The organism is Flintibacter sp. (genome assembly GCF_046973065.1).
The window spans coordinates 1-46,813 of the sequence record NZ_JBKVXZ010000026.1 but is presented as its reverse complement, the minus strand read 5'-3'; the positions used below and the strand labels follow the sequence as shown (position 1 = coordinate 46,813).

Here is a 46,813-nt window from a genome sequence, read left to right as displayed (position 1 = left end):
CCCCAGCATCCCTAGCCAAGCCCGTTGCTGGGCCGTCAGGAGCTTACACAGTACCGGGCGCAGGATCAGCATGACGCCAAGCGTCAGCCCGGCAGTCAGCCCCGCATTCCAGATATCAAACAGGAAATTCGCAAAGAACCACTTCATGGTCTCACTCCTCCCAGGTGTGCCGGTCGATGAGCTCCTTCAGCTCCTCCGCCTCCTTGGCAGTGAGCCGCCGCCCACTGAAAAAGGCGTTGAACAGGCTAAGCATCCCCCCCGCCTGGGTGAGCAGCTCGCTGCCCTGGTCCCGCAGCACCTCCTCCCGGGTGTACCGAGGGGTCACAGTGGCCTCGCGGTTCTCCGCCGCCCCCTTGTGCACCAGGCGGCGCAGAACGGTATAGGTGGTGCTCTTGCTCCAGCTCAGCCGCTCTTTGCAGGCGGCCACCAGCTGGGTGGAGTTAATAGGTGCCAGATCCCACAGCACTTCCATCAGCCGCAGCTCGCCATCGGTCAATTTTTCCATAATGTCACCTCCTTACAGATTATGGGTTTATCTAGATAAACCTCTTTCCCATTTGAAGTTTATCATGGTAAACCTTCGAAGTCAAGAAAAAGCGCGCTGCAAACTTGCAGCGCGCTTGCTTCAGACGGTGCGGGCGGCCTCGGTGCCCAATTTCCGGTAGACGGTAAAGTACATGGTGAGGATACAGGCCATACCTCCCAGCAGCTGGGAGACCGCCTCGGCGGTGAATACGCCGGTGGTCCCCATCCAGATGGGCAGGATAACGGTAAGAGGTGCGTTGATAATGGCCTTACGCAGCAGGGAGAAGAACACCGCCTGCTTGGAGCGGCCCAGGCTGACGAACACACCCTGGCCTGCCATCTGCAAAGACATGGGAATAAACAGGCAGAAGTAGATGCGCAGAGCCGGGATGCCGTGCTGGAGCACATCGGGTTCGTTGTTGAAAATCCGGATCAAAAATCCAGGGAACAGCATGGCAATGGCCCAGAAGGCTGCAGCATACAGCACGGTACCTGTCACGCTGAACCGGATGGACTGACGTACCCGCTCATATTTCTTCGCCCCGTAGTTGAAGCCGGTCACCGGCTGTGCTCCGTTGGACAAGCCCTGCACCGGCATGGTGCACACCTCCCGCAGGGAGTTGATGATGGTCATAATGCCCACGTACAGGTCGCCGCCGTAGGCCTGGAGGGTGGCGTTGCACACCACCTGCACCAGACTGTTGGTGAGATTCATGAAGAAACCAGACAGACCCAGGGTAATAATCCGCTTCACCCGGCTGGCCTTCAGTTTCATGCACCCCAGACGAAGTTTTAAAATGGCCTTTGGGCCGGTGAGAAACCGCAGCACCCATACTGCGGAGCATCCCTGGGCAATCACGGTTGCCAAGGCAGCTCCCTTTACACCCAGATTCAACCCAAAGATAAAGATCGGGTCCAGTACGATGTTGACTACTGCTCCCAGACCTACCGTCATCATCCCTACCCGGCCAAAGCCCTGGGAGTTGATAAAAGGATTCATCCCCAGACCGATCATGACAAAGAGGGTACCCAGCAGATAGATGGTCATGTAAGCGCTGGCGTAGGGGTAGGTGGCGTCACTGGCGCCGAAGAGGTAGAGAACGGGGCGGCGCAAAGCCAGGAAAAACACCGTCACCGCCGTACCGAAGATCAAAAGCAGTGTAAAGGCATTTCCCAGCACACACTCTGCCTCTTCATTGTCACCCCTGCCCCGGTGGATGGAGCACAAAGGCGCGCCGCCGGTCCCGCAGAGATTGGCAAATCCCATGATAATGGAGATAATCGGTATCGTCAGACCCAGTCCTGTGAGGGCCAGATGGCCGGGCAGTCGCCCCAGATACATCCGGTCCACCACGCTGTACAGCACATTGATGAGCTGTGCGGCCGTCATGGGCAGCGCCAGCGACATAATGTTTTTTGAAATCTTGCCTTGGGAAAAGTCGTGGGTCTGCGCCATCCTCCCGGGCCTCCTTCCAGTTATCCCTTTTTTAACACGATTTTAACATTTTACACCCATCCCCTTCTTCTCGCAAGAGTAAAATCAAGCCGCCTGACCCTGAAAAGGGTCAGGCGGCTTTTATTTCATGAACGATTTAGCTGTTGAGCAGCTCTAGAGTACAGGTCTTGGCGATGCTCTTGCGGATGGCGGCGCGCAGAGGCAGCACCGCCGTGGGGGTGACGCTCAGTTCGTCGATTCCCATGGCCAGGAAGGTGGGCAGCAGACTCAGATCGGCGCCCAGCTCTCCGCAGATTCCGATCCAGATACCGGCCTGATGGGCGGCATCCGCGGTCATCTTCAAGGCCCGGAGCAGGGCGGGATGGTGGGGGTCAAAGAACTTGCCCAGGTCGTTGCACTGCCGGTCACAGGCCAGGGTGTACTGGGTCAGATCGTTGGTACCCACGGAGAAAAAGTCCACCAGCTGGGCCAGCTCATCGGCAATGAATACCGCGGCGGGAGTCTCGATCATAATGCCAATCTCGGTGTCCGGGTTGAAGGGGATTCCCTCGGCGGTAAGCTCGTCCATCACCCGCTGGCAGGCCCGGCGGCACTCCTTTACCTCCCACACGCTGGCAATCATGGGGAACATGATGGCGATCTTCCCGTAAGCGCTGGCCCGGTAGAGGGCGCGCAGCTGGGTACGGAACACCTCAGGGCGGTTGAGGCAAATGCGGATGGCCCGCAGACCCATGGCAGGGTTCTCCTCCTTGTGGAGATGGAAGTAGTCCACCTGCTTGTCCGCACCGATGTCCAGGGTGCGGATGATCACCCGCTTGCCGTTCATGGCGGCGGCGACCTCTTTATAGGCCCGGAACTGCTCCTCCTCAGTGGGATAGTCCTCGCTGGCCAGATAGAGAAATTCCGAGCGGAACAGGCCGATGCCCTGGCCGTCGTTGGCCAGGACGGAGGCCACGTCCTCGAGAGAGCCGATGTTGCAGTACACGTTTACCTGCTTGCCGTCCAGAGTCACATCCTTCTGGCCCACCATACTGCGCATCAGCTCCCGGGTCTCCTCCTGCTTGGCGTGGCGGGCTTTCAGAGAGAGCAGCGTCTCCTCATCGGGCTCAAGGATGAGCTGGCCGGTCTCCCCTACAATATAGGCCTGCTTGCCATGAAAATCCTCGTTGAAGTCCTCCCCCAGGCCGCACACGGCGGGGATGCCCATGGTGCGGGCCAGGATGGCGGTGTGGCTGTTGCCCGAGCCCTTTTGGGTAGCAATGGCCAGGATCTTTTTCTTATCCAGCTGGATGGTCTCAGAGGGGGCCAGATCGTCGGCGGCCAGAATGACGGGCACATCGGAGTCGATGCCTCCCTCCACCACCCCCATGAGGTTATTTAAAATGCGGCCGGTCACGTCCTTGATGTCGGCGGCACGAGCCTGCATGTATGGGTCATCCATAGATGCCAGCATGGCAGCAAACTCCTGCCCCGCCTGGTCCACGGCGTACTCGGCATTGAATCCCTGGGCCAGCAGCTCATCCATGGCCCCGGTGTAGTCCTCGTCCTCCAAAAACATGGCGTGGGTCTCAAAGAGCACGGCCGCCTCGTCCCCGGCCTCTTCTCTGGCCTTCTCCGCCATATCGCTCAGCTGCTGGGCCGTGCGCTCTTTGGCCCGCTCCAGCCGGGCGCGCTCCTCCTGCTCGTCAGCGCCGGTACGCATCTCCACCTGGGCGGCGGCGCGGTGATAGAAATAGATGGTCCCCTGCTCAATTCCCTTGGAGACCCCTTGCCCCTGAATGATCTTCATGTCTCGATCCCTTTCCATATCTTCTCAGAGGCGCCCGCTGTCTTTCTCCGGCAGCGGGCGCCTCTTTTCGTATATTTCTTACAGGTTCTCCTTGAAGAACTGCTCCATGGCGGCGATGGCGGCCTCCTCAGAGGGGCCCTCGGCGGTGACGGTGATCTCGTCTCCGGTCTTGACGCCCAGGCCCATCAGCTTCATCAGCTGGGTGGCCTTTACGCTCTTGTCGCCCTTGACCACCTGGATAGCGGTGTCAGCAAAGGGCTTTGCGGCCTTGACCAGCGCTCCGGCGGGACGGGCGTGGATGCCCAGGGGATCCTGAATCACATAGGTAAACTGCTTCATGGGTAAAACTTCCTTTCTATCATATACAATGGATTTTGAAACCGCTCAGACCGGCGAGGGCCAGTCCCTGCGGCGATCAGCACACGCTGGGTTCGGTAGAAAATACCCGCTGCACATGCATGGCCAGGTATCCCACCTCTGCCTCGTCCACCTGCCGTCCCAGGCTGCGCTCCAGCTGGCGGCAGATCTCCTGGGCAATGTCGAAGGCTTTGGGGCAGGACTGGCGCATGATGGTATTGACATCCATGCTCAGTTTCTCCCCTTTGATGAGGCGGGCGGCCATATATTTGATGTGGCTCATCAGGCGGTTATAGGACAGGGAGGACACATCGATGACCACGCCTGTCTCCTGCTGCACCAGGTCTACGCACTCCCGGATGATAGCGGCGGTCTGCATGGCCTGGGAGACCTGCATGGACTCCAGCGAGGAGTGAACGTGCAGGGCGATATAGCCCAGCTCGTCGTCGCTGAAGACCACACCGGTCTGTTGGCGAATGAGTTCACCGCCCCGGGCAGCTACTTCGTACTCCTGGGGGAACAGAGCCTTGATGTCGGGGGTGAGAGGGTTGCTGAGGGGGGCATTTTTTGAGATGCGCTGGGCGGCAAAGGCAATGTGGTCGGCCATGGGCACCAGGATGCTGGTGTCCACCTGACCAAAAGCCTTCCGGGCGTCCAGAATAATGCTGTTGGCGATGCTCAGGTAGATGGGATCGATGCGCTTGACCAGCTCCCGGGGGTTGCCCCGGTCGCACTTCTGGGAGAGCTGGTACACCGTGACCTCTCCGGAGAAGTCCACCCGCTCTCCGGGTTTTCTTCCGAAGCCGGCTCCCTTCCCCACCACCAGGTTTTCCTGGCGGTCGTCCAGGTTCTGGGCCAGCACCGCGTTATGGTTGAGCACTTTTGTAATTCGATACATGCTTCTCTCATCCCCCCGTCCAGGTCAAGATTCGTAGATATCCAGGGCCAGCAGGTCCTCTCCCGGCTTGACGTGGCCGGCCTTAATGAGGCGCAGCTGCTGGTTATCCTCCATAGTGGTAAACAGCACCGGCGAGGAGGTGGAAGAGGCGTTCTCCCGGATATAGTCCAGATCGAACTCCAGAAGCTTATCGCCCTTCTTCACCTGGTCACCCTCCTGCACCAGGGCCTTGAAGCCCTGGCCCTTCAGGGCCACGGTATTGATGCCCACGTGGATGAGCATCTCTACCCCGTCCTCCAGCTCCAGGCCGATGGCGTGGTTGGTGTCAAAAACAAAGCTGATGGTAGCATCACAGGGAGCGGTGACCACACCCTCACAGGGCACCACGGTGGCACCGTCGCCCATCATCTTCTCCGCAAAGGCTTCGTCAGGGGATGCGGTGATGGGGGCGGACTCTCCGTGGAAGGGGCTGCCGATGACGATGGTGCGCAGCAGAGCGCCGTGCTCGGGCTTGGCCTCCTCCTGGCTCTCGGGCTCGGCCTGGATGGCGGCTTGCTCCGCTCCGGCAGCACCGGAACGCAGGTAGTCCTCCAGGTTGGCCTTGATGATATTGACCTGAGGCCCATAGACCACTTGGACGCCCTGACCCTTCTGAATGACGCCGGCAGCACCGGTGGATTTGAGCACCTGCTGGTCCACCTTGGATGCGTCATGGACAGTGCAGCGCAGGCGGGTGGCGCAGCAGTCCACATCGGAGATGTTGGCCGCGCCGCCCAAGCCCTGGGCGATGGCGGCGGACACCTGGTCCTCCCCACCCTGCTCCTTGCGGGCGTTGTAGTCGGCCTTGGTGTACAGCTTGGTCTCCTGGTCGCCCTCCTCCCGGCCGGGAGTCTTGAAGTTAAACTTCTTAATGAGGAAGGAGAACACAAAGTAGTAGACCAAGAAGAACACAATGCCCATGGGGATAATCAGCAGCCAGCTGGTTTTTTCATTGCCCTGGAGGATGCCGAACAGAGCCAGGTCAATGAATCCGCCGGAGAAGGTCAGGCCCACGGTGATGTTGAGGATGTGGCAGAGCATATAGGCAAGGCCTGCAAACACGGAGCTGATGATAAACAGCACCGGGGCCACAAACAGGAAGGAGAACTCAAGAGGCTCGGTGATGCCGGTCAGGATAGAGGTAAGAGCGGCAGACAGGAGCAGGCCGCCCACCTGCTTTTTCCGTTCCGGCTTGGCACAGCGGTACATGGCCAAAGCCGCTCCGGGGAAGCCGAAGATATACAGCACAAACTCACCGGTGAAGCACCAGGTGCCGGCCGTGGAGAAGTGGGTCACGGTGGGATCAGCCAGCTGGGCAAAGAAGATGTTCTGGGCTCCGGCCACCATGGTGCCCGCCACCTCCATGGTGCCGCCCACAGCGGTCTGCCAGAAGGGCAGATAGAACACGTGGTGCAGGCCGAAGGGAATGAGCAGGCGCTTGATCATGCCGAACAGGAACGTGCCGAAGTAGCCCGAACTGTACACCACCATACCCAGGGCGTTGATGCCCTCCTGAATGGGCTGCCAGACAAAGAACATCAGAATGCCTACCAGGGCAAAGACCAAGGTGCTGATGATGGGCACAAACCGGGTGCCGCCGAAGAAGGAGAGCACCTGGGGCAGCTGAATCTTATAAAAGCGGTTGTGCAGGGCAGCAACTCCCAGACCTACGATGATGCCGCCGAAGGCGCCCATCTGCAGCGAGGTAATACCCAGCACGGTGGCGGTGGAACCCTCCAGCAGGTTTTCCACCCCGCCGGTCAGGCTGATCATGGCGGAGATGCTGGAGTGCATCACCAAGAAGGAGACGGCAGCGGCCAGGGCGGCCACTTCCTTCTCCTGGCGGGCCATACCGATGGCCACGCCGATGGCGAAGATCAAGGGCAGGTTATCAAAGATCACGCCGCCGCACTTGCTCAAAACGGAGAAAATAAAGTACGGAACCGTGCCGGGACCCATCAGCCCCAGCAGGTTATAGGTGGCCAGGGTGGTCTCGTTGGTAAACGAGCTTCCCAAGCCCAGCAGCAGTCCTGCCACCGGCAGGATGGCGATGGGGAGCATAAAGGATCTGCCCACCCGCTGCAGCACGCCAAAAAACTTTTCCTTCATCGTGCAACCTCCTTATTCAAGCTCGCCGGCCAGTTGCTCAGATGAAAAAAGCACTAACCGACAACCATTACATTTTGTCTATGTAATAGCTAAGGTTAGTGCCTGACAGTACAGTAACACACCTATTTAACATGGATTCTGGCGGGAGTATAGCACACCCCTTCCTGCCTGTCAATCTACCCCTAAACATTTTCGCCCAAATAAACAATTATATACATTGTTTTTTGTGCGCAGTGCCGGTTTCTTTTGGCACTCACTGTTCCGGCGTCCCCATATCTTTCCCGGAAAAAGATTTGCTCCTCACCAAAAACAATGGTAAAATATAGGTCTCCAAGACAAGCAAAGGAGGTAGCGACCGGTGTCGAACGCTGCATTTACCAAACTGATGATCGCCCAGGGGCTCAAGCGGCTGCTGAAAACCACATCCTTTGTCAACGTCTCCGTGGGGGACATCGCCCGGGAGTGCAAAATCAGCCGCAACACCTTCTACTATCACTTCAAGGATAAGTATGATCTCATCTCCTGGATTTTTTATACCGAGATCACCTCCATCCTCAGCGATGACATCTCCCTGGGCCACTGGCGGGACAGCCTGCTTTCACTGTGTAAGTACATGCAGGAAAACCGGGACTTCTATCTCAACGTCCTTGAGTTTCAGGGGCAGAACAGCTTTTCCGAGTGTCTGATGGACTTCTACCAGGGCCTGGTGGCCCACCTGCTCTTCCATGCTGACAGCCAGCCCGCCCTGTCTCAGGAGCAGATCCGGATGGTCTCCCGCTTTTACGCCCACGGCATCACCGGCGTGCTGCTGGACTGGGCGCACAACGGCATGACCGCCGACCCGGAACCCGCCGTCACCATGCTGGAAAAGCTTCTCTCCAGCGACACGGTCCACCAGATCCTATCCACCCAGCCCAAGTCTCATTCCGCCCCCTCTTTTTAGGACAGATTATTAAATCTGTCCTATTTTTGCGCATTTGTCTGATTTTGTATCTACTCAAGTTCGAACAAGAACCATAAAATAATCTTAATATATCTTAAGGCATGTCCAGGTGCACCGTCCACCCGGCAGCATCGGCGTGCCCTTTATCTTCTGCAAAGTAGGAGAAATTTGGAATGAAGATCGCCATTATGACAGACAGCAACAGCGGCATCACCGCCCAGGAGGCTCAGCAGCTGGGCGTTGCCCTTCTGCCCATGCCCATTCAGATCGACGGTCAGATGTACCTGGAGGGAATCGACCTGTTCCCTTCCGAGTTCTACGCCCGCCTGGCCCAGGGGGCCGATGTGTCCACCTCCCAGCCCTCCCCCGCCGATACCCTGGAGCTGTGGGACAAGCTGTTGGAGGAGTATGACCAGTTGGTCTACATCCCCATGTCCAGCGGTCTGAGCGGCACTGCCGCCACCGCTGCCAGCCTGGCCTGCGACGATCCCTATGAGGGCCGGGTGTTTGTGGCCGACAATAAGCGCATCTCCGCCCCCCAGCGCCAGTCGGTGCTGGACGCGCTGGCTCTGCGGGAGCGGGGCAAGTCCGGCGCGGAGATCAAGCAGCGCCTGGAGGAGGCCTCTCTCCACTCCCAGATTTACATCATGGTGGACACCCTCCACTATCTGAAAAAAGGCGGCCGGATCACGCCCACCGCTGCTCTGCTGGGCAGCGCATTGAACCTGAAACCTATCCTTCAGCTCCAGGCCGGCAAGCTGGACGCCTACAAGAAGGTGCGGGGCACCAAGGCCGCCAAGACCGAGTTGGTCCACGCGCTGGAGGCCAAGCTCCCCTGTCTGGAGGGAGAGGGCAAGCTCATCGTCCAGACCGCCTACTCCGGCTCCGACGAGCTGGGTGCGGAGTGGAACGAATTTATCCAACAGGCTTTCCCCCAGTTCCAGGTCTACTCCACCGTGCTCCCCATGAGCATCGCCTGCCACACCGGTCCGGGCGCGCTGGGCGTGGCCTGCGTCCGGGAGCTGCCCGTCGACTAACCGAACATAGAAAAAAACCGCGGTTTCGTTGGAAACCGCGGTTTTTTCATGCTGTTTTCAGTGCCGCTTGGCTGCTTTCAGTCGAGCCAGAGCACGAGCAAGGGCGGCCTTGGAATTGTAATAGTCCCGCATGCTCAGCTTCTGGCGCAGACGCTCCTCCGCCCGCTCCTTGGCATCCTCGGCACGGGCCCAGTCGATCTCCTCGGGTCGCTCAGCGGAAAAGACCAGCACCATCACCCGGTCGGGCATGATCTCCGCCAGGCCCTGACTGACCACCGCCTCGTGCCACTCTCCGCCGGCGCGGTAGCGCAGCTCGCCCGGCTCCAGGGCGGTAACCGCCGGCTCATGGCCGGCCAACACCCCAAGGGAGCCGTCAATGGCGGGCACCGTCAGCTCCTGGGCCTCGCCGATAAAAAATTGCCGGTCCGGGGTCACGATCTCCAGGTGGAACTGCCGCTCCTCGGCCATGTTACAACACCCCCATGTCCTGAGCCTTCTTGCGCACCTCGTCCACACTGCCCACCATGCTGAAGGCGGCCTCGGGCAGGTTATCCAGCTCGCCGCCCAGGATGGCCTCAAAGCTGCGCAGGGTGTCCTCCAGCTTTACGAAGCGGCCTTCCATGCCGGTAAAGGGCTCAGCCACCGAGAAGGGCTGGGAGAAGAACTGCTGGATCCGGCGGGCACGCTCTACGGCCAGCTTGTCGTTCTCGCTCAGTTCTTCCATACCCAGGATGGCGATGATGTCCTGCAGCTCCCGGTAGCGCTGGAGCAGCTCCTGCACCGCACGGGCGGTCTTATAGTGCCGCTCGCCCACCACGTCGGGCTCCAGGATACGGGAGGTGGACTCCAGGGGGTCCACCGCCGGATAGATGCCCTGCTCCACGATCTTACGAGAAAGTACCGTGGTGGCGTCCAGGTGGGTGAAGGTGGTCGCCGGAGCGGGGTCGGTCAGGTCGTCGGCGGGGACGTAGACCGCCTGCACCGAGGTAACGGCTCCGTTTTTTGTAGAGGTGATGCGCTCCTGGAGCGCGCCCATCTCGTTAGCCAGGGTAGGCTGGTAGCCCACGGCGGAGGGCATACGGCCCATCAGGGCGGACACCTCGCTGCCTGCCTGGACATAACGGAAGATGTTGTCGATAAACAGCAGCACATCCTGGTGCTGCTGGTCCCGGAAATACTCGGCCATGGTCAGGCCAGTGAGGGCCACCCGCATACGGGCGCCGGGGGACTCATTCATCTGGCCAAAGACCAGAGCAGTCTTTTCAATGACCCCCGACTCGTTCATCTCACGCCACAGGTCGCTGCCCTCACGGGTACGCTCGCCTACACCGGTGAAGATGGAGTAGCCGCCGTGCTGGGTGGCGATGTTGTGGATCAGCTCCTGAATCAGCACCGTTTTGCCTACGCCAGCGCCGCCGAACAGGCCGATCTTACCGCCGCGGGCGTAGGGAGCCAGCAGGTCGATGACCTTGATGCCCGTCTCAAAGATGTCCACCACGGGGCTCTGGTCGGCAAAGGGCGGGGCCTGACGGTGGATGGACCACCGCTCGGAGGTCTTGACTGCTCCCTTACCGTCGATGGGCTCGCCCAGGACGTTGAACATCCGGCCCAGAACCGGCTTGCCCACAGGAACGGTAATGGGGCCGCCGGTGGAGATGACCTCCATGCCCCGACCAATCCCTTCGCTGGGAGCCAGCATGAAGCAGCGGGCGGTATCATGCCCGATATGCTGGGCCACTTCCATGACCCGCTTCTCCTCCCCCACCATCACATACAGGGCGTCCTGGATGGAGGGCAGAGCGTCGGCGGGAAATTCCACGTCAACTACAGGTCCTTGGACCTGAACAATTTTTCCTTTACGCTCCTGCAATTGCGCCACACACCTTTCTCTGTGTCCGTCTGCCCATCAGCGGGCGTTCCTGGCTCCGCCGGCCACCTCGGTGATCTCCTGGGTAATGGCTGCCTGGCGGGCCCGGTGATAGGTCAGGGACAGCTTTTTCAGCATGTCCTTGGCGTTGTCGCTGGCCGACTCCATGGCGGTCATCCGGGCGCTCTGCTCCGAGCAGTAGGACTCCACCAGAGCGCCGAAGATCATGCCCTGGATGTAATTGGGCACGATGTTGTCCAGAACCGCCTCCTCCGAGGGGATATAGCGGATCTCCTGCCGGTATTCCGGCTCGTCCTCCTTGTCCCATGGGAAGTCCTCCCGGACCAGAGGCAGCAGCTTCTGCTCCCGTACCTCCAGGCGCAGGGCGGAGACCATCTCGGTATAGATGATGTACACCTCGTCCAGCTCCCGGCTGAGGAACCGTGCCACCACCTCGTCGGTAATCTCGCCGGCCCGGCGCATGGTGGGATTCTGGGCCACATAGTTAAAGTCTTCTACAAAGGGAATGTCCCGGTTCTGGCAGTAGACCCGGCCCACGATGCCCACCAGGAACAGGGAGAGGTTCTTTTCCTCCTCCACCCTCTGCTGGGCTAATTTGAGCACATTATGGCTGTATGCGCCGGCCAGTCCTTTGTCACCGGTGACCACGATATAACCCACCTTCCGCGCCTGGGGCTCCACGTCGGGGCGCTGGTCGAAGAAATCGTGTTCCAGCTCCGGAGAGTGGTGGAGAATGTGGGCAATGGTTTTGAATATTTTTGTAAAGTAGGGGACGGTATTGTCCAGCCGCCCCTTGGCTTTGCGCAGATTGGCCGAGGAGATCAAATACATGGCGTTGGTGATCTTCAGGGTCTGCTCCACGCTTTTGATCCGGGTGCGGATCTCTTTGATTCCAGCCAACGGGCCTCGCCTTCCTTTCTCCCCTTAGCTCTGAGCCTGGGGCAGCTTTTCCTTCTTATAGTCCGCCAGAGCGGCACGGATGGTCTCCACCGCCACGCCGGACAGATTGCCGGTGCGCTGCACCTCAGCGGTGAGCTCCCAGTGCTCCAGCTCCATGCGCTTGGAGAAGTCCAGGGCAAACTCCCGCACCTGATCCAAAGGCACCTCGTCCAGCAAGCCGTTGGTGGCAATGTAAATGAGAATTGCCTGCTGGCTCACCTTCATAGGCTGGTAGAGGGGCTGCTTGAGCAGCTCCAGCAGCCGTTTGCCGTGGTCCAGGGTCTTCTGGGTAGCCTGATCCAAGTCGGAGGAGAACTGGGTAAACACTTCCAGCTCCCGGAACCGGGCCAGGTCGATACGCATGGTGCCCGCGGTACGCTTGATGGCCCGGGTCTGGGCCGCGCCGCCCACACGGGACACGGACAGTCCCACGTTGACCGCCGGCCGCTGTCCGGAGAAGAACAGGTCGGTCTCCAGGTAGATCTGGCCGTCGGTGATGGAGATCACGTTGGTGGGGATATAGGCGGACACATCGCCCGCCTGGGTCTCAATGATGGGGATAGCGGTCATGGAGCCGCCTCCATACTCCTCTGTCAGGCGGCAGGCCCGCTCCAGCAGGCGGGAGTGGAGGTAGAACACGTCGCCGGGGTAGGCCTCACGGCCGGGGGAGCGCTTGAGCAGCAGAGACAGGGCCCGGTAGGCCACGGCGTGCTTGCTCAGGTCATCGTAGACGATCAGCACGTCCCGTCCCTGTTCCATAAAATACTCTCCCATAGCCGCGCCGGCGTAGGGGGCGATATACTGCAAAGGAGCGGGATCGCTGGCGGTGGCCGAGACAATGATGGAGTATTCCATGGCCCCGTGCTTTTGCAGGGTGTCCCGCACATGGGCCACCGAGGAGGCCTTCTGGCCGATGGCCACGTAGATGCAGATCACATCCTGGTCCTTCTGGTTGAGGATGGTGTCCACCGCGATGGCGGTCTTGCCGGTCTGGCGGTCGCCGATGAGTAGCTCACGCTGGCCCCGTCCGATAGGGATCATAGAGTCAATGGCCAAAATACCGGTCTGCAGAGGGACGTTGACCGCCTGGCGGGAAATGACGCCGCTGGCCTCCCGCTCGATGGGGCGGGTATCGGCAGCATGGATGGGACCTAAGCCGTCGATGGGACGGCCCATGGCGTCCACCACCCGGCCCAGCAAAGCCCGGCCTACCGGCACGTCAGCGGGGTGTCCGGTACGGGTGACCCGGCTTCCCTCGCCCAGGCCCTCTTCCCGGCCCAGCAGTACACAGCCCACAGTCTCCCGGGACAGGTCCATGACCATACCCTTGACTCCGGTGTCAAATTCCACCAGCTCGCCGTATACTGCCCGGTCCAGCCCCCGTACCGTGGCGATACCATCGCCCACCTCCAGCACCCGTCCGGTCTCGCTGGTGTCCTGGCCAATCTGGAAGCCCTTCACGGTATCCCGCAGACTTCCCATCAGCTCTTCCATACTCTCGCTGACCGAGGCGCCCTTCTCCAGCCCCTTGGCCAGCCGCTCCAAACGGCCCTTGACACTGCGGTCGTAGGTCACGCCCTGGACCTCCAGCACAAAGCCGCCCAGCAGTTCCGGGTCGATCTTCACCTGGAGGACCACCCGGTCCAGATTGCGCAGGCGGCACACCGCCCGGCGCACACCGTCCAGCGCCGCCTGGTCCGGCTTGTGGGCGCAGGTCATCACACAAACGGCGCCGCCGTCGGCCGCCAGCTCCAGCTGATGGACCTCCTCTAGAATGTCGGGGAACAGGTCCAGATGGCCCTCCTCCGCCAGCAGGCAGAGAAATGCCTGGAGAGGCTCCAGTCCGGCCAGCGGGGCAGCGGAGCGAATGAGCTCCTTCTTCTCCTCCACCCGTACCGCGGAGCTGGTGAGCACCTTCCACAGTTGCTCCTGTTCCAGCAACTCCTGAGCTGCGCCGGTCAGTCCCATATTGTCGGTCTGGGCCAGATCATACAGGGCGGCGGCATAACGCTGAATCAGTTCTGTCATTTCTTTTCACCTGCCTCCGCCAGGAAATCATCCAGAATTGCCCGATCCGAATCGGAATCCAGGGCCTTCCGGGTCACCTTGGAGGCCGCCTCCATGGCCAGCTGGGCCACCTCACGCCGGGCAGTGCGCAGCATCTCGTCCCGCTCCGCCTGGGCACGGGCCTTGGACTGCTCCCGGGTCCGGGTCGCATCCTCCTGAGCCTGGGCCAGAATGGCCTGGTACTCCTTCTCACCACGGGTCTTGGCCTGGGCCAGAATACCGTTGGCCTCGCTGCGGGCCTGGGCCAGCCGGTCCTCATATTCTTGCTTGAGCTCATCGGCCTTCCGCTTCTCTCCCTTAGCCTCATCCAGAGTCTGCTGGATCAGGGCAGCCCGGTCATCCAGCACCTTATTGACCCGCCCAAACAGCAGCTTGCGCAGGATCACGTACAGGATCAGCAGATTGAGAACGGTGAGCGCAATGGTGGAAATTTGAAATTCCAACATGGCAGCTTTCCTCCTTTCGGTCTCAGCCCATGAACAAAATCAGCAGAGCAGTGATGAAACCAAAGATGGCGGTACCTTCCGCCAGAGCGCAGCCCAGCAGCAGAGCGCTGTTGATCTTACCAGAGGCCTCAGGCTGGCGGGCGATGGCCTCGCTGGCCTTGCCGGTGGCAATTCCGATACCGATACCGGCGCCGATGCCGGTCATAACAGACATTCCGATCGCAAGCATTCCGATTTCCATGGTACAATTTCCTCCTTAAAATTGGGAGCGGCGGCACGGAGCCGTTCACTCCTCGTTCTGAATTCCTTCGCCGGTAAACAGCGCGGTCAAAAATACAAAGACAACTGCCTGGATGGTGCCGTCAAACAGGTCAAAGTAGATGCTGAAGGGTACAGGCACCACCGCCGGGCAAATGAGCTTGATGAGCTCCATGATAATAAAAGCACCCAAAATGTTGCCGAACAGTCGCATACACAGGGCCAGGGGCCGGATGATGATCTCCATCAGATTGATGGGGAGCAGCAGGGGCATGGGCTTGGCAAACTGTTTGAGACCTCCCCGAAGTCCCCGGTACCGGAACTGGGCTCCGTAGATCAAAAACGCACTCATGACTGCCAACGCTGCGGTGACGTTGATGTCCTTGGTGGGGGGCACCAGACCGAAGATGCCGATGATGTTGCTCAGCAGGATGTAGAGCGCGATGGTCCCCAAATAGGAAGCAAAGACCGCTCCATGCTTTCCGATGCTGCTGTCAGCAAAGTTATTTAAAAACTTCACCGCCTCTTCCAGGCCCACCTGAAGCTTGCTGGGGTTTTCCACCTTCAGGTTACTGGTCAGCAGCAGAGCCGCTAGAATCAGCACACCCATCACGATCCAGGACACCACCACAGATTCAGTAATGGGGATCCCTTTTCCTATGGGAATAGTAAACGCCGTGGGCGTTTGCAGCTCCTCCAGCAGCTTTTCTTTGATCTGTTCCAAATAACCACCTCCCGGATGATCCGGCGCGGCGTACCGCGCGTTACAAAACACCGTCCCTATTGTAAATCCTGCCGGTCTTTTTTGAGAAGTCTTTTTAAAGTAAAAAAAATGACTCTTCCCGCTCATCGCCCCATTTTTTCGTCGTATTATCTATTTTTTATCGTGCTTATTGTCTATTTTTGTTTATTTTTGCCTCCATATTTGACATTACTGTGATAAATCCTTATAATAAATTTTAAAGAAACCCTGCCAGGTCCATTTCACATTCAACCGGTCTGCACTCTGCCTGCCTTGCGTGCGGACATTGCATTTTTTGGAGGGGTATCGGAATGAAATTTTATAGCTCGAAGACCATACGCCAGAAGATCCAGTCCCTGAGTCTGTTCCTGGTTCTGACAACTGCCGTGCTGGGGATGACCACCACTCTGGCCTTCTCTCTGCGCATGGAGTATGACAACCTGGACCGGAATCTGATGAACTCCGCCCTGGTGCTGGCCCAGTCCCCCGATGTAGCCGATGTGCTGGCCGGCCGCTCCGACGGCGAGGTTCTCACCGATTACCTCAACGGTACCATCTCCCGGGTTCAGGACATCGACGCCATCGTGGTGGCCGATACCTCCGGTACCATCGTGTACAGCCCGGCCCCCTCTTATGTGGGTACTACATATCCCGATCTGGATAATCTGACGGTTCTCCATGGACAGGATAGCGAGGTCGATACCGGCGCGGGCATTTCCGGCGTAGAGCACCGGGCTCAGGCCGCCGTTCACGACACGGACGGCACCCTGCTTGGCTTTGTGTCCGTCGGCATCGGGGTGCGCAGCGTCAACCGGACGGTGATCGATACCGTAGCCTGCTTTTTGATCCTCTCGTTTATCGCCGCCAGCGTGGGTCTGGTCCTCTCCCGCCACCTCTCCTACTCCATCAAGGAGTCGCTCATGGGCTATGAACCGGATACCTTCCTGCGGATGTTCCACCAGCGCGAGGGCGTTTTGGACGCCCTGGAAGAAGGCATTCTGGCCATTGATACCGACTCCCGCATCGTCTATATGAATCGGGCTGGCCTGCGCATGGTCAATGCCAAAAACCTGGACGATGTGTTAGGCAAACCTCTGCATGACATCTACCCCGACTCCCACCTCTCCCGGCTGCTCACCACCGGCAAGTCGGAGTACAACGTGCATCTCTCCCATATCCCCGGCCTGCGCTCGGCCATCTCTGACCGGATGCCCATTTGGGAAAACGGCAAGATCATGGGCGCGGTGGCCATCTTCCGGGACCGCAGCGAGGCTACCTCCCTGGCAGAAGAGCTCACCGGCGTGCGCCATCTGGTGGAGGCTATGCGGGCCTACACCCACGAGTTTGTCAACAAGCTGCATACCATCCTGGGCATGATCCAGCTGGGACAGACGGAAAAAGCAGAGCAGTACATCCTGGATATCTCACAGGTCCACCATCAGTCGGTGAGCCGGGTGATGAACCAGATTCAGGACACCGCCGTAGCCGCCCTCCTGGTGGGCAAAACCAGCCGAGCCTCCGAACTGGGCATTCATCTGCATCTGGATCCCAAGAGCTCGCTGTCCGGCGACGAGCGGCTCCTCCCCTCCGGCGTGCTGGTAACCATTCTGGGGAACCTCATCGAAAACGCCACCGAGTGTCTCAACCGCTCCTCCTGGAAGCTGCGGGAGATCAACGTCAGCATCCGGGAAAAGGAGGACCATCTGCTCCTGTGCGTGGAAGATACCGGTCCCGGCATCGTACCCGAGCTGCTGCCCTACATCTTTGAGCCCAATGTTTCCACCAAGGGGAACGGCCATGGCATCGGCCTGGCCAGGATCAAGGAACTGGTGAATCTGTACCAGGGCGAGATCCGGGTGGAGAGCGAGCCGAAATCCGGTACGTCTTTCTTCCTCACCTTTTTTACTCAAGGGAGACGGAACTAATTCCCTCTCAATTAACTGGAGGCCTCTATGTACCAAACTGTGATTGTGGAGGATGACCCCACGATTTCTTTGCTCCACCGGACCTTTCTGGCCCGGGACAACCGCTTTGCATTGGCCCACGCCTTTTCCAACGGCCACGAGGCTCTGGAGTGGCTGCTCCACCATACGGCGGATCTGATCATTCTGGACGTCTATATGCCCCGCATGACCGGCCTGGAACTGCTACGCACTCTCCGTATGGAGGGGATCGGCATCGATGTGATCATGGTCACCGCCGCCAACGACAGCAAGACGGTGGATGCTCTGCTGAAGCTGGGAGTCACCGACTATCTGGTCAAACCCTTTGCCGCCAGCCGCTTTCAGCAGGCCCTGGATACCTTCTGTCAGCACCGGGAAGCGGTCTCCCACGACAATGTGAGCCAGCAGGAACTGGACGCCCTCTTCCCCTCCGCAGCCCCCGCTGTTTCCATCCCCAAGGGCCTGCAGACCCGCACCCTGGACCGCATCCGCGCCTGTCTGCGCCAGATTTCTCAAGCTGGCGCCACCTGCGAGACCATTGCCGACTGCTCCGGCTTTTCCACTGTCACAGTACGGCGCTACCTTACCTATTTAGTAAGCCAAGGAGAAGCAGTCACCCAGGTCAACTACGACACCGGCGGTCGTCCCTGCATGCTCTACCGCCTCCCTCTCCCCTGATCCCTCAGCCCCGCTTCGGCGGGGCTTTTTTATGCTTGTTTTCTGTCTGTTTCTTCGATATAATGGATAAAACCCGACGGTTTCTTCCATTTTTCGACAGGAGTCTCCTATGATGAAGCGAACGTTTCTTCCTTTCTGCGTCCTGCTGCTCACCCTTCTGTCCGCCTGCGCTCCAGCCCCGGTTCAATCCTCATCGGATCCCCAGCAACCCCCCGCGGACACTTCCTCCAACACCCCCGACAGCTCCCTGAACTCATCGGAGACTCCCGCGCCTGCTCCCAGGCTGACCCAGGAAGATATGGACCAGGCCATCCAGCAGGTCATGGAAAACTACTCCGCCACCGCCCTCTCCGTGGCCGTGGTGGAGCGCGGCGAAGTGACACAGTGCGGCGCGTGGGGCTGGGCCGTGCAGGATCAGCGCCCTATGACCGCCGATACTGGGGTGCGCATCGCCTCCATCAGCAAAGTGGTTGAGGGAATGGCCGCTATGAAGCTCGCTCAGGACGGAATTCTGGATCTGGACGCCCCTCTCAGCAGCTACTGGGGAGAACACGCCCAAAATTCTTATTCCCTCCGGCAGCCCTCTCCCCGCTCCCTCATGACCCACAGCTCCACCTTGAAGGATCTGGAGATGACCCGTGGGCTGGACAGGCTGACAAGCATCCTCAGCCGCACCTCTTCTTGGCGTGATCGTGAGCCGGACCATGCCGACAGCTGGGCATACAGCAATTTTGGTATGTGCATCTTCGGCACCACCCTGGAGCTGGCCAGCGGACAGCTGCTGGACGACTATCTCCAGGCCCAGTTCTTCGGCCCCCTGGATATCAACGCATCCTTCCATGCCGCCCGTTTAAGCCCGGAGCAGCTGGCCAATCTGTATGAGCCCAAAGGAGTGCTGTGCCGCAGCATCCAGACCCAAATCAGCCAGCCTGTTCCCACCGAGATCGGTATGGGCGCCACCTACTATGCCGGTGGTCTGACCATCAGCGCCCGGGATATGGCCAAGCTGCTGGCCGTGCTGTGCGGCGATGGAACCTATCAGGGGACCCAATATCTTCTCCCCCAGACGGTGGCAGCCATGGAGACGCCCCAATTCACCGTATCCAACGGAGAATATACCCCCTTCCAGCAGTGCCTGGTGCTGCGCCGTCAGGACGGCCTGTGGGGCCAGTCCCAGCTGTGCTACCACACAGGCAGCGGGTATGGGGTCTACTCCCTCATGTCCTACAACCCGGAAACCGGAAACGGCGTGGTGGTCATCACCACCGGCGCCTACTGGAATGTCAATGAACATGGTCTGTACGCCCTGTGCTCTGACCTGAGTGAAGCTCTCTACCAAAGAATGGAGACCGCCCTATGAAACAACTGCTTGCTCTGCTTCTTGGCCTGACTTTGCTGTCCGGCTGTGCCCCCCAATCTCAGACTGTAGACCACGACGCCTCTACCCCACCCCCTTCACAGTCTCAACCTGCCCCTGCCGCTCCGGAGCCCACCGTAGCCCATCTGATGGTAGCAGGCGACATTATGAGCCACATGCCCATCACCAAGGACGCCTATGTGGCCCAGGAGGACCGCTACGATTATGGCCACATGCTCCAGTTCGCTGCCCGGCAGCTCTCTGCTGCTGACTATGCAGTGGGCAACCTGGAAACCACCCTGGCCGGCGGCCCCAACTACTCGGGATACCCCGCCTTTAACTCTCCTGACGCTCTGGCCTATGACGCCAAGGACGCCGGATTCGATCTGTTGTCCACCGCCAACAACCACTGTCGGGACAAAGGGCTGGACGGACTGTACCGCACCTTGGACGTGCTGGACGAGGCCGGACTGGCCCATGTGGGCACCTACCGCTCCCAGGCGGAGCGGGATGAGAACAGCGGCATCTACGTAGCCGATGTGGGCGGTATTTCGGTGGCCTTCCTCTCCTATACTTATGGGCTCAACGGCTTCCAGCTCAGCTCAGATACCATGTATGCCGCCAATCTGTTTAATCTGGACTACTACACCACCCTCTCTCAGCCAAACAAGGCCCTGATGGAGACCGACCTGGCCGCCGCCCGGGCGTTGGACACCGATTTGATTGCGGTGATGATCCACTGGGGCGTGGAATATCAGGACACGCAGAACAGCTATCAGAAGTCTCTGGCGGAGTTTTTGGTGGGACAGGGCGCCGATCTGGTGCTGGGCGGACATCCCCATGTGCTCCAGCCCTATGAGACAGTTACCGCCACCGGCTGGGATGGGACAGAGCGCCAGGGCTTTGTGTGCTATTCTCTGGGGAATTTTCTCTCCAACCAGCAGGAGCTGGAAACGAAAACCACCGCAATTCTGGACCTGGAGCTGACCAAAGATGCCCAGGGTGAGACCACCGTCACCGGGGTAAGCTACACCCCCTACTATATGATCCATCGGGACGGTGCTCCGGTGGGCCAGCGGCGCTACTTGGTCAACATCCACGAGGCCATGGCCGAATATGAGGCCGGTACCTCGTCCATCGTCAGCGCCTCCGCCTACCAGGAGCTGCAAGATGCTCTTGCCCACTGTCACCAGATTCTCGGCTCTGCGGACGATTCCACGCTTTCTTGAAAGAAAGCGTGGCAAAGAACTTTCTGCGAAACTTCGTTTTGCCTCCACAAAGTTAAGGAGATGCCTCGTGGATTGGTTTTGCTCCGTTTATAGAAAGAAAAAAACAGATCGCTCCCCGAAACGGGGAGCGATCTGTTTTTTTAAAGGCTTCTTCCCTTTTCTTACAGAGCAGAGGGAATGTGGATAACGCCCATGGGGCATTCCTTGACGCACAGCTGGCAGCCCTTACACTTCTCCTGGTCGATGTAGGCCACATTGTTCTCCACCTTGATGGCGTCAAAATGACACACCTTGGTGCACTTCATGCAGCCGATACAACCAGCGGTGCAGGCCTTGCGGGTCTGAGCACCCTTATCCTTGTTCTGGCAGGCGACCACAGGCTTACGCTTGTGCTCGGGAATCACGCTGATCACGTGGTTGGGGCAGGCAGCCGCGCAGGCGCCGCAGCCGGTGCACTTCTCCCGGTCTACCTTGGCGATACCGTCCACGATGTGGATGGCGTCGAAGGCACAGGCGCGGGTACAATCGCCGTAGCCCAGACAGCCGTACTGGCACATACCGTCGCCGCCGTACAGGCCCTTGACGGCCTGGCAGCTCTGGATGCCCTCAAACTCATACTTCTTGGAGGTCTTGTCGCAGGTGCCGGAGCAAGCCACGACCGCCTTCATGGGAACAGAGGCCTCAGCCTGCACACCCATGATCTCCGCGATAGCAGCCACAGACTTGGCGCCGCCGGGAGTACACTTGTTGATGGCATTGCCATTTTCCACGATGCTCTTGGCATAGTCGGCACAGCCGGCGCAGCCACAGGCGCCGCAGTTAGCGCCGGCCAGAACAGCGGTGATCTTCTCAACACGCTCGTCCACAGGAACATACATGAAAATGGAGGCAGCCACCAGAATAATCGCGCCGATCAGGCCAATGACCGTGACCAGGACGATTGCCATAAGAATCGGATTCATACTCTTCTCTCCCTCCTAATCAAGCACCGAAGATGGACTCGATGATACCGCCGAAGCCCATGAAGGACAGGGAGGTCACCGCGGCAGCCACCAGGGTGATGGGCAGACCCTCAAAGCACTTGGGGGTTACAGCCTCTTCCACCTTGCGGCGCACACCGGAGAACAGAACCATGGCCACCAGGAAGCCCAGGCCGGCGCCGGCAGCACACACGATGCTCTCCAGGAAGTTGTAACCGTTGTCGATGTTCAGCACGGTCACACCCAGGATGGTGCAGTTGGTGGTGATCAGGGGCAGATACACGCCCAGGGCCTTGTACAGAGCGGGGATGAACTTCTTCAGGATGTTCTCCAGCAGCTGCACCAGGATGGCGATGATCAGAATGAAGACGATGGTCTGCAGGTAGCCCAGATCCCAGGCACCGCTCTCAGGAGTCAGCAGGAAGGTCTGGATGGGCCAGGTAGCGGCGGTAGCCAGCACCATGACGAAGGTAACGGCCAGGGACATACCCACGGCGCTGTCCAGCTTTTTGGACACGCCCAGGAAGGGGCAGATACCCAGGAACTTCACCAGAACGTAGTTATCCACCAAGATCATGGTGAAGAAGATGCTTGCAAGATGCATAGCGTTCATTACGCGTTCCCTCCTTCCGCAGTCTCAGCAGGAGCGGAGGACTTCTCCTTCTTGGGGCGGGTGGTCAGCCAGGTAGCAGCAGCCATCATCACACCGAAGACAAAGAAGCCGCCGGGAGCGCTGGTCATGATGGTGAAGGGATCGATGGATTCAGGCAGAACCTGAATGGCAAAGCCCTCGGGCAGGAAGGGGAACAGGCCGTCCAGGCCGGACATCCAGGTGCCGGAGCCCAGGATCTCACGGATGGTGCCCATGAGGGTCAGGGTGATGGTAAAGCCGATGCCCATGCCCAGGCCGTCCAGAGCGGAATCAAAGACGCCGTTCTTGGAGGCGAACATCTCAGCACGGCCCAGGATGATACAGTTAACTACGATCAGAGGCAGGTACACGCCCAGGGCAGAGTCCAGGGCGGGCACGAAGGCCTTGACCAGCATCTGAACCACCGACACGAAGCCGGCAATAACGGTGATGTAACAAGGAATACGAACCTGGTCGGGAATGACCTTCCGCAGGGCGGAAATAACGATGTTGGAACACACCAGCACGAAGGTGGCCGCCAGGCCCATACCAATGCCGTTGGAGGCCATAGTAGAGGTGGCCAGAGTGGGACAGGTGCCCAGGACAAGCCGCAGTACCGGGTTTTCATTTAAGATACCGTTGGTCAGTATCTTAAGTTTACTGGGATTCTTACTCATCTTATACACCTGCCTTTCAAGGAATCGCGTTGTAGGCTTCGATGGCGGAGTTCACCGCGTTGATCAAAGCCGTGCTGGAGATGGTGGCAGAAGTCACCGCGTCCACGTCCTCATTGAGAACCAGAGACTGAGAGGCATCCAGGCCCTGGTAGTTCTCCCAGTAAGAGGGGGTGTCCACAACCTTGCTGCCGATACCCTTGGTCTCGGCCTGCTCGGTGACCTTAATCTGCTTGATGGTGCCGTCGGGGGTGATGGCAGTCATAACCACCACATCGCCGCCGTAGCCCTTGGCGGAGCTGGTGATAACCACGCCCACGTCGTTGGTGGACTTATAGATGGCAGAGACATTGGCCACCTCCACACCGGTGACAGGCTCAAAGTCCTCGGCCTCAGGCAGCAGCTCGGAGCGGGCCGCCCGCTCGGCCTCTTGGGTGGCCGCGGTGATGATGGGGGCAGTGACCCCGTTGGTGGCAGCCAGGGCGCCGGTCACAACGATGCAGATGATTACCAGCACCACAATGGGCTTAAAGATCTTGTTCCAGTTACTCATTTCGCGGCACCCTCCTTGCTCTTCTTCACCTTGGCGATGCCCAGACGATCCTGACGGGTCAGGACCTCAATGTAGGGAACCATCAGGTTCATCAGCAGGATAGCGAAGGACACGCCCTCGTTCATCCGGCCCAGGAAGCGGATGGCGCAGGTGATGATACCCAGACCGATACCAAAGACCAGCTTGCCCTTGGTGGTGGTGGGAGAGGTGACATAGTCGGTAGCCATGAAGAAGGCGCCCAGCAGCAGACCGCCGGAGAGTAGCTGATAGATGGGATCCTTGCCGGCGATCAGGCTCAGCACAGCCACAGTGGCCAGGTAGGTCACAGGGATGGTGGGGCTGATGACCTTGGTGACAATGAGGTAGACACCGCCGATAATCAGAGCGATGGCGCAGGTCTCACCCAGCACGCCGCCGTGAGTGCCCAGCAGCAAAGTGACATAGTCAATGCCTTCAGCCGCGGAGGACAGAGGGGTAGCAGCAGAGGTGGCGTCCACTCCCTGGGGGAAGCCGTAGGTGGACATGCGGCCGGCAAAGCCCATGGCCATGGCGATACGGCCCACGATAGCGGGGTTGGCAAAGTTGTAACCCAGGCCGCCGAAGAGCTGCTTCACAACCACGATGGCGATGAAGGCGCCCACAATGGGCATCCACCAGGGCAGCGTGGAGGGCAGGTTGAAAGCCAGCAGCAGGCCGGTGACCACAGCGGAGAAGTCGCCGATGGATACCTCACGGCCCACCAGCTTGCAGTACAGGTATTCAAAAATCACACAGGCAGCCACCGTCACAACGGTGATGATCAGGGCGTTGATGCCGAAAATGATCACGGAGGCCACCAGAGCGGGCAGCAGGGCGATGCACACCCGCTGCATGATCTTCTGGGTGCTGTCCGCGCTGGTAATGTGGGGCGCGGCAGTCACGATCAGTTTGTTGCCCATTACTTCTTACCTCCATTCTTCATCATGATCTTCGCCAGGGCAATGGAGGGGGCCAGAGGCCGCTTGGCGGGGCAGACGAAGGAACAGGTGCCGCAGCTCATGCACAGATCGGCATTGAGCGCCTGAAGCTGCTCCACATCGCCCTTCTCATAGGCCTTGACGATGTCCTTGGCCGCCAGACCCAGGGGGCAGGCGTTGACGCACCGGCCGCAGTGGATGCAGTTGGTGGCCTTAGGCATGTGGGCAAACTTCTTGGAGAAGGCCAGCACCGCGTTGTTGTTCTTCAGGATGGGCTGGTCCAGGCTGGCCACACAGGTGCCCATCATGGGGCCGCCGTAGAGCACCTTGCCGGGCTCCTCGGTCAGGCCGCCGCAGAAGTCAAACAGCTCTTGGATGGGAGTGCCGATGATGACTTCCACATTCTTGGGCTCCTTGACGATGTCGCCGTCCACGGTGAGGCGCTTGGTGGTCAGAGGCATACCAGTCTCTAAGTACTTGCCCACGAAGGCGGTGGAGGTGACGTTCATCACGATCACGCCCACATCGGAGGGCAGGCCGGGGAAGGGAACCTCGCGGCCGGTGCAGTTCTCGATGAGCACCTTCTCAGCGCCCTGGGGGTAACGGCAGGGCAGCTCCTTGACCTCGATGCCGGCCACGTCGATGGCGGCCTTCATCTTGGCGATGGCCTCGGGCTTATTGGCCTCGATGCCGATAATGCACTTGGAGATATTCAGGTACTTCATCACAGCCTTGATACCGCTGAGAATGAAGTGGGTATCCTCGATGAAGCAGCGGTTATCCGAGGTGATATAGGGCTCACACTCAGCACCGTTGATCAGCAGGGTATCGATCTCGTCCAGATTCTTGGGTGCGAGCTTCACCGCGGTGGGGAAGCCGGCACCGCCCAGACCTACCAGACCGCTGGCACGAACGGCATCCTGGAAGGACTTCAGGTCAGTGACCTGAGGGGGGGCAATGGAGGGGTCCACCTTCTGCTCGCCGTCGGGCATGATGACCACGGCGGTCTGGATGGAACCGTTGGAGCCGGTGATGGTGGTGATCTCAGAGACCGTACCGGACACACCGGAGTGGATATCGGCGGAAACAAAGCCGCCGGCCTTACCCACGATGGTGCCTACGTACACCTGATCGCCCTTGGCCACCGCAGGCGCCGCAGGGGCGCCAATGTGCTGGTTCATGGACAGGACGATCTTTGACGGAAGCGGCATCGCCACCGTCTCAAGGTTGGAAGTTCTCTTGTCGTGTGGAACTCCCGCACCTTGCGCAGAGCGTTTGAGAAATTTACTCATTCGGATTTCAACCTCCCTATACTGCAGTTGCTGGGGATTATTCAACGATCTTCTCTGGTGCCGGCGCCCTACGCCGACGTTATGCAACCCTCCCTAAATCTCCTCACGATATTTTTGCGGCCCATAGTTTTGCATCACTTGACACGACAAAACCCGCCGGTCCCTTTTCTGTTTCAAAAAGAAACCGCCGGTCCTGTGTCAAAATCATCTGCAAACGCATCCGACGTCCCCTCCGGCCTGCAATGTCCTCCCCCGCCAGGGAGCAAACCGCTCCGCCGGGAAAAACTTCCCGTACTTTTCCTCGGGGATGGCAAATTGCCATTTCCGGGACGCGCGCCGTACCCAAAATATCCGCAAACTGCCCAAGAAAATCCAGGCAAAACGGCGGTACAGCAGCGGCCGCACATAAGCTGCGCCCTTGGTACGACATAAAATTCACACCAAAGCGGCTCACTTTACAGAGCATATCATACACCCTTTCCTGTAAAAATGCAACAATACTTTTCCTTTTTTGCACCATCCATCCCCAATCCCGGCCTTGCATTTTCGAAAAAGTTTTAGTAAAATGGGGAACCGGACTCTGTATAATTTGGAAGTGACTGTGTGTGAATCGTAACGCTCTTTCTGCCGCCTTTCCGGTGACTGTGCCTGTGCTGATGGGATACCTGGCCATCGGCATGGCCTTTGGTTTTATGCTCCAGGCCATCGGATATAACTACATCTGGGCCTTTTTCATGAGTTTGACTATTTATGCAGGCTCGGGCCAGTATCTTGGGGTGCAGCTGCTCAACACCCATGCCGCACTTGGTACTGTGGCCCTGATGACTCTGCTTATCAACTTCCGCCATCTGGTGTATGGATTGTCTATGCTGGAGAAATTCCGGGGCATGGGACTGCGAAAATTCTACATGATCTTCTCCCTGACCGACGAGACCTACGCCCTGCTCAGCTCGGTGCAGGTGCCTGCGGGTGTGGAGCCCCGCAGCTTCTACTTCTCCATCGCCCTGCTGGACCACTCCTACTGGATCCTGGGGTCGGTGATCGGTGCGGTAGCCGGAGCGCTGCTGCCCATCGACACCACCGGCATCGATTTTGCCATGACTGCCCTGTTTGTGGTCATTGCCGTAGACCAGTGGAAGGCTTATAAAAAGCATCTGCCCGCTCTGCTGGGCGCCGCCGTCACCCTGGTGAGCCTCACTGTGGTGGGTGCGGACAACATGTTGCTGCCCGCCCTGGCTGTGATTGTAGGGGTTCTGCTTCTGCTGCGGGACCGGCTGGACGACACCCCAGAAGAGAAAAAACATGAGGAGGAGGAATCGGTATGCTGACTACTACCCAGGCCATCGCCGCCATCGCGGTCATGTCCATTGTCACCTTTTTGACCCGCGCTCTCCCCTTCCTGCTCTTTGACCATGGCGACCATCCCCCCAAGCTGGTGCTGTATCTGGGCCGGGTCCTCCCCCCCGCCGTGATCGCCATGCTCATTATCTACTGCCTGAAGAGCAACATCCTGGCGGTGGAAGCCAACCTCACCTCTCTGCTGGACCCGGCGGTGCTCAGCCAGTGGCTGCCCGCCCTGCTGGCGGTAGCTGTGGTGGTGATCCTCCACATCTGGAAGCATAACAACCTGCTGTCTATCTTTGGCGGCACCATTTTGTACATGGTCCTGGTGCAGGCGGTATTTGTTTCGTAAAATTTTAAGCAAAAAGGCTCCTCTGACTCACCGTCAGAGGAGCCTTTTATTTATCTTTATCCTATCTTATATCCAAACATTCTATATTATAAGGTAGCGCGGTGTTATTTTACCACCACGTTTTCCTCCCCCAGCCGCTCCTTCAGGTCCTGAATGAGCGCCGGATGGATGAGGCACCGGGCGCCGTAGCGCTTTTTTGTATCCTCAAAATACAGCACTGCCTGCCCCTCTCCAGGGAAGAAGGACAGCACCAGCTCCACCTTCCGCATTCTGGGGTCCTGACGGCTGGGCATTCGGATGTAGAGCCGCGGCTCCTTTTCTTGCTGCTGGGCCTCGCCCTGATTCAGGGGCGAAATGGTGTCCACCATGATCTGGGGCTCCTTTTCATCCCGCACCGAGATCCGCCCGGTGACCAGCACTGCACTGTTTTCCCGGATATAGCCTCCACTCTCCCCCAGCACCCGGGAGAAGCACAAAAGCTCCATGGATGCCGTGTCGTCCTCCAGGTTCACATAGGCCATGAGAGTGTTGTTTCGGGTGGTGCGGGTCTTGTAGGTGGCGATTACACCGGCCACCGTCACCCGTTCCCCATCCCGGAAACGCTGTGGTCCCTCCTCCCCCTCAAAGTCGTTGAGGATGGAACCAATGGTCACCGCACCTCGCTTCCGGGCAATCTCCCGGTAGGCATCCATGGGATGGCCGGTGAGGTAGAGGCCGGTGACCTCCTTCTCCATGGTCATCAGCTCCTGGGGGGTGTACTCCGGAATGTCAGGCAGATGGAGGGTGGGCAGAGGTGTACTCTCCCCCTCTCCCCCTCCGAAGCCAAACAGGTCCATCTGGCCCTCCACGTTCCGCTTGCGGCTGGCAGCGATGCCGTCCAGCACCTGGCCGAACACCTGCATCAGCTGGGAGCGGCGGCACCCCATGCGGTCAAAGGCCCCCGCCTTAATGAGACTCTCCAGTACCCGCCGGTTCAAATCGTGGTCAAACATGCGGTCGCAGAAGTCCATAAAGTCTGTAAAGGGGCCATGCTTGACACGTTCTTCCAGCATGGCGTTCATCACGCTGCGGCCCACTCCCTTCAGGGCAGCCAGGCCAAAGCGGATGCCCTGGGGTGAAACGGTGAAGTTGGTCTCCGACTCGTTCACGTCGGGGGGCAGCAGCTGGATGTCCCACTCCTTGCACTCGGCAATGTACTCGGCCACCTTCTCGCTGGAGTCCAGCACCGAGGTGAGCAGAGCGGCCATATACTCCTTGGGATGGTGGCATTTGAACCACGCCGTCTGGTAGGCCACCAGGGCATAGCACACCGCGTGTGCCTTATTGAAGGCGTAGTTAGCGAAGTCGTAGATTTCGTCGTAGATGCTCTGGGCTACATTTTCAGGAATCCCGTTGGCGGCACAGCCGGCGATATTTCGCTCCGGGTCGCCGTGGAGGAAGGTCTCCCGCTCCTTTTCAATGTCCTTGACCTTCTTTTTGGACATGGCCCGGCGCACCATATCGGCCTGACCCAGAGAGTAGCCGCCCAACTGCTGGAAAATCTGGATGACCTGCTCCTGGTAGACGATGCAGCCGTAGGTATTGGACAGGATGGGCACCAGAGAGGGGTGCTTGTAGGTCACCTTCTCCGGGTTGTTCTTGCAGGAGATGAACCGGGGAATGGATTCCATGGGGCCGGGGCGGTAGAGGGCCACGATGGCGGTAAGGTCCTCAATGCTGTGGGGCTTGAGGCCCACGCACACCCCGGTCATGCCGGAGGACTCCATCTGGAACACGCCGGAGGTGCGCCCCTCCGAGATCATCCGGAAGGTGGCTTCATCGTCCTCGGGGATGTTGTGGATGTCAAAGTCCGGCTCCTTGCGCCGCACCAGCTTCACCGCATCATCCAGCACGGTGAGGTTGCGCAGACCCAGGAAGTCCATTTTTAAAAGGCCCAACTCTTCCAGGGTGGTCATAATGTACTGGGTGACCACCAGGTCGTCGTTTTTGGCCAGGGGCACATAGTCGCTCACCGGGCGGCTGGTGATGACCACGCCGGCAGCGTGGGTGGAGGTATTCCGGGGCATGCCCTCGATAGCCATGGCGGTATCGATGAGCTTTTTCACCTTGTAGTCGCTGTCGTAGGACTCTTTCAGCGGTTTGGAGAGCTTCAGAGCCTCCTCCAGGGTGATGTGCAAGGCTCCCGGTCCGCTAGGGATCTGCTTGGCAATGACGTCCACATCGGCGTAGGGCATGTTCAGCACCCGACCTACATCCCGGACAGCTGCCCGGGCGGCCATGGTACCGAAGGTAACGATCTGGGCCACGTGGTCCGCGCCGTACTTCCGGGCCACATAGTCAATGACCTCCTGGCGGCGGCGGATGCAGAAGTCGATGTCGATATCGGGCATGGTGACACGCTCGGGGTTGAGGAAGCGCTCGAAGTACAGGTTATATTTCATGGGGTCCAGGTCGGTGATGTTCAGGCAGTAGGACACCATGGAGCCCGCCGCCGAGCCGCGCCCCGGTCCCACCGGGATGCCGTTTCCCTTGGCGTAGGCGATAAAGTCAGAGACAATGAGGAAGTAATCCACAAAGCCCATCTTGCGGATCATGGCCATCTCATAGTCCAGCTGCTTGCGGTACTCCGGGGGCTGGGTCGGGTAGCGCCAGGCGAATCCACCCAGACATAGCTTTTTAAAGTAGGCGTAGCCGTCGCTCCATCCCTCGGGCAGCCGGAAGTGGGGCAGGTGGTACTTGCCGAAGGTGAAGTCCACGTTGCACAGCTCCGCGATTTTCGCTGTGTTGTCCAAGGCCTCCCGGGGGAAAAGGGCGGCCATCTCCTCCTCGCTCTTGACGTAGAATTCCTGGGTCTCAAACTTCATCCGTCCCGGGTCATCCACCGTCTTGCCCATCTGGATGCACATGAGGATGTCCTGCATCTCCGCGTCCTCCCGGCGCAGGTAGTGGGCGTCGTTGGTGCACACCAACGGGATGCCGGTCTCCTCATGCAGGCGCAGGATGCCCTCGTTTACCTTTTTCTGGGCGGGGATGTTGTGGTCCTGGAGTTCCAGGTAGTAGCCGTCCTCCCCAAAGAGCTCCCGCATTTCCAAAGCAACTTCTTTGGCCTTGTCGTAGTCCCCGGCCATCAGTAGCTTGGGGATCTCGCCGCCCAGGCAGGCAGACAGGGCAATCAGTCCCCCGCAGTGCTCCCGCAGCAGGTCCAGGTCGATGCGGGGCTTGATGTAAAAGCCCTCCAAAAATCCCTGAGAGACCATGTAGGACAGGTTCCGGTAGCCTTCCTCGTTGCGGCACAGCAGCACCAGGTGGGAGAAGGCGGCGTCGTACTCGTGGACCTTCTGAAAGCGGGTGCGGCCACGGGGCGCTACATAGACCTCACAGCCGATGATTGGCTTGATACCAGCTCCCTTGCAGGCCCGGTAGAAGTCGATGACACCGTACATGACGCCGTGGTCCGTGATGGCTACCGCCTCCTGGCCCAGGTCTTTTACCCGCTGCACCAGCTTTTGGATGCGGCAGGCCCCGTCCAGCAGGGAAAATTCCGTATGAAGATGCAGGTGGACAAAGGACATAGGATCCTCTCTTTCTCTATTGCGCGCGCTTTTTCTCCCAATGGGCATGGATCATCTGGCAGGTGCGGACAAAGACATAGCCCAGCACACCGCCGATAAAGTTCAAAATGGCATCGTCCACATCGGCAGCCCCAGTGGCCGTGCGCCACTGGAGATACTCCACCGCCACAGGGATAACCGCCAGCAGCGGAATGGTCAGCCAGAACCGGCGCAGAGGCCGGAACAGGGCGGGCAGCAGCACCCCCATAGGCGCCATAATGACCACATTCCCCAGAAGATTGAAGATGCTCACATGGCTGCCGGTGTTGCGGTAATAGCGGATATAGTTGCGGATGGTGTGGAAGGGCTCCAAGTTGATGTTGCCGCCCCAGCCACGATCCATATGGAACAGGCCGCCGAAAAACAGCAGCACCGACAAAATGGCCAGGTAGTAAACCAAAAATACCCACAGCGCCCCTCGCAGATAGCGCCGCCGGGCCTCGCCCCGGGGCAGCTCCCACAGGCGCAGGGCCACCCCGATCCCCGCCACCAGTACGGTGACCACCGGCACCGACACCTGGGTCCATAACGTCAGGTGGTCGCCCAGCAGCAGCCAGACCAGGTTCAGAACCACGGCAGCGCCGTAGCAGATCAAATGGATCATGGCTCGGTCTTCTCTTTTCCGCCCAGCTCCACCAGCTTGCGCAGGCGGTGGTTCAGGGCGGACTTGGTGATGGGGGGGTCACACAGCTGGGCCAGCTGGGACAGGGTGTCCTCCGGGTTGGCCATGCGCAGGCGGGCCGTCTCCTGGAGCTTGTCGGGCAGCTTATCCAGCAGCCCCTGGCGCTCCAGGTTTCGGATAGCCTCCAGCTGGCTCTGAGCGGCCTCCACCGCCTTATCCAGGTTGGCCGCGTCGCAGTTGACCCGGCGGTTGACGCTCCCCCGCAGGTTCTTCTCCAGCTTGGTGTTCATGATCTCCATGGCGGCCACCGGCGCGCCCACGGCGGTAAGAAAATCCTCAATGTACTCGCTCTGTTTAAAGTAGATGACGCTGTTCCCCTTTCGGGCGGCGGCCTTGGGGGTAAAGTCGCACTCCCGCATGAGGGCCAGCATCTCCCGGCTCACTTTCTGATGGGAGGTGGTCAGCTCCAGGTGGTACCCCTTTTTCGGGTCGGTGACCGACCCTCCCGCCAGAAAAGCCCCACGGAAGAAGGACATGCGGCAGCAGGGCTCCTCCAGGACAGCAAAGTTGATGTGCAGGGCCACGGCCTCTCCCTCCGCACCGTAGGTCTGGCGGATGGTTTGCAGCTTCTTCGGGTCCTGAATGGAAAAAATATGCTTTCCATCCCCCTGTGGAAGGCGGTCAAAGGTGATTCTAAAGGCCTTTTTGAACAGCAGGGGCAGTCGCTGGGCAAAGGCGTCGTGTTCGGTGACGATCCGCACCTCCCCGCCGGTAAAGGTGTTGCAGTACAGCAGCACCCCGTAGGCCTCCGCCTGGGCGCAGCACTTGCGGTGCAGCTCCCCCCGGCACAGCTCATTTTTTACCTCGCCTCCAAAGGTCATGGTGTTCACTCCTCGATGATATAGCGGTTCTTCCCCCGGAAGATGCGCATGGCCCGCTGACGGTAAATATCCAGCACCGCCTCGGCCAGCTTATCCGGGTCATGGCGGGCGAAATCGCCCTTCTCCCGGGCCACCGGGCGCTCCACCAGCTCCAGGCCCATGGCGGCAATGCGCTCCCGGTCCACAACCAGGGGCACCGCTCCTTCTTCTTCATAGCGGCCCAGCAGATTTTCCGGCACAGGGGCACAGTTGGCAAGACACAGGTCCACCATCCCCGGCGCGCCGTGCTCCATAAGGGCCTGGACGTGGTCAGCGGCGGTGTACCCCTCCGTCTCGCCGTCCTGGGTCATGATGTTGCAGATGTAAATTTTCAGGGCATCGGTCTCCGCGATGGCCTGGGGCACCCCTTCCACCAGCAGGTTGGGGATGACGCTGGTGTACAGACTTCCCGGCCCCAGCAGAATGAGGTCGGCATCCCGGATAGCCTCCAGAGCGGAAGGCAGGGGCTCGGGCTTGGCGGGGATCAGATTCACATGGTGGATACGGCAGTCCTGCTGCTTTTTAAAGTCGCAGATCTTGGACTCCCCCACCACCTGGGTCCCGTTTTCAAACACCGCCTCCAGCTGTACGTCGGCGCTGGTGACGGGGATGACCTGGCCGGTGATAGCCAGAACCTGGCTCATCTGGCGCACCGCCTCCTCGAAAGAGCCGGTCACCCCGTTCAGCGCGGCCAAAATCAGGTTGCCGAAGGACTGTCCTGCCAGCACGCCGTCGGAAAAGCGGTAGGTGAGCAGGCGCTGCATGATGGGCTCCGTGTTGGCCAGGGACTCCATACAGTGGCGGATGTCCCCCGGCGGAGGCATACCAATATCCCGCCGGAGCATGCCGGAGCCTCCCCCGTCGTCGGCCACCGTGACCACGGCGGTGAGATTTTTGGTGTATTTTTTCAGTCCCCGCAGCATGGTAGAAAGGCCGGTGCCGCCGCCGATGGCGACGATCTTGGGCCCCCGCTCCCACAGCTGGGTGTTGGGGATGGCGTCCAGCATAATAAATGCCTCCTTCTAGGACAAGATCAATTGCGCCCCATGTCCCGGTGGCTCTCGGTCACCGGGAAGCCCTGCCCGGCAACAAACTGGGCCAGTGCGTGGGCCACCGCCACCGAGCGGTGGTGTCCTCCGGTGCAGCCCACGGCAATGACCAGGGAGGTCTTCCCCTCCTCTGCATACCGGGGCAGCAGATAGCTGACAAAATCGTTGAGGCGCTTAAGAAATTCATTGCTCTGCGGGTGGGAAAACACATAGTCCCGGACTCCCTGGTCCAGGCCGGTCAGCCCCCGCAGCTCAGGAACGTAGTAGGGATTGGGCAGAAAGCGCACGTCAAAGACCAGGTCGGCCTCCATAGGCACCCCGTGCTTGAAGCCAAAGGAGAGAACATGCACCTCCATCTTCCCCTCCTCTTTCCCCTTGGAAAAGAGGGACAGCAGCTTGCTGCGCAGCTGGCCCAGGGTCAGACCGGTGGTATCCACGATCCAGTCCGCCCGCTCCCGCAGGGGAGCCAGAACCTTCCGCTCCATCTGGATGGCCTGCTCCAGGGAGGCATATTCCTCCCCCAGGGGATGGACCCGCCGGGTCTCCTTATAGCGCTTGATAATGGCGGCATCCGAGGCATCCATGAACAGGATGCGGTAGCTGCACTTCATTGCCGTCAGACGGTCCAGGGCCTGGAATAGCCCCTCAAAATTGGTGCCGCCCCGGATATCGGTCACCAGTACCACCCGGTCATACTCTCCGTTTCCCCCCATGCCCAGCTCGGCAAATTTGGGGATCAGAGGGACGGGCAGGTTATCCACACAAAAATAGCCCAGGTCCTCCATCACCGAGGCCGCCCGGCTCTTCCCTGCCCCGGACAGACCGGAAATAATCAAAAACTCCACAAACACACACCTCAAGTTTTCTCTCTCTGGGGACGCTCTCCCCTGCGCCGCCCGGCTCTCACCCCAGCCGGCGCACCTCCATCTCCAGCTCCACGCCGGTCTGTTCCCGCACGCGGCGCTGGACCTCCTTCACCAAGGCCAGCACGTCGGCACAGGTGGCGCCTCCCCGGTTGATGACAAATCCCGCGTGCTTCTCCGACACCTGGGCACCTCCCACCGTAAAGCCCTTCAGACCGCACTGCTCAATGAGGGCGGCGGCGAAGTATCCCTGGGGCCGCTTGAACATGGACCCGGCACTGGGGTACTCCAGAGGCTGCTTGGACTTTCTCTTCTGAGCCAGCTCCGCCATCTGGGCGCGGATGTCCTCCTCCTGTCCCGACTCCAGCTCCAGCACCGAGGAGAGGATCACGTCCTCCCCCTGAGAAAAGATGCTGTGGCGGTAGGAGAAGTCATGCTCCTCCCCTACGATCTCCTTCACGGTCCCCTCGGGGGTGAGGCACCGGGTGCGGCGCACGACCTGCACCATCTCGCCTCCATAGGCTCCGGCATTCATCATGACGGCTCCTCCCAGGGTGCCGGGAATTCCTCCGGCAAATTCCAGGCCGGTCAGGCCCTCTCCGGCGGCAAAGGAGGCCAGCCGAGCCAGGGTGACGCCTGCCCCCACGGCAATCTCCCGCTCTCCGGTTCGCTCCAGGCGATTGAGTCCCGTCATATCCAGCACAAAAGCCTGCACGCCTTCATCGGCCACCAGCAGGTTGGAGCCGTTGCCCAGCACCACCAGAGGGATCTGGTTCTCCCGGGCAAGCCGGACGCACGCCAGCACCTGCTCCTCGTTTGTGGGCCGGGCCATGAGAGGCACCGGGCCGCCGATGCGGAAGGTGGTGTGGCGGGCCATGGGCTCCTGTTTCAGCAGTTCCATGTCGGGGCAGCACTTTTGTAATTGATCAAACAACTGGTCAAATTGATCCATTGTGACCTCCAAATTCCTTGCGGATTTCAAATATAACAAGTGGAATTACGCGGCCGCTGCCGCGAGAACAAGCTGATTTGCAGTTTATTCAGCAGACATTATATTATAGCAAATTTCACCGTCAAATAAAATAGTACACCCGCAACTTTACCCAACATAAATTCCCCCGGCCGGAGCGCTTCCTCTGGCCGGGGGAATCCCATTTGGTTCACGCGGAAAGATCAGAACATATTGCACAGCATGGCGGCGCCCACCACGCCCGCGTCGTTGCCCAGGCTGGCCCGCTCAATGCGGGGCAGGTGGTCCTTGTCGAAGCTGCCCCGGTGGACCAGCTCACGCAGGGGATTGAGCAGCAGGTCGTCGTCGGCATTGCTGATACCGCCGCCCAGACAGACGATCTCGGGGAACAGCACGTTCACCAGGTTAATGAGGCCCATGGACAGGCCCTCCAAGTAACGGTCCAGCGCCTTGCGGGCCGTGGCGTCGCCCTCACGCACCGCCTGGAAGGTGGTACGGCCCTCCAGCTTGCGGGTATCCCCGTCGCACAGCTGCCACAGCATGCTGTCCCGGTTGTACTCCATCTCCTCCCGGGTCAGACGAACCAGAGCGGTGGCGGAACCGTACTGCTCCCAGCAGCCCAGGTTGCCGCAGCCGCAGCGCACCCCGTTGGGATGGATGATCATGTGGCCCGCCTCCATGCCGGCACCGCCGTGACCGATGTAGAGCTTTCCACCCCGGACCATGCCGCTGCCGATGCCGGTGCCCAAAGTGATGACCAGAGCAGGGTCAAAGCCCTTGGCAGAGCCCGCCCAGTACTCACCCACCGCGGCACAGTCGGCGTCGTTGCCCAGGTAGACGGGGATCTTCAGATCCTCCTGGAAAATTTCCCGGAAGGGGGTGTTGTAGAAGGGCATATTGGTGGTCTTGATCACCATACCCGTCTTATTGCTCACCAGACCGGGCAGGCCCACGCCCGCCGCCTGGATCTCAGAGAGCGGACAGTCGGCCTCTTTGGCTGCCTGAAGAGACAGCTTGGCCAGCTGGCGGGTCAGCTCCTCCGCCGTCATGCTCTTATCCACCGGGCAGGACGCCTTGTGCAGGATCTTACCGTTCTCATCTACCAGTCCGGCCACCAGGTTGGTGCCGCCTACGTCAATTCCGATATACATGGTTTACCGCTCTCCCTCTTCCATGAGTTTTTTAAAGTGTTCATCCATTTTCCGGGTCAGCTCCAGAGCCGCGTTATGGCCCATCTTCCGGTTACGGTTGTTGATGGCCGCCACCTCCACGATGCTGGCCAGATTCCGTCCGGGCTTGACCGGGATGGTCAGGCAGGGCACCGAGACGCCCAGGATCTGAGTCACCGCTCCCTCCAGGCCCAGGCGGTCATAGACCGCGCTGTCGTCCCAGGGCTCCAGCTTGATGACCATATCGATCTCCTGCTCCGTCTTGATGGCGCTCATACCAAACAGCCGCCGCACGTCCACCACGCCGATGCCGCGAAGCTCCATATAGTGGCGGATGAGTTCAGGGGCCGTGGCCATAAGGGTACCGTGGTTGGTCTCCTTGATCTCCACCGCGTCGTCGGCAATGATGCGGTGTCCCCGCTGAATAAGCTCAATGGCAACCTCGCTCTTGCCCACGCCAGACTCGCCCTGAATGAGCACGCCCTCGCCGTAGATCTCCATCATCACACCGGAGCGGGTGATCTGAGGCGCCAGGTGGTTAAAGAGGCTGCCGATGAGGCGGCTCATAAAGGCAGAAGTATGTTCTTGTGTGCGCAGCACGGTGCGCTCATGCTTGATGGCCATCTCCATACACTCAGGGAAGGGCTCCAGTTCCCGGGTGATGATCAGCGCGGGCACCGGATGGGCCAGCAGCCGGTCAAAACTCTCCCGGCGGGCCTGAGGCTCCATGCCCGAGAGATAGGTGTGCTCAGTCAGGCCGATGACCAGCAGGCGGCGGGCATCAAAATGCTCAAAAAAACCGCTCAGGGGCAGGCCGGGCCGGTTCACGTCCAAAGTGGTCAGAGGCATATCCTCGTAATTGGGACCTTTATTTAAAATCTCCAGTTGGAACTCCCGGATGATCTCTCCCAGTTTTACGCTTTTTCCACGCTCTGCCATAGCGTCTCCTCCTTGCGTTCCAGGCTGTCATGCCGATTTGGTTTTAGTATAGCTTATTTGTCTTTCCGGCGCAAGCGCAGGGTTCAATTTCTTCCTTCCGTTTCACACTTTTTTCCATTTAAAGCCCTCTCAGAAAAAAATTCAAGTTTTTTTAAAAACCTCTTGCATTCCCGAAAATTATCTGGTAAAATACCAGTCGATGCTTCATCGAAAGCGTACTCTCATAGCGAGGAGGTAAGCAACATGGCCAAATGTGAATTCTGCGACAAGGGCGTCACCTTCGGTATCAAGGTCTCCCACTCCCACCGCCGCTCCAACCGCACCTGGAAGCCCAACGTGAAGCGCGTGAAGGCGATTGTGAATGGGACTCCCACTCACGTGTACGTCTGCACCAGATGCCTCCGTTCCGGTAAGGTCACCCGCGCTGTGTAATTGGTATATGGCAAGATAAAATGTCCTGCGTCGTTTGGCGCAGGGCATTTTCTTTTTTCCCAAAATCCGCCATATGCCCCTTCTTTTGTCCCAAGACATTCCCTTTTTCCCCATTTTATGATATGATATCCTTAAAAAGGCGGCGCTAAGCGGCCCGTTCCCTTTCGCAGCCCAACAGGAGGCCCGTTATGTTTGTCAAAAATCCGGAATACTTTTTGGCCATCGTCAAGGAGCGCAGCATCTCCAAGGCGGCGGACCGTCTCTATCTCTCCCAGCCCTACCTCAGCCAGTATCTCGCCAAGCTGGAGGCCAATCTGGGTGTCACCCTACTGGACCGCTCCCACACCCCTCTGCATCTGACCGCCGCGGGAGAGCTTTTCCATGCCTATCTGGAACGCCAGGGCTATCTGGACCGGCAGCTGGAGAGCGACCTGCAGCAGCTGCAGGAGAAGAAACGCCAACAGCTGCACATCGGCGTGTCCACCTGGCGAGGCTCCACCCTGCTGCCCGATATCCTGCCCCGCTTTGCCGCCAAGTACCCCGACGTGCAGGTGGTCCTCCACGAGGCGCCGGTGCCCCAGCTGGGCAATCTGGCCGCCAGCAGCGTCACAGACTTCTGTCTGATGCACACACCGGGCAACCTCACCGACCTGAGCTATGAGCTGGTAATGCACGAGCGCATCCTCCTCATCTCCCACAAGGACCACCCCCTGGTCCAGGGCCTGGACAGCCCCTGCTCTGCTCCCCTCCCCTTCGGGGACCTGCGGCAGCTGGAGCACGAGCGGCTGATGATGCTGCCTGAGGATTGGCGTCTGTCCCGCCTGCTCTATAACACCTTCAACGTTCAGAACGTGGAGCCGGTGAATATCCTCACCACCACCAACAACACCACCGCCATCAATCTGGTGGCGGAGAACATGGGCTTCACTTTCCTGCCGGAGAGCGGCATCCACCGCACCCCCTATATGGACCGTCTGTCCTTCTTCACCGTGGGCGATCCCCCTCTCACCTGTCCGATGGCAGTGGTTTATAAGAAAAACAGTTTCCTCTCCCCCGCCACTCGGGCCTTCATCGCCCTCATCAAGGACTTTTACCGACAGTTTGACCGGGGCTCTGCCCTTTCGGACACTTGACGTGCCGAAAGAGGTGTGATACACTCACTACATAAGCTATACAACTGACGGAAGTGGAGTACCACATGAAGTATAGCGGACGCGTTCAGCGTCTTAATGCCGACCGTCTGGGCGCACGGAGTAAAAAACCGGTGCGCCCTTTTTTTGTGAAAAGGGCGCGGACAAAGGAGAAATTGTGTTATGTTGACCGATATTGAAATTGCACAGAGCACCCCCATGAAGCCCATTGGCGACATCGCCAAGACTGCCGGCGTGGCTGAGGAGTACCTGGAGTACTACGGCCGCTACAAGGCTAAGATCGACTACCGCCTGCTCAATGAGACGCAGGCTCCCAACGGCAAGCTGATCCTGGTCACCGCCATCAACCCCACCCCCGCCGGCGAGGGTAAGACCACCACCACGGTGGGTCTGGCCGACGCTCTGCGCCGCATGGGCAAGAACGCTCTGGTGGCCCTGCGCGAGCCCTCTCTGGGCCCGGTCTTCGGCGTCAAGGGCGGCGCTGCCGGCGGCGGATACGCTCAGGTGGTGCCTATGGAGGATATCAATCTCCACTTTACCGGCGACTTCCATGCCATCGGTGCGGCCAACAACCTGCTGGCCGCTATGCTGGACAACCACATTCAGCAAGGCAACGCCCTGGGGATTGACGTCAAGCGCATCACCTGGAAGCGGTGCGTGGACATGAACGACCGCCAGCTGCGCAACGTGGTGGACGGCCTGGGCGGACGGATGCAGGGCGTTCCCCGCGAGGACGGCTTTGACATCACCGTAGCCAGCGAGGTCATGGCAGTTCTGTGTCTGGCCACCTCCATCACCGATCTGAAGGAGCGCCTGAGCCGCATTATCGTGGGCTACACCTACGACGAGAAGCCGGTCACCGCCGGGGACCTGAAGGCCGCCGGTGCCATGGCCGCTCTGCTGAAGGACGCCCTCAAGCCCAACCTGGTCCAGACCCTGGAGGGTACTCCCGCCTTTATCCACGGCGGTCCTTTCGCCAACATCGCCCACGGCTGCAACTCCATCATGGCCACCCGTATGGCTCTGAAGCTGGGCGACTATGCCATCACTGAGGCCGGCTTCGGCGCCGACCTGGGTGCAGAGAAGTTCCTGGACATCAAGTGCCGCATGGCGGGCCTCACCCCCGATGCGGTGGTTGTGGTAGCCACGGTCCGCGCCCTGAAGCACCACGGCGGCGTGGCCAAGGCCGACCTGAACACCGAGAACCTGGAGGCTCTGGAGCGCGGCCTGCCCAACCTGCTGCGCCACGTGGAAAACATCACCAAGGTCTACGGTCTGCCCTGTGTGGTGGCCATCAACCGCTTCCCCACCGACACCGAGGCCGAGCTGAAGCTGGTGGAGGACAAGTGCCGGGCTCTGGGTGTCAACGTGGCCCTCAGCGAGGTCTGGGGCAAGGGCGGCGAGGGCGGCCTGGCCCTGGCCGAGGAAGTGGTGCGTCTGTGCGAGCAGCCCAACGACTTCCGCTTTGCCTACGACGCTGCGGCCTCCATTGAGGAAAAGCTCAACGCCATTGTCACCAAGGTGTACCACGGCGACGGCGTGGTCCTCACCCCCAACGCCCGCAAGCAGATGGCCCAGCTCACCGACCTGGGCTTCGGCGCTTTGCCCATCTGCATGGCTAAGACCCAGTATTCCTTCTCCGACGACCAGAAGCTGCTGGGCGCTCCCGATGGCTTCACCGTCACCGTACGCAACATTAAGGTGTCCGCCGGCGCCGGCTTCCTGGTAGCCCTGACGGGTGACATCATGACCATGCCTGGTCTGCCCAAGGTTCCCGCCGCCGAGAAGATCGATGTGGACGAGAACGGTAAAATCACCGGTCTGTTCTGATTGTAAACATAGAAAAACGGCGCGCCGAAGAAAACTTCGGCGCGCCGTTTTATTTGTTATTCTTCTTTGGATTCCGGTTTTACAGGCTCTTTCTTTCGCAGCCGCCGCACCACATCCTGTTTCAGCAGGGCATACAGCACCGAGGCCACCGGCACGCTGAGCAGCACGCCCAGCAGGCCGAACAGGCCGCCGCCCACCGTCACCGCCGTCAGCACCCAGATGCCCGGCAGGCCGATGGAGGTACCCACTACACGGGGATAGATCACATTGCCCTCGATCTGCTGGAGAATGGACAAAAAGATCAGGAAGATGATGGCCCGCACCGGGGACACCATTACCAGCAGGAAGGCAGAAAGGATCGCCCCGATATAAGCACCCGCCACCGGGATCAGGGCGGACACGCCCACAATAACGCCAATGAGAGCGGCGTAATCAGGCTGGATAAAGAAGGTACCCAATGCACACAGGCCGCCCAGGATGCAGGCCTCAATAGCCTGGCCGGAGACAAAGTTGGTAAAGGTCTCGGCAGTAAGGCGGATCACATCGCTGACCCAGGTCACATGCCGGTCGGGCAGATAGGCCCGCAGCAGTCTGCGGCCCTGGTCCAGCAGCTTTTCCCGCCCGGCCAGCATGTAGATAGAGAACACGATGGCCAGTACCAGGGTGACGAACATGGACAAAATACTACTGGTGACCACCATCACCTGGGAGGCAGCCGTGGTGACACTGGAGAGCACCCCATCCAAAAAGCTGCGCAGATAGCTGCTCAGGGAACTCAGGTCCAGAGAAGACAGATCCAGATACTCAGCGATCTTATTGATAATGGCCTGCAGATTGACCATATAGCCGCTGACACTGGCAGCAAACAGCTGAATACTGTCCACCACCTGAGGCAGTACAAAGGAAAACAGAGCCACAATAATCGCAATCATGGCCACATAGGAGGTAAGCACCGCCAACGGACGGCCCAGTTTCTTGAACCGCTCCCCCAGATTGCGTTCATAGTGGCGGCAGAAGAAGGCACAGGGCCGGTTGAGCACAAAGGCGATGGCAAAGCCCAGAAACAGCGGTCGGCAGCTGGTCAGGACCTGTCCTGCCAGATCCAGGATCACATCAAATTTGATCACCGCCAGCACCAGAAATACCGCATAGGTAATAATCAGCATCACGCTGCGCATCCATTTAATTGGCATAGAAAACCCCTTTCCCCGGGATCATACCCAGGCACATGCAAAACGCGATACCACTATACCATGCCCGCCCTTTGCCGTCAACATACCCTTCCGGTTCTATCCAGGCAAAAAAATCCCCAGCCGCGTGTATGCCCACGGCTGGGGGTTCCCCAAGGGTGATGCCTGTCCCTTTGGGTATTCTGGTGGCCAGAGAGATCTGAAAAGCCTGAGTGTGGGGAAGAAAGCAGGGAGGTGTGAGGAGGGGATGCTTTTGTTCTCTCGTCTCTAACCACCCATAGATTAGCATATGCTAACCATTTTGTCAACACTTTTTTAATCTGGCCAAACAGGCATATAAAAAGGGCCCGTCTCCACCTGGAGCGGGCCCCAATGATTGCTTATTTTTTGCTCAGCCGGTTCAGCGCCGCCTTGGCGGCCATCTGCTCGGCCACTCCCAGAAAAGCTGTGCTTTTCCGGGAACCCCATCATTTTAAATCCTCGGGCGGAATCAATCCGCCCTCCGGCAAGAAAATTCCCGGCCTCTGGCCAGGAATTTTGCTTGGACGCGCCCAAGGCGCGGCTCACTTTCGTTCGCAAGAGGCCCCGCCGTCACGCCTTCGGCTTTGACAGCTTCGCCATGGCCGCCTTGGCGGCCATCTGCTCGGCCTCTTTCTTGCTGTGCCCCTCGCCGGAGCCCACAGGCTCTCCGTTCAGATCCACGTCCACGAAGAAGCGCTTGGCGTGGTCGGGCCCCTGAGAGCCCACCAGCCGGTACTTGAGCACCTGTCCGCTCTCCCGCTGGACCAGTTCCTGGAGGGCGGTCTTGTAGTCCCGGGGACTGGTGATGCCCTCGATCTCCCGGCAGAGGATATACTTCTGGATGATCTTCCGGGCCGAGCCAATACCCCCGTCCAGATAGACCGCCGCCAGCACAGCCTCTACTGCGTCTGCCTGAATGGAAGGACGGGTACGGCCGCCGCCGGCCTCCTCCCCCTTGCCCAGCAGCAGGTAGGAACCCAGATCCAGGGCCTGCGCCACCTCTACCAGGCTCTCTTCGCACACCAGGGCGGCCCGCACCCGGGTCAGCTCTCCCTCGGGCAGATCGGGATGGCCCCGGTACAGGTGGTCGGCCACTACCATGCCCAGGATGGAGTCTCCCAAAAATTCCAGCCGCTCATTGCTCTGCAGCTTGCCCCGGCTCTCATTGGCGCAGGAGCTGTGGGTCAGAGCGTTTTCCAGCAGCTCCCGGTTTTGAAACTGGTAGCCCAGCTTTTCTTCTAAGGTGGTCATTGGTCGTTCCTCACTTTTTTCAAGGTAAGATAAGCAAAACTCCGCCCCAAGGCGGAGTTTCTGCTTATAATGTCTGGGAAATTAGTCGATCTTATTCTGCAGGAAGCGGACCAGATCGCCCACGGTCTTGATGGCAGAAGCTTCTTCCTCGGACATCTCGTCGATATCAAATTCCTCTTCCAGCGCCATAGACAAGTCCACAATATCCACAGAGTCCGCGTTCAGATCATCTTCAAAGGAGGTTTCCATGGTGATGGAATCCGCATCCACATTGAACTGCTCCGCGATCAGTGCGCATACCTTTTCAAAAATCATAGTAGCCTGCTCCTTTTGCTGTGCCCCAGGCACGTTTTTCTTTCCTTACTATATGCACATTCCCTCTGCCTGTCAATAGGGAATTGGCAATTTTTATGCAGGTGGGCAAAAGTGCCCAAGCGAGCATGTCTCCCTTACAGCTGAGTGACCTCCAGACGCATCACGTCCACATTGTCGGTAATACTCTCGATAATGCCGGAGGAGGCAAACTGTTTGGCCTGCCGCACGGCGTTCTTGATGGCGTAGGCATCGGAGGAACCGTGGGCCTTGATCACCGGCTTGGAGATGCCCAGCAGCGCGGTGCCGCCTACCTCGCTGGAGTCCATCATCTTCTTGAACTGCTTGAGTCCGCCGGAGACCATCACAGCGGCCAGCTTGGTCAGCAGGCTCTTCATAAACATCTTCTTGATCTCCCGGGCCAGGAACAGTCCGGTGCCCTCCATGGTTTTCAGGAAAATGTTGCCCGAATAGCCGTCACTGACAATCACATCTACCGAACCCTCAACCGCTTCCCGGGCCTCCACATTGCCCACGAAGTTGATGCGGCCGGCCTTGGCGGCCTCCTGGAGCATGGGGTAGACGGTAGTCTGGAGGGTGGTACCCTTGGAGGGCTCCGCGCCGATGTTCAGCAGCCCCACCTTAGGCTCGGGACGGCCCAGCACGTGCTCGGCGTAGTAGGAGCCCATGTAGGCAAACTGCAGCAGATACTCCGGGGGACACTCGGCGTTGGCGCCGCAGTCGATGAGCACTGCGCCCCCGTTGCCCGTAGGCACCACAGGAGCCAGAGCGGCCCGGCGGATGCCCTTGATGCGCTTGACCAGCAGGGTGGCCGCAGAGAGCAGAGCTCCGGTAGAACCAGCGGAGACAAAGGCGTCCCCGGCTCCGGATTTGAGCAGGTTCAGTCCCACCGTCAGAGAGGAGTCCTTCTTCTCCCGGAAGGCATTGGCAGGATTGTCGCAGATCTCCACCACCTCAGAGGCGTGGGCGATCTCCACCCCGGCGGGCAGCTCCTGGATGCCGTTGCTCTCCAGCACCTTAAGGATTTCCTCCCCCCGGCCTACCAGCACGATGTCCACACCGTACTCCTTGTTGGCTTGGATAGCTCCCATTACAGGAGCCTGAGGGGCGTTGTCCCCTCCCATGGCGTCAACGATGATTTTCATAAATATCCTTCTTTCTTAGAGAGCCCTGGGCTCGTCCTTCTCGACAGTCACCCAGACCGCCGAGGATACAATTATGTGAGATTCAGCCCATCCAGAGCCTCCAAAGCCCGTTTGGACAGCTCGGCATTTTTATTTCTCTTTCCCTTCACCCGGTAGCCCAGGGCAGGAATGAGGCCGAAGTTGATATTCATCGGTTGAAAGTGTACCACAGATTCGTCGCTGATGTAAAGAGCCAGCGCGCCCATGGCGGTCTCCCGTGGGAAGTTGATGGGCTCCTTGTCCTCCAGCTCCCGGGCCAGTTCCATGGCGGCCAGACAGCCCGAGGCGGTGGACTCCACATACCCCTCCACGCCAGTGATCTGTCCGGCAAAGCGGACCCGGGGCTCAGTGCGCACCCGGTAGTAGCGGTCCAGCAGCCGGGGCGAGTCCAGGAAGGTGTTGCGGTGCATCACGCCGTAGCGGACAAACTCCGCATTTTTCAGGGCAGGGATCATGGAGAACACACGCTTCTGCTCCGGCCACTTCAGGTGGGTCTGGAAGCCTACGATATTATAGATGCTGCCCTGAGCGTTATCCTTGCGCAGCTGCACCACGGCAAAGGGCTCCTTTCCCGTCTTGGGGTCCCGGAGCCCCACCGGCTTGAGGGGACCATAGCACAGGGTGTCCCGGCCACGGCGGGCCATGACCTCCACCGGCATACAGCCTTCAAACACCCCTGCGTCCTCAAAGCCGTGGACCTCCGCCTCCTGGGCGGTGGTGAGCTCCTTCCAGAAGGCGTCGTACTCCTCCTCGGTCATGGGACAGTTGATATAGTCCGGAGTACCCCGGTCATACCGGGAGGCAAACCAGGCGCTTTCCATGTCCACGCTCTCAAAGGTCACCAGGGGGGCGGCAGCGTCAAAGAAGTGAAGGTATCCGTTCTGGGGGTAGCGGCGGCCAATGGCCTCGGCCAGCGGCTCGGCCGTCAAGGGACCGGAGGCCACAATGACCTGTCCCTCCTCGGGGATGTCCAGTACCTCCTCCTCCACCACAGTGATGTTGGGGTGGTTCTTGATCTTCTCAGTAATGGCGGCGGAGAAGGCGTGGCGGTCCACCGCCAGGGCGCCCCCCGCCTCCACCCGGTGCTCATCGGCGCAGGCCATGATGAGGGAGTTGCAGCGGCGCAGCTCCTCCTTCAGCAGTCCCACCGCGTTCTCCAGCTGATCGGAGCGCAGGGAGTTGGAGCACACCAGCTCTCCAAAATCGGCGCTGTGGTGGGCAGGAGTCATTTTGTTGGGTTTCATCTCATGCAGGCGCACCGGGATGCCCCGGTTGGCCAGCTGCCAGGCCGCCTCGCTTCCCGCAAGGCCGGCTCCAATGACAATAACAGGTTCCATAGTACCTCCTGAGAGTCTCGTGTGTCCGTCTTATTCTGTAAGGCGTTTTTGCCTTACGCTTCCGTTTCCTCCAACTTAGCCTTCTTGGCCGCGGTCTTGGTGGTTTTTTTGGTGCTCGTCTTCTTTGTAGTAGTTTTTGCAGATTTCTTCGTGGAATCCGCCTTTTTTGTCGTTTTCTTGGCAGCAGTGCTCTTCTTGGCCACCGGCTTCTTGGCGCTCTCCTCCCCTTCCTGAGCGGGAGCGTCGGCCTCCTCGGTCTTCTTTTTCCAGCCGCCGCGCTTTTCCTCAGGTGTAAAGTTAGAACACTGTTCATTGATGCAGAAGGGCTTTTTGAATCCACGGCCCGACTTCTTGAACATGGTCCAGCCGCAGACAGGACAATTGTCCTTTACCGGCACGTCCCAGGTCATAAAATCACAGCGGCGGCTCTCGTCCTTGCTGTTCAAATGCTCACAGCAGTAG

The 46,813-nt window shown here is 59.4% G+C and carries 44 protein-coding genes, 1 pseudogene and 1 riboswitch; of the genes and pseudogenes, 11 read left to right on the top strand and 34 right to left on the bottom strand.

Features of this window, described 5'->3' with window-relative positions; all coding sequences use genetic code 11:
• Window positions 1-151: 151 nt before the first annotated feature.
• From ACLTXB_RS10580 to ACLTXB_RS10555, 6 genes are all read right to left on the bottom strand, one after another.
• Window positions 152-505, bottom strand: coding sequence for a BlaI/MecI/CopY family transcriptional regulator (locus tag ACLTXB_RS10580; protein WP_008981023.1), 354 nt, complete (start codon window positions 503-505; stop codon window positions 152-154).
• 120 nt (window positions 506-625) lie between these two features.
• Window positions 626-1,981 (bottom strand): MATE family efflux transporter, encoded by a 1,356-nt coding sequence (locus ACLTXB_RS10575; protein ID WP_428226957.1) that lies wholly within the window; start codon window positions 1,979-1,981, stop codon window positions 626-628.
• Between the two features lie 136 nt (window positions 1,982-2,117).
• The gene (gene ptsP / locus ACLTXB_RS10570) at window positions 2,118-3,770 is read right to left on the bottom strand and encodes a phosphoenolpyruvate--protein phosphotransferase (protein ID WP_428226959.1); all 1,653 of its coding nucleotides are present in this window, start codon (window positions 3,768-3,770) and stop codon (window positions 2,118-2,120) included.
• 78 nt (window positions 3,771-3,848) lie between these two features.
• Window positions 3,849-4,109 carry an HPr family phosphocarrier protein gene (locus ACLTXB_RS10565; protein ID WP_110440357.1) on the bottom strand — a complete coding sequence of 87 codons (261 nt, stop codon included), beginning with the start codon at window positions 4,107-4,109 and terminating at the stop codon, window positions 3,849-3,851.
• A gap of 76 nt (window positions 4,110-4,185) precedes the next feature.
• The gene (locus ACLTXB_RS10560; RefSeq protein ID WP_428226956.1) at window positions 4,186-5,025 is read right to left on the bottom strand and encodes a PRD domain-containing protein; all 840 of its coding nucleotides are present in this window, start codon (window positions 5,023-5,025) and stop codon (window positions 4,186-4,188) included.
• A 24-nt stretch (window positions 5,026-5,049) separates the two neighbouring features.
• Window positions 5,050-7,173 (bottom strand): glucose PTS transporter subunit IIA, encoded by a 2,124-nt coding sequence (locus tag ACLTXB_RS10555; RefSeq protein ID WP_428226955.1) that lies wholly within the window; start codon window positions 7,171-7,173, stop codon window positions 5,050-5,052.
• A gap of 358 nt (window positions 7,174-7,531) precedes the next feature.
• On the opposite strand from ACLTXB_RS10555, the gene dhaS reads away from it, so the two are divergent.
• Complete coding sequence (dhaS, locus tag ACLTXB_RS10550; RefSeq protein WP_428226954.1) at window positions 7,532-8,116, top strand: dihydroxyacetone kinase transcriptional activator DhaS; 585 nt, start codon at window positions 7,532-7,534, stop codon at window positions 8,114-8,116.
• 173 nt (window positions 8,117-8,289) lie between these two features.
• Window positions 8,290-9,153 (top strand): DegV family protein, encoded by an 864-nt coding sequence (locus tag ACLTXB_RS10545; RefSeq protein WP_428226953.1) that lies wholly within the window; start codon window positions 8,290-8,292, stop codon window positions 9,151-9,153.
• A 57-nt stretch (window positions 9,154-9,210) separates the two neighbouring features.
• On the opposite strand, the gene ACLTXB_RS10540 is transcribed toward ACLTXB_RS10545, so the two are convergent.
• Genes ACLTXB_RS10540 through ACLTXB_RS10510 form a run of 7 tightly spaced genes read right to left on the bottom strand, consistent with a single transcriptional unit; the run spans window position 9,211 to window position 15,475 of the window.
• A complete protein-coding gene (locus tag ACLTXB_RS10540; protein WP_428226952.1) occupies window positions 9,211-9,621 on the bottom strand; it encodes a F0F1 ATP synthase subunit epsilon in 411 nt (136 codons plus the stop codon).
• A 1-nt stretch (window position 9,622) separates the two neighbouring features.
• On the bottom strand, window positions 9,623-11,023 hold the full coding sequence (atpD, locus tag ACLTXB_RS10535; RefSeq protein WP_428226958.1) for a F0F1 ATP synthase subunit beta: 1,401 nt from the start codon (window positions 11,021-11,023) through the stop codon (window positions 9,623-9,625).
• Between the two features lie 36 nt (window positions 11,024-11,059).
• Window positions 11,060-11,941 (bottom strand): ATP synthase F1 subunit gamma, encoded by an 882-nt coding sequence (atpG, locus tag ACLTXB_RS10530; RefSeq protein ID WP_008981031.1) that lies wholly within the window; start codon window positions 11,939-11,941, stop codon window positions 11,060-11,062.
• A 24-nt stretch (window positions 11,942-11,965) separates the two neighbouring features.
• The gene (atpA, locus tag ACLTXB_RS10525; protein ID WP_428226951.1) at window positions 11,966-14,008 is read right to left on the bottom strand and encodes a F0F1 ATP synthase subunit alpha; all 2,043 of its coding nucleotides are present in this window, start codon (window positions 14,006-14,008) and stop codon (window positions 11,966-11,968) included.
• A complete protein-coding gene (gene atpF / locus ACLTXB_RS10520) occupies window positions 14,005-14,493 on the bottom strand; it encodes a F0F1 ATP synthase subunit B (RefSeq protein ID WP_008981033.1) in 489 nt (162 codons plus the stop codon). The genes atpA and atpF overlap by 4 nt, the downstream gene beginning before the upstream one ends.
• Before the next feature lie 22 nt (window positions 14,494-14,515).
• Window positions 14,516-14,734 carry an ATP synthase F0 subunit C gene (gene atpE / locus ACLTXB_RS10515; RefSeq protein WP_008981034.1) on the bottom strand — a complete coding sequence of 73 codons (219 nt, stop codon included), beginning with the start codon at window positions 14,732-14,734 and terminating at the stop codon, window positions 14,516-14,518.
• A 45-nt stretch (window positions 14,735-14,779) separates the two neighbouring features.
• Window positions 14,780-15,475, bottom strand: a complete 696-nt coding sequence (locus tag ACLTXB_RS10510) for a F0F1 ATP synthase subunit A (RefSeq protein WP_428226950.1) — start codon at window positions 15,473-15,475, stop codon at window positions 14,780-14,782.
• Between the two features lie 329 nt (window positions 15,476-15,804).
• On the opposite strand from ACLTXB_RS10510, the gene ACLTXB_RS10505 reads away from it, so the two are divergent.
• The 4 genes from ACLTXB_RS10505 to ACLTXB_RS10490 all read left to right on the top strand — a co-directional run bounded on the left by ACLTXB_RS10505 (window position 15,805) and on the right by ACLTXB_RS10490 (window position 20,700).
• Window positions 15,805-17,418, top strand: a complete 1,614-nt coding sequence (locus ACLTXB_RS10505) for an ATP-binding protein (RefSeq protein ID WP_428226949.1) — start codon at window positions 15,805-15,807, stop codon at window positions 17,416-17,418.
• A gap of 27 nt (window positions 17,419-17,445) precedes the next feature.
• Window positions 17,446-18,114, top strand: coding sequence for a response regulator (locus tag ACLTXB_RS10500; RefSeq protein WP_428226948.1), 669 nt, complete (start codon window positions 17,446-17,448; stop codon window positions 18,112-18,114).
• Between the two features lie 112 nt (window positions 18,115-18,226).
• On the top strand, window positions 18,227-19,474 hold the full coding sequence (locus tag ACLTXB_RS10495) for a serine hydrolase domain-containing protein (RefSeq protein ID WP_428226947.1): 1,248 nt from the start codon (window positions 18,227-18,229) through the stop codon (window positions 19,472-19,474).
• Window positions 19,471-20,700: a CapA family protein gene (locus ACLTXB_RS10490; RefSeq protein ID WP_428226946.1), complete on the top strand. Its 1,230-nt coding sequence runs from the start codon at window positions 19,471-19,473 to the stop codon at window positions 20,698-20,700. The genes ACLTXB_RS10495 and ACLTXB_RS10490 overlap by 4 nt, the downstream gene beginning before the upstream one ends.
• Before the next feature lie 161 nt (window positions 20,701-20,861).
• On the opposite strand, the gene ACLTXB_RS10485 is transcribed toward ACLTXB_RS10490, so the two are convergent.
• From ACLTXB_RS10485 to ACLTXB_RS10455, 7 genes are all read right to left on the bottom strand, one after another.
• Window positions 20,862-21,662, bottom strand: a complete 801-nt coding sequence (locus ACLTXB_RS10485) for an RnfABCDGE type electron transport complex subunit B (RefSeq protein WP_008981040.1) — start codon at window positions 21,660-21,662, stop codon at window positions 20,862-20,864.
• Window positions 21,663-21,681: 19 nt separating this feature from the next.
• On the bottom strand, window positions 21,682-22,284 hold the full coding sequence (locus ACLTXB_RS10480; protein ID WP_008981041.1) for an RnfABCDGE type electron transport complex subunit A: 603 nt from the start codon (window positions 22,282-22,284) through the stop codon (window positions 21,682-21,684).
• Window positions 22,285-22,292: 8 nt separating this feature from the next.
• Window positions 22,293-22,988 (bottom strand): electron transport complex subunit RsxE, encoded by a 696-nt coding sequence (rsxE, locus tag ACLTXB_RS10475; protein ID WP_008981042.1) that lies wholly within the window; start codon window positions 22,986-22,988, stop codon window positions 22,293-22,295.
• Between the two features lie 16 nt (window positions 22,989-23,004).
• On the bottom strand, window positions 23,005-23,538 hold the full coding sequence (locus ACLTXB_RS10470) for an FMN-binding protein (protein ID WP_008981043.1): 534 nt from the start codon (window positions 23,536-23,538) through the stop codon (window positions 23,005-23,007).
• Complete coding sequence (locus ACLTXB_RS10465; RefSeq protein WP_008981044.1) at window positions 23,535-24,476, bottom strand: RnfABCDGE type electron transport complex subunit D; 942 nt, start codon at window positions 24,474-24,476, stop codon at window positions 23,535-23,537. The genes ACLTXB_RS10470 and ACLTXB_RS10465 overlap by 4 nt, the downstream gene beginning before the upstream one ends.
• Window positions 24,476-25,786 carry an electron transport complex subunit RsxC gene (gene rsxC, locus ACLTXB_RS10460; RefSeq protein WP_428226945.1) on the bottom strand — a complete coding sequence of 437 codons (1,311 nt, stop codon included), beginning with the start codon at window positions 25,784-25,786 and terminating at the stop codon, window positions 24,476-24,478. Before rsxC ends, ACLTXB_RS10465 begins: the two co-directional genes overlap by 1 nt.
• Window positions 25,787-25,889: 103 nt before the next feature.
• Complete coding sequence (locus tag ACLTXB_RS10455) at window positions 25,890-26,306, bottom strand: hypothetical protein (protein WP_374736795.1); 417 nt, start codon at window positions 26,304-26,306, stop codon at window positions 25,890-25,892.
• A gap of 85 nt (window positions 26,307-26,391) precedes the next feature.
• Between ACLTXB_RS10455 and ACLTXB_RS10450 the strand changes: the two genes are divergently transcribed.
• Window positions 26,392-27,114 carry an AzlC family ABC transporter permease gene (locus tag ACLTXB_RS10450; protein WP_428226944.1) on the top strand — a complete coding sequence of 241 codons (723 nt, stop codon included), beginning with the start codon at window positions 26,392-26,394 and terminating at the stop codon, window positions 27,112-27,114.
• Window positions 27,108-27,479: a branched-chain amino acid transporter permease gene (locus ACLTXB_RS10445; protein ID WP_008981047.1), complete on the top strand. Its 372-nt coding sequence runs from the start codon at window positions 27,108-27,110 to the stop codon at window positions 27,477-27,479. Before ACLTXB_RS10450 ends, ACLTXB_RS10445 begins: the two co-directional genes overlap by 7 nt.
• 104 nt (window positions 27,480-27,583) lie before the next feature.
• On the opposite strand, the gene ACLTXB_RS10440 is transcribed toward ACLTXB_RS10445, so the two are convergent.
• The 8 genes from ACLTXB_RS10440 to hprK all read right to left on the bottom strand — a co-directional run bounded on the left by ACLTXB_RS10440 (window position 27,584) and on the right by hprK (window position 37,622).
• Window positions 27,584-31,051, bottom strand: coding sequence for a DNA polymerase III subunit alpha (locus tag ACLTXB_RS10440; RefSeq protein WP_428226943.1), 3,468 nt, complete (start codon window positions 31,049-31,051; stop codon window positions 27,584-27,586).
• A gap of 16 nt (window positions 31,052-31,067) precedes the next feature.
• The gene (locus ACLTXB_RS10435; protein WP_428226942.1) at window positions 31,068-31,694 is read right to left on the bottom strand and encodes a VanZ family protein; all 627 of its coding nucleotides are present in this window, start codon (window positions 31,692-31,694) and stop codon (window positions 31,068-31,070) included.
• The gene (whiA, locus tag ACLTXB_RS10430) at window positions 31,691-32,593 is read right to left on the bottom strand and encodes a DNA-binding protein WhiA (protein WP_428226941.1); all 903 of its coding nucleotides are present in this window, start codon (window positions 32,591-32,593) and stop codon (window positions 31,691-31,693) included. The genes ACLTXB_RS10435 and whiA overlap by 4 nt, the downstream gene beginning before the upstream one ends.
• A 5-nt stretch (window positions 32,594-32,598) precedes the next feature.
• Window positions 32,599-33,639, bottom strand: coding sequence for a gluconeogenesis factor YvcK family protein (locus tag ACLTXB_RS10425; RefSeq protein ID WP_020989723.1), 1,041 nt, complete (start codon window positions 33,637-33,639; stop codon window positions 32,599-32,601).
• A gap of 26 nt (window positions 33,640-33,665) precedes the next feature.
• Entirely contained in the window at window positions 33,666-34,526 is an 861-nt protein-coding gene (gene rapZ / locus ACLTXB_RS10420) for an RNase adapter RapZ (protein WP_428226940.1), read from the bottom strand.
• Between the two features lie 58 nt (window positions 34,527-34,584).
• Window positions 34,585-35,496 carry a UDP-N-acetylmuramate dehydrogenase gene (murB, locus tag ACLTXB_RS10415; protein ID WP_428226939.1) on the bottom strand — a complete coding sequence of 304 codons (912 nt, stop codon included), beginning with the start codon at window positions 35,494-35,496 and terminating at the stop codon, window positions 34,585-34,587.
• A 221-nt stretch (window positions 35,497-35,717) separates the two neighbouring features.
• Entirely contained in the window at window positions 35,718-36,665 is a 948-nt protein-coding gene (locus ACLTXB_RS10410) for an ROK family protein (RefSeq protein WP_008981054.1), read from the bottom strand.
• Window positions 36,666-36,668: 3 nt separating this feature from the next.
• Window positions 36,669-37,622, bottom strand: a complete 954-nt coding sequence (gene hprK, locus ACLTXB_RS10405; RefSeq protein WP_008981055.1) for an HPr(Ser) kinase/phosphatase — start codon at window positions 37,620-37,622, stop codon at window positions 36,669-36,671.
• Between the two features lie 243 nt (window positions 37,623-37,865).
• Here hprK and rpmB point away from each other — a divergent pair, with 243 nt between their 5' ends.
• The 3 genes from rpmB (at window position 37,866) to ACLTXB_RS10390 (ending at window position 41,035) form a co-directional block, all read left to right on the top strand.
• The gene (gene rpmB / locus ACLTXB_RS10400; protein WP_008981056.1) at window positions 37,866-38,054 is read left to right on the top strand and encodes a 50S ribosomal protein L28; all 189 of its coding nucleotides are present in this window, start codon (window positions 37,866-37,868) and stop codon (window positions 38,052-38,054) included.
• Between the two features lie 188 nt (window positions 38,055-38,242).
• Window positions 38,243-39,187: a LysR family transcriptional regulator gene (locus tag ACLTXB_RS10395; RefSeq protein ID WP_428226938.1), complete on the top strand. Its 945-nt coding sequence runs from the start codon at window positions 38,243-38,245 to the stop codon at window positions 39,185-39,187.
• Between the two features lie 30 nt (window positions 39,188-39,217).
• A riboswitch (ZMP/ZTP riboswitch) is annotated at window positions 39,218-39,307 on the top strand.
• Window positions 39,308-39,367: 60 nt separating this feature from the next.
• Window positions 39,368-41,035, top strand: coding sequence for a formate--tetrahydrofolate ligase (locus tag ACLTXB_RS10390; RefSeq protein ID WP_428226937.1), 1,668 nt, complete (start codon window positions 39,368-39,370; stop codon window positions 41,033-41,035).
• Window positions 41,036-41,091: 56 nt separating this feature from the next.
• On the opposite strand, the gene ACLTXB_RS10385 is transcribed toward ACLTXB_RS10390, so the two are convergent.
• From ACLTXB_RS10385 to ACLTXB_RS10360, 6 genes and pseudogenes are all read right to left on the bottom strand, one after another.
• The gene (locus ACLTXB_RS10385; protein ID WP_008981060.1) at window positions 41,092-42,228 is read right to left on the bottom strand and encodes an AI-2E family transporter; all 1,137 of its coding nucleotides are present in this window, start codon (window positions 42,226-42,228) and stop codon (window positions 41,092-41,094) included.
• A gap of 588 nt (window positions 42,229-42,816) precedes the next feature.
• Window positions 42,817-43,497, bottom strand: a complete 681-nt coding sequence (rnc, locus tag ACLTXB_RS10380) for a ribonuclease III (protein ID WP_008981062.1) — start codon at window positions 43,495-43,497, stop codon at window positions 42,817-42,819.
• An 81-nt stretch (window positions 43,498-43,578) separates the two neighbouring features.
• Window positions 43,579-43,812, bottom strand: a complete 234-nt coding sequence (gene acpP, locus ACLTXB_RS10375) for an acyl carrier protein (RefSeq protein WP_008981063.1) — start codon at window positions 43,810-43,812, stop codon at window positions 43,579-43,581.
• Window positions 43,813-43,946: 134 nt separating this feature from the next.
• Window positions 43,947-44,975 (bottom strand): phosphate acyltransferase PlsX, encoded by a 1,029-nt coding sequence (plsX, locus tag ACLTXB_RS10370; RefSeq protein WP_008981064.1) that lies wholly within the window; start codon window positions 44,973-44,975, stop codon window positions 43,947-43,949.
• Window positions 44,976-45,046: 71 nt separating this feature from the next.
• Window positions 45,047-46,351 carry a methylenetetrahydrofolate--tRNA-(uracil(54)-C(5))-methyltransferase (FADH(2)-oxidizing) TrmFO gene (gene trmFO / locus ACLTXB_RS10365; RefSeq protein WP_428226936.1) on the bottom strand — a complete coding sequence of 435 codons (1,305 nt, stop codon included), beginning with the start codon at window positions 46,349-46,351 and terminating at the stop codon, window positions 45,047-45,049.
• 53 nt (window positions 46,352-46,404) lie between these two features.
• Window positions 46,405-46,813: pseudogene (locus tag ACLTXB_RS10360) on the bottom strand (type I DNA topoisomerase); the annotation flags it as partial.

Bases quoted from the DNA above. Each gene is read 5' to 3' on its own strand.
- murB (WP_428226939.1), bottom strand. From the start codon at position 35,496: ATGGATCAATTTGACCAGTTGTTTGATCAATTACAAAAGTGCTGCCCC.
- ACLTXB_RS10565 (WP_110440357.1), bottom strand. From the start codon at position 4,109: ATGAAGCAGTTTACCTATGTGATTCAGGATCCCCTGGGCATCCACGCC.
- ACLTXB_RS10435 (WP_428226942.1), bottom strand. From the start codon at position 31,694: ATGATCCATTTGATCTGCTACGGCGCTGCCGTGGTTCTGAACCTGGTC.
- ACLTXB_RS10470 (WP_008981043.1), bottom strand. From the start codon at position 23,538: ATGAGTAACTGGAACAAGATCTTTAAGCCCATTGTGGTGCTGGTAATC.
- trmFO (WP_428226936.1), bottom strand. From the start codon at position 46,351: ATGGAACCTGTTATTGTCATTGGAGCCGGCCTTGCGGGAAGCGAGGCG.
- ACLTXB_RS10580 (WP_008981023.1), bottom strand. From the start codon at position 505: ATGGAAAAATTGACCGATGGCGAGCTGCGGCTGATGGAAGTGCTGTGG.
- ACLTXB_RS10480 (WP_008981041.1), bottom strand. From the start codon at position 22,284: ATGCATCTTGCAAGCATCTTCTTCACCATGATCTTGGTGGATAACTAC.
- ACLTXB_RS10560 (WP_428226956.1), bottom strand. From the start codon at position 5,025: ATGTATCGAATTACAAAAGTGCTCAACCATAACGCGGTGCTGGCCCAG.
- rsxE (WP_008981042.1), bottom strand. From the start codon at position 22,988: ATGAGTAAGAATCCCAGTAAACTTAAGATACTGACCAACGGTATCTTA.
- ACLTXB_RS10465 (WP_008981044.1), bottom strand. From the start codon at position 24,476: ATGGGCAACAAACTGATCGTGACTGCCGCGCCCCACATTACCAGCGCG.
- ACLTXB_RS10440 (WP_428226943.1), bottom strand. From the start codon at position 31,051: ATGTCCTTTGTCCACCTGCATCTTCATACGGAATTTTCCCTGCTGGAC.
- rsxC (WP_428226945.1), bottom strand. From the start codon at position 25,786: ATGAGTAAATTTCTCAAACGCTCTGCGCAAGGTGCGGGAGTTCCACAC.
- rpmB (WP_008981056.1), top strand. From the start codon at position 37,866: ATGGCCAAATGTGAATTCTGCGACAAGGGCGTCACCTTCGGTATCAAG.
- plsX (WP_008981064.1), bottom strand. From the start codon at position 44,975: ATGAAAATCATCGTTGACGCCATGGGAGGGGACAACGCCCCTCAGGCT.
- ACLTXB_RS10445 (WP_008981047.1), top strand. From the start codon at position 27,108: ATGCTGACTACTACCCAGGCCATCGCCGCCATCGCGGTCATGTCCATT.
- ACLTXB_RS10575 (WP_428226957.1), bottom strand. From the start codon at position 1,981: ATGGCGCAGACCCACGACTTTTCCCAAGGCAAGATTTCAAAAAACATT.
- atpA (WP_428226951.1), bottom strand. From the start codon at position 14,008: ATGACAGAACTGATTCAGCGTTATGCCGCCGCCCTGTATGATCTGGCC.
- whiA (WP_428226941.1), bottom strand. From the start codon at position 32,593: ATGACCTTTGGAGGCGAGGTAAAAAATGAGCTGTGCCGGGGGGAGCTG.
- ACLTXB_RS10490 (WP_428226946.1), top strand. From the start codon at position 19,471: ATGAAACAACTGCTTGCTCTGCTTCTTGGCCTGACTTTGCTGTCCGGC.
- acpP (WP_008981063.1), bottom strand. From the start codon at position 43,812: ATGATTTTTGAAAAGGTATGCGCACTGATCGCGGAGCAGTTCAATGTG.
- ACLTXB_RS10540 (WP_428226952.1), bottom strand. From the start codon at position 9,621: ATGGCCGAGGAGCGGCAGTTCCACCTGGAGATCGTGACCCCGGACCGG.
- ACLTXB_RS10395 (WP_428226938.1), top strand. From the start codon at position 38,243: ATGTTTGTCAAAAATCCGGAATACTTTTTGGCCATCGTCAAGGAGCGC.
- atpF (WP_008981033.1), bottom strand. From the start codon at position 14,493: ATGTTGGAATTTCAAATTTCCACCATTGCGCTCACCGTTCTCAATCTG.
- ACLTXB_RS10500 (WP_428226948.1), top strand. From the start codon at position 17,446: ATGTACCAAACTGTGATTGTGGAGGATGACCCCACGATTTCTTTGCTC.
- rnc (WP_008981062.1), bottom strand. From the start codon at position 43,497: ATGACCACCTTAGAAGAAAAGCTGGGCTACCAGTTTCAAAACCGGGAG.
- ACLTXB_RS10390 (WP_428226937.1), top strand. From the start codon at position 39,368: ATGTTGACCGATATTGAAATTGCACAGAGCACCCCCATGAAGCCCATT.
- atpE (WP_008981034.1), bottom strand. From the start codon at position 14,734: ATGGAAATCGGAATGCTTGCGATCGGAATGTCTGTTATGACCGGCATC.
- ACLTXB_RS10495 (WP_428226947.1), top strand. From the start codon at position 18,227: ATGAAGCGAACGTTTCTTCCTTTCTGCGTCCTGCTGCTCACCCTTCTG.
- ACLTXB_RS10555 (WP_428226955.1), bottom strand. From the start codon at position 7,173: ATGAAGGAAAAGTTTTTTGGCGTGCTGCAGCGGGTGGGCAGATCCTTT.
- ACLTXB_RS10425 (WP_020989723.1), bottom strand. From the start codon at position 33,639: ATGCTGGACGCCATCCCCAACACCCAGCTGTGGGAGCGGGGGCCCAAG.
- ACLTXB_RS10545 (WP_428226953.1), top strand. From the start codon at position 8,290: ATGAAGATCGCCATTATGACAGACAGCAACAGCGGCATCACCGCCCAG.
- ACLTXB_RS10385 (WP_008981060.1), bottom strand. From the start codon at position 42,228: ATGCCAATTAAATGGATGCGCAGCGTGATGCTGATTATTACCTATGCG.
- ACLTXB_RS10410 (WP_008981054.1), bottom strand. From the start codon at position 36,665: ATGTATATCGGAATTGACGTAGGCGGCACCAACCTGGTGGCCGGACTG.
- ptsP (WP_428226959.1), bottom strand. From the start codon at position 3,770: ATGAAGATCATTCAGGGGCAAGGGGTCTCCAAGGGAATTGAGCAGGGG.
- ACLTXB_RS10505 (WP_428226949.1), top strand. From the start codon at position 15,805: ATGAAATTTTATAGCTCGAAGACCATACGCCAGAAGATCCAGTCCCTG.
- ACLTXB_RS10455 (WP_374736795.1), bottom strand. From the start codon at position 26,306: ATGGTGCAAAAAAGGAAAAGTATTGTTGCATTTTTACAGGAAAGGGTG.
- ACLTXB_RS10485 (WP_008981040.1), bottom strand. From the start codon at position 21,662: ATGAATCCGATTCTTATGGCAATCGTCCTGGTCACGGTCATTGGCCTG.
- hprK (WP_008981055.1), bottom strand. From the start codon at position 37,622: ATGGCAGAGCGTGGAAAAAGCGTAAAACTGGGAGAGATCATCCGGGAG.